The sequence below is a fragment of the Streptomyces luteosporeus genome (genome assembly GCF_039532865.1).
GTDB classification, from domain to species: Bacteria; Actinomycetota; Actinomycetes; order Streptomycetales; family Streptomycetaceae; genus Streptomyces; species Streptomyces luteosporeus.
The window spans coordinates 1-57,274 of sequence record NZ_BAAASL010000013.1 but is presented as its reverse complement, the minus strand read 5'-3'; the positions used below and the strand labels follow the sequence as shown (position 1 = coordinate 57,274).

Here is a 57,274-nt window from a genome sequence, read left to right as displayed (position 1 = left end):
ACGAGGTGGGCCGGGCGCTGCGCACGCAGGCGGGCGTCAAGCCCGTCTTCGTCTCCGTGGGCCACCGGGTGACGCTGGACCGCGCGTGCGAGCACACACTGCTGCTGGCGCCCCGTTACCGGCTGCCGGAGACCACGCGCGCGGCGGACGGCCTGTGCCGCGCGGCGCTGCGCCGCGCGGCCGGCTGAGACCGACGCCCCGTCGAGGCCCTCGGTGCGTCCGTGGCGCGCTCAGGGCAGGTGCGGCGGGACCACCGGGCGCAGACCGGGCAGCAGATCCCGCGTGCCCGCCGGCGGCCCGCCGGGGCCGCGGGTGGCGCGGACGAAGGCCGCGTAGCCGCCGACGAACGGCAGCGTGGCCGAGGAGCGGGCCAGGTCGACGGTGACGTGCGGGGTGGTGGAGGCGGGCTCGACCAGGCCGGCGTCGGTGCCGGCGACGATCAGGGCGAGCCGGTGGCCCGCGGGCACGACGTGGTCGGTGGCGGCAAGGTTCAGGGTGATGTCGTAGGGACGGCCGGGGGTCACGGGCCGGCCGTGGCGCCTGCTCGCCCAGTGGTCGAGGTCGGCCCAGCCGCGGCTGAGGACGGTGTGGCCCACCTGGGCGGTGCGTGCCGCGGTCTTCCGGAAGCAGCCGGTGTCGCCGGTGGTGCCGCTGCCCCAGCAGGTGCGCTCGGGCAGGGTGGTGATGCCTTCGGCGGCGTCGGCGTAGTCGCGGATGGTGGCGGGGCCCATGTCGACGAGGACGGCCGACAGATGGGCCGAGGACGTGGACGGGGTGACCGTCAGCCGGACCGTCGAGGAGCCCGACAGCCGCAGGTCGCGGGCGAGCGGTCCGGTGACGAAGCCCGTCTTCGCCGGGGTGGTCTCGTCGAGGTGCGCGGCCCAGTCGCTCTCGCTCAGGGCGGGGTCGTCGGTGAAGGCCTCGGTGGCGCCGGCCGGGGCGGGCGCGAGGCCGAGGGTGCCGACGCCCGGGCGGGGGCCGGCTGCGGGGCGCAGGGTGGTGCCGGCGGTGCCGGCGGGCGGCCAGGCGGTGTCGGTCGTCCACTGGTCGGGGGCGCGCTCGACGTCGGCGGCCGGTTCGCGTTCGATGCCGTTGTCGTAGCCGAGGAGGTAGTGGTCGAACCAGCGGTGCAGGGTGCTCACCCAGGCCTCGCGGCGGAAGTCGAACGGGTCCACGTGCCCGGTCTGCGACAGCCACAGCTTGCGTTCGACGCCGTGGGCGGCCAGCGCGTCCCACCACTGGCCGAGGTGTTTGGTGCGCACGTTGAGGTCCTGCATGCCGTGGACGGCGAAGACGCTGGCCTGCACGTTGCCGGCGTCCTTGACGTAGTCGCGTTCGGTCCACAGCGCGGTCCAGTCGCCGTTGCGCGGGGCTCCGCGGACGAGTTCGTTCTGCACGGCCTGGCAGCGGGAGCGTGCCTGCGGGCTCTCGACGAGGGCGGCGAGGCCGTCGGGGCCGCTGCCGAAGAGGGCGGCGCCCTTGGCGAAGTAGTAGTCGTACCAGGAGCTGATGCCGCCGATGGGCACGATGGTGCGCAGGCCCTCGACGCCGGTGGCGGCGACGCCGTTGGCGATCGTGCCGTCGTAGCTCTTGCCGATCATTCCCACGTCGCCGGTGGCCCAGCCGGCCGTCACCGCGGTGGCCGAGGTGCGGGAGGCGTAGCCGCGGGCGCGGCCGTTCAGCCAGTCGACCACGGATTTCGCGGACTGCACGTCGAGGCGGCCGCCGACGTCCGTGCAGCCGTCGGAGCGGTTGGTCCCGGCGAGGTCGACCAGGACGACGGCGTAGCCGCGCGGTACGAAGTAGTTGTCGTAGTACAGCGGGAACTGCACGGGCCGGCCCTGGGCGTCGTAGGTCTTCTTCTGGCTCTCGTTGCCGCGCCCGCAGCAGGCGTAGTAGGGGCTGGCGTCCATGATGACGGGCACCTTGTCGCCGGCTTCGGCGGGTTCGCGGGGCCGGATGATGTCGGCGGCGACCCGGTCGGTGCGGCCGTCGCCGTCGCCGTCGAGCCCGGTGTCCACCCATATGGTCTCGCGCACGGCGTGGTCGTACGCGTAGACGGGTCTGCTCTCGTCCGGTGGTCCGGCGGTGGGCGCCGCCTGGGCCGCGGCGGCGGGCAGCAGGACGGCCAGCACGGTGAGCAGGACCGTGGTCAGCGATGTCCGCGCGGAGGAACGCGACCGCGGGGCGCGGGAGTTGTTCGCACGTATCAGCACGGGCGGAAGGTAGCGCGGTCAACTGCGGTGCAGAAGAGGCGCTGCAGGCATCGCGAGGTGTCCGGTACCGCTCGCGTGTCCGCCGCGTGTCGATCAGATGTCGGTACGCGGCATGGACATACCCATGCCGGTGATGAGTACATAGGCTGCGAGTGATCTTTCGCCCCCTACGAGTTGGAGTGACTCGTGCGTCACAGACTCATCGTTCCCAGTGCGGCCGCGGCCCTGATGCTGCTGGCGGTCCCGGCCTCGGCGGCCGACGCCACGCCGGGTGCTCCGGGTGCCGGGGACTCCTACTACCCGACCTCCGGGAACGGCGGTTACGACGTCTCCCACTACGACCTGCGCCTGAAGTACCAGCCGGCGACGGACCGGCTGGACGGTACCGCCACCCTGACGGCCACCACGACGCAGGCGCTGTCCCGCTTCAACCTGGACTTCACGCTGAAGGTCAGCGAGGTCCTCGTCAACGGCCGCCCGAGCGCGTTCACCAAGACGGGCGATCACGAGCTGGAGATCACCCCGCCCGCGCCGCTGCCGGAAGGCAAGCAGATCACCGTGGTGGTCCGCTACAGCGACATCCCCTCGCAGGTGAAGGTCGGCGGCTACTCGGCCTGGCAGCGCACGCCGGACGGGGCCGTGGTGGCCAACGAGCCGGAGTCGGCGGCCTGGTGGTTCCCCAGCAACGACCACCCGCGGGACAAGGCCACCTACGACATCTCCGTCGCGGTGCCCGACGGCCTGCAGACCGTCAGCAACGGCGAGCTGAAGTCGCAGTCCTCCAAGCTCGGCTGGACGCGCTACAACTGGCGCGCCACCAAGCCGCAGGCGACCTACCTGACCACGCTCGCCATCGGCAAGTTCGACATCGTCACCGACAAGACGGCCGGCGGCCTGCCGGTCCTCAACGCCTACAGCAAGGACTTGGGCGACAACTACGATTCGGCCAAGGCGAGCATCGAGCGCACCTCCGAGGTCATCGACTGGGAGTCCACGGTCTTCGGGCCGTACCCCTTCAACGCCATCGGCGGTTACGTCCCCAACGTCAAGACCGGCTACGCGCTGGAGACCCAGACCCGGCCGTACTACAGCCCGTCCAGCTTCTCGGGCGGCGCCAACGTCTCGGTGGTCGTCCACGAGCTGGCCCACCAGTGGTTCGGCGACAACGTCTCGGTGAAGAACTGGCGCGACATCTGGGTGAACGAGGGCTTCGCCACCTACGCCCAGTGGCTGTGGTCGGCCAAGGAGGGCGAGGGCACGACCCAGGAGCTCGCCGACTACGCCTACTCCAGCGTCCCCGCGGACAACCCGTTCTGGAAGGTCAAGCCGGGCGACCCGGGTCCGGACAACCAGTTCCACGGCGCGGTCTACCAGCGCGGCGCGATCGCGCTGCAGGCCCTGCGGAACAAGGTCGGCGACGCGGCCTTCTTCAAGATCCTCAAGGGCTGGCAGGCGGACCGCAAGTTCGGCAACGGCTCCGTGCAGGACTTCGTGCAGCACGCCGAGAAGGTCTCCGGCAAGCCGCTGCAGAAGCTGTTCGACGTCTGGCTGTTCACCGACTCCAAGCCGAGCGCGGCCGTCGCGGCCGAGTACGGCATCGGCAAGCCGGCCGCCAGCGGCCGGTCCCTGGCGGCCGGCAAGGCCGCGAAGCCGGCGGAGCCGAAGTCCTGGAAGAAGATCCAGCAGGCGCTCGACAGCCACCGTCACTGATACACCGCACCACTGCGGGCCCGTCGCCGTCAGGCGGCGGGCCCGCTCCCGTGCCGGCGGGCGGGCTTTCACAGTGCTGGTGGCACAGCAATACTGTGGGACCGAACGGCACGACGAGGAAGCGAGGCACCGCCGATGGCCGTGGACACCGAAGGCACCGCCGCGCCGCAGGATGCCGCGGAATCGCACCTGACCGTCGACGAGTTGGCGGCCCGTGCCGGGGTGACCGTGCGCACGGTGCGCTTCTACAGTGCGCGGGGGCTGCTGCCGCCACCCGAGATCGGGCCGCGTCGCGTCGGGCGGTACGGTTTCGCGCACCTGTCCCGGCTGGCGCTGATCGAGGAGCTGCAGCACCAGGGGCTGACCCTGGCCGCCATCGAGCGCTACCTGAGCCGGCTGCCCGACGATCTCAGCGCCCACGACCTGGCCATCCACCGTGCGCTGGTGGCCTCCTGGACGCCCGACGAGGCGGCGGAGACCACGCGCGAGAAGCTGGAGCGGCGGGCCGGACGGTCCCTCACCGACGCCGACCTCGACCGGCTCGCGGCCATGAACGTGCTGGAGCGCGTCCCCGGCCAGGACGCCTTCCGCGTCGATCCGGCGCTGCTGGGGCTGGGCGTCCAGTTGCTGGACGTGCCGGTGGGGCTGGAGACCATACGTGCGGCCCGGGCGGTGCTGCTCGAACACGCCGGGGCCACGGCCCGTGAGCTGACGCGGCTGTTCCACGACGAGGTGTGGGAGCCCTACGAGCGCGGCGAGTTGGACCCCGAGCGGGTGGAGACGATGCGCTCGCTGTCGGCGCACCTGCAGCCGCTGGTGGTCCAGGCCCTGGTCACCGCCTTCCAGCGGGCGCTGAAGGACGAGCTGCGGGCCACGTACGGGGGCTGAGCGCCCGCCCCCGTACGCGGGTTGCGTCGCGGTCCTCAGTCCGTGAAGACCTCGCCCTTCTCCGCCTTGGTCACCAGCAGCTCGGGGGGCGCGAACCGCTCGCCGTACGTCTCCTGCAGCTGCTGCGCGCGGGCCAGGAAGCCGGGCAGCCCGCCCTCGTAGCCGTTGATGTACTGCAGGGCGCCGCCGGTCCAGCCGGGGAAGCCGATGCCGAGGATCGAGCCGATGTTGGCGTCCGCCACCGAGGTGAGCACGCCCTCCTCCAGGCAGCGCACGGTGTCCAGGGCCTCGGCGAAGAGCATGCGCTCCTGCAGGTCGGCGAAGGGCAGCCGGCGGCCCTCCGCCGTCTCGAAGTGCTCGGACAGCCCGGGCCACAGGCCCGTGCGCCGGCCGTCGGCGTACTCGTAGAAGCCCGCGCCCCCGCTGCGGCCCGTGCGCCCGAACTCCTCCACCATGCGGTCGACGACGGCATCGGCCGGGTGCGGGGTCCACGTGCCGCCGGCCTCCTCGGTCGCCCGCCGGGCCTCGTCGCGGATCCGGCGGGGCAGGGTGAGCGTGAGCTCGTCCATCAGCGAGAGCACCTTGGCCGGGTAGCCGGCCTGGGCGGCCGCCTGCTCGACGGAGGCGGCGGGCACGCCCTCGCCGATCATCGCCACGCCCTCGTTGAGGAAACGGCCGATGACGCGGGAGGTGAAGAAGCCGCGCGCGTCGCCCACGACGATCGGGGTCTTGCGCAGCTGCCGGACCAGGTCGAAGGCGCGCGCCACCGCCTCCTCGCCCGTCCGCTCCCCCTTGATGATCTCCACCAGCGGCATCTTGTCGACGGGCGAGAAGAAGTGCAGGCCGATGAAGTCCTCCTGCCGCTCCACGCCGCGGGCCAGGCCGGTGATGGGCAGGGTGGAGGTGTTGGAGCACAGCAGGGCATCGGGCGCGACGACGTGCTGGACCTCCTGGAAGACCGCGTGCTTGAGCTGCTGGTCCTCGAAGACGGCCTCGATGACCGCGTCGCAGCCCGCGAGGTCGGCGACGTCGGCGGTCGGGGTGATGCGCGCGAGCAGCGCGTCGCGCTCGGCCTCGGTCGTGCGCCCCTTGGCCAGCGCCTTGCCGAGCAGGCCCGCCGAGTACGCCTTGCCCTTGGCGGCGTTCTCGGGCGAGACGTCCTTGAGCACGACCTCCATGCCGGCGCGGGCGCAGGCGTAGGCGATGCCCGCGCCCATCATGCCGGCGCCGAGGACGGCGACCTTGCGTACCGTGCGCGCCGGGACGCCCGCGGGGCGGCTGCGGCCGGAGTTGACGGCCTGGAGGTCGAAGAAGAACGCCTGGATCATGTTCTTCGAGGTCTGGCCGATCACCAGCTCCGTGAAGTAACGGGCCTCGACGACCTGCGCCGTCGCGAAGTCGACCTGGGCGCCCTCGACGGCGGCCGCCAGGATGCTGCGGGGTGCGGGATAGGGGGCGCCGGCGGTCTGCTTGCGCAAGGTGGCCGGGAAGGCCGGCAGGGCGGCGGCGAAGCGGGGGCTCGCCGGGGTGCCGCCGGGGATGCGGTAGCCGTCCTCGTCCCAGGGCTGCCGCGCGGTGGGGTGCTCCGCGATGTAGGCCCGGGCGCGGGCGAGCATGTCCTCGGCGTCGGTGGCCACCTCGTGCACCAGCCCGGCCTCCAGGGCCCGGCGCGGTGCGTACTGCGTGCCCTGCAGGAGCACCTTCAGCAGCGCGTCGGCGACGCCCAGCAGCCGGACGGTGCGGGTCACCCCGCCGCCGCCCGGGAGCAGCCCGAGGGTGACCTCCGGCAGCCCGATCCGCGATCCGGGGGCGTCGAGGGCGATGCGGTGGTGGCAGGCGAGGGCGATCTCGTAACCGCCGCCGAGGGCCGCGCCGTTGATCGCGGCGACGACGGGCACGCCGAGGGTCTCGATACGGCGCAGGTCCCGCTTGATGCCCATGCCGGCGTCGAAGACGCGCCGGGCGTCGGCGGGGGTCGCGGCGATGAGGTCGCGCAGGTCGCCGCCGGCGAAGAAGGTCTTCTTGGCGGAGGTGACGACGACGCCGCGCAGGGTCTCCTTCTCCGCCTCCAGCCGGTCGGCGACGGCGGTCAGCGACGCCCTGAAGGCGTCGTTCATGGTGTTGGCGGACTGGGCGGGGTCGTCCAGGACCAGGGTGACGACGCCGTCGTCGCCGCGCTCGTAGCGGATGGCGGTGGGGGTGGTCATGTCGGGTGCTCTCCTCAAGGGACGTGTCGGGGGCGGGCGGAAACCGGTGGCGGCGGACGTGCCGCCCTACACCCGCTCCACCACCGTCGCGACGCCCATGCCGCCGCCCACGCACAGGGTGATCAGCCCGTACCGCCCGCCGCGCCGCTCCAGTTCGTCCACGACGGTGCCCAGCAGCATGGCGCCGGTCGCGCCCAGCGGGTGGCCCATGGCGATCGCGCCACCGTTGACGTTGACCTTCTCCAGCCCGATGCCCATCTCGTCGGCGAACCGCAGCACGACGGCCGCGAACGCCTCGTTGACCTCGACCAGGTCCATGTCGTCGATGGTCAGCCCGGCCTTGGCCAGCGCCTTGCGGGAGGCCGGGGCGGGCCCGGTGAGCATGATCGTGGGCTCGGATCCGGAGACGGCGGCCGAGACGATGCGGGCCCTGGGCCGCAGGCCGTGGCGCTCCCCCACCGCGCGGTTGCCGATGGCCACCAGCGACGCGCCGTCGACGATGCCCGAGGAGTTGCCGGCGTGGTGGACGTGGTCGATCTTCTCGACCCAGTGGTACTGCTGCAGCGCCACGGCGTCGAAGCCGCCCTGGTCGCCGATGGCGGCGAAGGAGGGCTTGAGGCCGGCGAGGGTCTCGACCGTCGTGCCCGGCCGCATGTGCTCGTCGTGGTCGAGGACGACCAGGCCGCTGCGGTCGCGCACCGGCACCACGGACCCGGCGAACCGGCCCTCCTTCCAGGCCGCGGCCGCCAGCTCCTGGGAACGGGCGGCGAAGGCGTCCACGTCGCGGCGCGTGTAGCCGCCCAGCGTGGCGATGAGGTCGGCGCCGATGCCCTGGGGGACGAAGTTGACCTCCAGGTTGGTCATCGGGTCGTTGAACCAGGCCCCGCCGTCGGAGGCGATCGGCACCCGCGACATGGACTCCACCCCGCCGGCCAGGACGAGGTCCTCCCAGCCCGAGCGCACCTTGGCGGCCGCCAGGTTGACGGCTTCCAGCCCGGAGGCACAGAAGCGGTTCTCCTGGACGCCGGCGACGGTCTCGGGCAGCCCCGCGGCGAGGGCGGCGATGCGGGCGATGTCGGAGCCCTGGTCGCCGACGGGGCTCACGACGCCGAGCACGATGTCGTCGACGGCCGCCGGGTCCAGACCGGGCAGGCGCCGCAGCAGCTCCCGGATCAGGCCGGTGACCAGGTCGATGGGTTTGGTGCCGTGCAGCGCGCCGTTGGCCTTGCCGCGCCCGCGCGGGGTGCGGATGGCGTCGTACACGTACGCTTCGGTGCTCAAGGTCGTTATCCCTTTCGGGGCGGGGGGAGGTGCGGGCGGTCGGGAGAGCTCAGGAGAGCAGGGAGCGGCCGATGATCTCCTTCATGATCTCGGTGGTGCCGCCGTAGATGGTCTGGATGCGGCCGTCGGTGAACGCCTTGGCCACCGGGTACTCGCTCATGTAGCCGTACCCCCCGTGCAGTTGCAGGCAGCGGTCGGCGACGCGCTTTTGCAGCTCGGTCGCCCACCACTTGGCCATCGCCGCGTGGACGGCGTCGAGCCCGCCGCCGATGTGCTCGGCGACGCAGCGGTCGACGAAGGTGCGGGTGACCGCGCACTCGGTGGCCATCTCGGCGATCTCGAAGCGGACGTGCTGCAGACGGGCCAGCGGCCGCCCGAACGCCTCGCGCTCCTTGACGTAGCGGGTGGTGACCTCCAGCAGGTGCTCGGCCGCGGCGACCGCGGCGACCGCGATGCTCAGCCGCTCCTGCGGGAGATGGGCCATCAGGTGGCCGAAGCCGCCGTGGAGCTCGCCCAGCAGGTTCTCCTTGGGGACACGGACGCCGTCGAAGAACAGCTCGGCCGTGTCCTGCGCCTTCTGCCCGATCTTGTCGAGGTTGCGGCCCCGTTCGAAACCGGGCGTGCCGCGCTCCACCACCAGCAGGCTCAGCCCCTTGGCGCCGCCCTCCGGGGTCGTGCGGGCCACCACGACCACGAGGTCGGCGAGGATGCCGTTGGAGATGAAGGTCTTGGAGCCGCTGAGCACCCAGTGGTCGCCGCGGTCCTCGGCGGTGGTGCGCAGCCCCTGCAGGTCGGAGCCGGCGCCCGGCTCGGTCATGGCGATCGCGGTGATCGTCTCCCCCGTGCAGAAGCCCGGCAGCCAGCGCCGCTTCTGCTCCGCCGTGGCGAGCGAGGTCAGGTACGGGCCGACGATGTCGTTGTGCAGCCCGATGGCCAGGCCCGAGGCCCCGGCGCGGGCGAACTCCTCGGCGATCACGGCACCGTAGCGGAAGTCGGCGACGCCCCCGCCGCCGTACTCCTCGGGCACGGCCGGGCCGAGCAGGCCCTGGCGGCCGGCGGCCCGCCAGACCTCCCGGGGGACGATGCCGTCCTTCTCCCACCGCTCGTGGTGGGGCAGGACCTCCTTGGCGAGGAAGGTGCGGACGGTCTCCCGGAAGGCTTCGTGGTCGGCGGTGTACAGGTCACGCTTCATGGGTGGTCTCCCCCTCATCGGGCGGTGCGAGGCCGGGCACGTTCCAGTCGCGGGCGACGTCGGCGGTGTCCGCGCCGGGGCGGGCCGGTGGGCGGCGCACGGCGGCGGGGGTGGCCGAGAAGCGGGGCGCGGGGGCGGGCTGGGTGATGCCGCCCTCCTCGGTGAAGGTGCCGCGCGCGGCCAGGTGCGGGTGGTGGGGGGCCTCGCCCAGGGACAGCACGGGCGCCACGCACGCGTCCGTGCCCTCGAAGACGGCCGTCCACTCGGCGCGGGTGCGCTGCCGGAAGCGGTCGGCGACGGCGGCGCGCACCTCCTCCCAGCGACCGGGGTCCCCCCGGTCGGCCGCGGCCTGCGGCAGGCCCAGCAGCCGTACGAACGTGCCGTAGAAGCGCGGCTCCAGGGCCCCCACCGCCATGTATCCGCCGTCGGCCGTCTCGTACGTGCCGTAGAACGGGGCACCGCCGTCGAGGAGGTTGGCCGCGCGCCGGTCCTGCCAGCCGCCGGCGGCGAGCATGCCGTGGAGCATGGCGGTCAGGTGGGCGGTGCCGTCGACGATGGCGGCGTCCACGACCTGGCCGCGGCCGGTGGCGCGGGCGTGGTGCAGGGCGGCGAGCAGGCCGACGACGAGGTAGAGGGAGCCGCCGGCGTAGTCGCCCAGCAGGTTGGCCGGGGCGTACGGCGGGCCCTCGGCGGGGCCGGTGAGGGCGAGGGCGCCGGTGACGGCGATGTAGCCGATGTCGTGGCCGGCCGCGTGGGCCAGGGGGCCGTCCTGGCCCCAGCCGGTCATCCGCCCGTAGACCAGGGCGGGGTTGCGGGCCAGGGCGGCCTCGGGGCCCACGCCCAGGCGTTCGGCGACGCCGGGGCGGAAGCCCTCGACGAGGATGTCGGCGCGGGCAGCGAGGGCGAGGACGGCCCGCGGGCCCCCGGGCGCCTTCAGGTCGACCAGGACCGAGCGCTTGTTGCGGTTGGTGACGTCGTACGCCGGATCGACGCCGAGCCCCTGGCCGCCGGGGCGGTCGACGCGCACGACGTCGGCCCCGAGGTCGCCGAGCAGCATCGTGGCGAACGGGCCGGGGCCGATGCCGGCGAGCTCGAGCACGCGCATCCCGGTCAGCGGGCCGCCGGTGGGGTCCGGATCCGTCTGCACCATGCGGCCCCCCGCGTCCGACGTCCTGTGACACAACCGCTGTGACACCCGTGATGTTAGGAACCGGTCGCACCGACCACAAGGGGCCGGACGACGGTCATCCCGCGTCGAGTTGGGCGACGAGCCGCTTGGGCGCGATGGTGCGGTAGCTCTCCTCGACCCAGTCGCAGCACACCTCCACGTCCACCTCCCCGGTGTCCAGCGGCACCGACACCCAACCGGAACGCCCCAGTCCGTAGGCCGTGGGTGCCGCGCCCGGCACAGTCAGGGCGTGGGCGTGGGCCGCCTCGTCCTTGAGCTTGACCGAGATCCCGGGACTGAGCGCATTGTCCGGGGAGCCGAGGAAGGCGAAGATCTTCTTGTTGACCTTGACCACCGCGCTGTCGCCCCAGGGGAACTCCTCCACGGCGCCCGGCAGGGACAGGGCGAACGAGCGGATGCGCTCGCGCGCGGCGAGGGGTGCGGGTTTCGCGGCCATGGTGCCTCCGGCGGTCCTGGTCGTGCGGGCGGTACGCACGCATGTGCCCGTGCGTGTGCGTCCACGCTAGCCGGGGGCACCGACAACGCGGCCGAAGGCGGCCGCCGGTCAGGTCAGCCCGGCCTCCGCCAGGAGCTTGCGCACGCGGGCCACCGCCGCCTCGGACAGGGGCTGCAGCGGGGCCGACGTCGCCGGGCAGGCGATCACGCCGAGCGCGTGCAGGGCCGCCTTGTAGCCGCCGAGCGCCGCCGACGTCCAGCTCGCCCCGTCCGTGCCGGCGGCCTCGACGAGCGCGAACAGCCCCGCCAGCCGGTCCTGTTCGGCCGCCGCCTGCGCCCAGCGCCCGGCGCGGGCGTGCGCGTACAGCCGTACGTAGCCGGCCGGGTCGACGTTGCCCAGGCCCGGCACGACACCGTGGGCGCCGGCCAGCAGGGCCGCGTCCACGGTGAGCTCGGAGCCGGTCAGCACGGTGAAGGCGTCCTGCAGCCCGCGGGCCCGCAGGCCGAGCAGCAGGCGGCGCAGCCCGCCGAGGTCGCCGGTGGTGTCCTTGAGGCCGGCCAGGGTGCCCTCGGCCGCGAGGTCGAGCAGGGTCCCGGCCGCCAGGCGGGTGTGCACGGTGCCGGGGTTGTCGTAGGCGAACAGCGGCAGGTCGACCGCGTGCCGGATGCGCCGGAAGTGCCCGGCGTCCTCCGCCGGGTGCGTGCCGGTGAAGAACGGGGCGGTGGCCACGAGCGCGTCGGCGCCCGCCGCCGCGGCGGCCCGGGCCTGGTCGAGGACCCGCTCCGTGGTCATGTCGATCACTCCGGCGAGCACCGGCACCCGGCCGGCGACGGCCTCGACGACCGTGCGCAGCGCCGCCGTGCGCCAGCGGTCGGTCAGCTGGGCCGCCTCGCCGCTGGTGCCCAGGGCGAAGACGGCGTGGACCCCCGCGCCCAGCAGGTGCTCGACGAGCGCGGCCAGCGAGCGCGCGTCGACCTCCCCGGTGCCGGTCAGCGGGGTGCACAGCGGGGGGACGACGCCCCGCAGGGGCACGGGCAGGTGCATCACGGTCCGCCTTCCAGGGGCCGGGAACGGACGGGACGGTACGGTCCCGCCGGGCCGCCGGCGCTGTCAAGGCCGCACCGGAGCCACCCCCTCCACCAGGTCCGCGGCCTCGTGGGCGCACCCCCACGCGACGGTGATCCCCGCGCCGCCGTGCCCGTAGTTGTGCACCACCACCCCGCCGTCCGGCAGCCGTTCGGCTTCCAGCCGTACGGCCGGGCGGGCGGGGCGCAACCCGACCCGGTGGGCGAGCACCCGGGCGCGCCCCACGGCGGGGAAGAGCCGTGCGCAGCGGGCGATGATGGCGTGGGCGGTGCAGGGCGAGGGGGTGCGGTCCCAGACGTGCTCCTGGGCGGTGCCGCCGAGGACGAGCCCGTAGGGCTGCGGGAAGAGGTAGGCCATGTCGGCCCTGCCGGCGTCGTCGGCGGTGAACCATTCGTCGATGCCGGGGTTCTCGACGACGACCAGTTGTCCGCGCACCGGGTGCACCGAGGGGTCGGGGACCAGCCGCCGGGCGCCCAGGCCGGTGCAGTTGACGACGGCGGCGGCCTCGGCGGCCGCCCGGGCGAGCGAGAGGACGGGGCGCAGGACGACCCGGCCGCCCGCGGCGGCCAGCCGGCGGTGCAGGTGGTGCAGGTGGGCGGGCATGTCCAGCAGGGGCAGGTGGGCGCGCACGCCCCGGCCGTGCCCGGGCGGCAGCTCGCCGGCGGTGGCGGCGCGCAGGCCGGGGACGCGGCGGGCCCACGGCCCGAGCTCGTGCGGGGCCGGCCCGGCGTGGGTGCCGGGGACGCGGCGCACGCCGGTCTCCTGCGGGTGCTGCGCCAGCTCGGTCATGACCGCGAGGGAGTGCAGGGCCCAGGCGCCGGCCCGCTCCTCGGGGGCTATGCGGTAGGGCCACCACAGGCCGCCGGCGACGGCGGAGGTGCTCTCGGCCGTGGGCGAGCGCGTCCACACCCGCACCCGGTGGCCGCGCTCGGCCAGGACGACGGCGGTGGTCAGCCCGGCGACCCCGGCGCCGGCCACGATCACATCGCTTGCCATGCGCCGACGGTACCGGCCAACTCCCGTGCACCGGGCGGGTTGTGGCAATACCCCGCACAAGCTCCCGTGCACCGCGGCGCGCCGCGGGATGTTTCCGCCGTCAATGCGGTGCCCCGCACGGGACGCGGGGCGCCGTGCGCGAGCGGTTAGAGTCGGTGGCCTCATGAGTGCCACTCTCGTTGCCAAGGATCTCGCCGCCGGCCACGGCGACCGTACGCTCTTCTCCGGCCTCGACCTCGTGGTCGCGCCCGGGGAGGTCATCGGCCTCGTCGGGGCGAACGGCGCCGGCAAGTCCACCCTTCTGCGCCTGCTCGCGGGCCTGGCCGCGCCGGAGGAGGGCACGCTGCGGCTGAGCCCGCCCACGGCGACCGTGGGCCACCTGCCGCAGGAGCCCGAGCGGCGCGAGGGCGAGACGGTGCACGCCTTCCTCGCCCGCCGCACCGGTGTCGCCGCGGCGCAGTCCGCGCTGGACGCCGCCACCGAGGCCCTGGTCGCCGGCGCGCCGGGCGCCGACGACGCGTACGCCACGGCCCTGGAGCGCTGGCTCGGGCTCGGCGGCGCCGACCTCGACGAGCGGGCCGAGGAGGTCGTCGCCTCGCTCGGGCTGGCGGTCGGCCTGGACCGGCCCATGACCGCCCTGTCGGGCGGCCAGGCGGCCCGGGCCGGTCTGGCCTCGCTGCTCCTGAGCCGCTACGACGTCTTCCTGCTGGACGAGCCCACCAACGACCTCGACCTCCAGGGCCTGGACCTGCTGGAGAAGTTCGTCACCGGGCTGCGCGCGGGCACCGTGCTGGTCAGTCACGACCGCGAGTTCCTGGCGCGCACGGTCGACAAGGTGCTGGAGCTGGATCTGGCCCAGCAGCAGGTGAACCTCTACGGCGGCGGCTACGCGGCCTATCTGGAGGAGCGCGAGACCGCCCGCCGGCACGCCCGCGAGGCGTACGAGGAGTACGCCGACACGCGCGCGACGCTGGAGGCGCGGGCCCGTACGCAGCGCAACTGGATGGACAAGGGCGTGCGCAACGCCCGCCGCAAGGCGACGGACAACGACAAGATCGGCCGCAAGTTCCGGTCGGAGGCGACCGAGAAGCAGGCCGCCAAGGCCCGCCAGACCGAGCGTCTGATCGAGCGGCTGGACGTGGTCGAGGAGCCGCGCAAGGAGTGGGAGCTGCGCATGGAGATCGCCGCGGCGCCCCGCTCGGGTGCGGTGGTGGCGACCCTGCGCGGTGCGACGGCCCGCCGGGGGGCCTTCTCCTTCGGCCCCGTCGACCTGCAGATCGACTGGGCGGACCGCATCGCCGTCGCCGGGGCGAACGGCTCGGGCAAGTCCACGCTGCTCGCGGCCCTGCTGGGCCGGCTGCCGCTGGAGGCGGGCAGCGCGGCGCTGGGGCCGGGGGTGGTCGTGGGCGAGGTGGACCAGGCCCGTGGCCTGTTCTTCGGGCCCGAGACGCTGCTGGACGCCTTCGGCGCGGCGGCGGCGGAGCTGGAGCCGGCGGACGTGCGCACGCTGCTGGCCAAGTTCGGGCTGAAGGCCGCGCACGTGCTGCGGCCGGCCGCCACGCTCTCGCCCGGCGAGCGCACGCGTGCCGCGCTGGCGCTGCTGCAGGCCCGCGGCGTGAACCTGCTGGTGCTGGACGAGCCGACGAACCACCTCGACCTGCCGGCGATCGAGCAGCTGGAGTCGGCGCTGGCGTCGTACCAGGGCACCTTGCTGCTGGTCACCCACGACCGCCGGATGCTGCAGGCGGTGCACACCACCCGCCGTCTGGAGGTCGTGGACGGGCGGGTCCACGAGCGGTAGCCGGCGGCCGGGCGGCGGATGCTGTGGGCCGCCTGTGTGATCCCTGTCCGAAAAGACCCCCAGCCGATGACCAATAGTTGCCCAAGGAAAGGTCATGCCGGCAGGGGCGATCGGCCATGGAATCGGTGGTGGTGAGCCCGTAGCGGCAGCATTTTTGAAGAGCTGATGGGGTTACCAGCGGTCTGTTCGATTTACGGAACGTTGAATACCGGTCCCCGAACCGGGCCGGGGTGAGCACCGTCTGTGGGTGCGGACGTCGCCGGGGCGTCCGTGACGAGAAGCCGAATAGAGGCGCACCGATGCCACCCACCCTTCCGGGCTCCCCGCCCGCAGCGCCCGCCCCCTCCGGGGCGCGGGCGCTGTACCGCGGTGCCCCGCCGCCGGCGGAGCGCACCCTCCTCGACGTGTTCGACGCCACCGCCGCCGCGCACCCGCAGGCGCTGGCCCTGGACACCGGCGCCCAGCGGTTCACCTACCGCGAGCTCGCCGCCCTGGTCACGGTCCGGGCCGAGCGCCTGCGCGCGGCCGGCGCCGGGCCCGGGGACCGGATCGGCGTCCGCATCCCGTCGGGCACCGCGGAGCTGTACGTGGCGGTGCTCGCCGTCCTGCGCTGCGGCGCCGCCTACGTGCCCGTCGACGCGGACGACCCCGACGAGCGGGCCGCGACCGTCTTCCGCGAGGCCGGCGTCTGCGCCGTCCTCGGGGCCGACGGCGCGATGGCCCCCGGTGTCGTGGCGCCGTCCGGCGCACCGCGCCCGCCGGGGACCGGGGACGACGCGTGGATCATCTTCACCTCCGGTTCCACCGGCGCCCCCAAGGGCGTCGCCGTCAGCCACCGCAGCGCGGCCGCGTTCGCCGACGCCGAGGCGGCCCTCTTCCTCAAGGACTGCCCGCTCGGCCCCGGCGACCGCGTCCTGGCCGGGCTGTCCGTCGCCTTCGACGCCTCCTGCGAGGAGATGTGGCTGGCCTGGCGGCACGGCGCCTGCCTGGTGCCCGCCCCGCGCTCCCTGGTGCGCGCCGGCCACGAACTGGGGCCCTGGCTCGTCGAGCACGACATCACCGTCGTCTCCACCGTCCCCACCCTCGCCGCCCTGTGGCCGGTGGAGTGCCTGGACCGCGTGCGACTGCTGATCGTCGGCGGCGAGGCCTGCCCGGCCTCGCTCGTCGAGCGCTTCGCCGTGCCCGGCCGGGAGATGTGGAACACCTACGGGCCCACCGAGACCACCGTCGTCGCCTGCGCCGCCCGGCTGCACCCCGGCGAGCCGGTGCGCATCGGACTGCCCCTGGACGGCTGGCAGCTGGCCGTCGTGGACGAGGCCGGCGAGCCCGTCGCGCTCGGCGAGCAGGGCGAGCTCGTCATCGCCGGCGCCGGCGTGGCCCGCTACCTCGACCCGGTCAAGGACGCCGACCGCTTCCGGCCCAGCGCCGCCCTCGGCAGCCCCCGTGCCTACCGCACCGGCGACCTGGTGCGGGCCGACGCCGAGGGCCTGGTCTTCGCCGGGCGCGCCGACGACCAGATCAAGATCGGCGGCCGGCGCGTCGAGCTCGGCGAGATCGACGCCGCGCTGGGCGCCCTGCCCGGCGTGCAGGGCGCCGCCGCCGCGGTCCGCACGACCCCGGCCGGCAGCCGGCTGCTGGCCGGCTACGTGGTGGCCGGCCCCGGCTGGGACCGGGACCGCGCCAGAGCCCTGCTGGCCGAGCGCCTGCCCGCCGCCCTCGTGCCGGTGCTGGCCGAGGTGCCCGAGCTGCCCACCCGTACCTCCGGCAAGGTCGACCGCGACGCCCTGCCGTGGCCGCTGCCCGACGCCGCCGGCAACGACGCGGGCGAAACGTTGCACGGCACCGCCGCCCGGCTCGCGGACCTGTGGGAGGAACTCCTCGGCATCCGGCCCGGCGCCGGCTCCGACTTCGTCTCCCTCGGCGGCACCAGCCTGGCCGCCGCCCGGCTGGCCTCCGCCCTGCGCGAGCACCACCCCGGCGTCTCCGTCGCCGACCTCTACCGCCACCCCGTCCTGCGGGACATGGCCGCCCACCTCGACACCCTCGCCCCGCGCGAGGCCGTCCGGCGCCCGGTGCGCCCGGTGCGCCGGCGCGCGGGCGCGGCCCAGATCCTCGTCCAGTGCGCGCTGTTCGGCGTCGCCGGCCTGCGCGGGCTGGTGGGCCTGGCAGCCGCCGACAACGTGCTCGGGCTGCTGGCCCCCGAGGCGTGGGCCCCGCACACGTCCTGGTGGCTGGTGCTCGCCGGGTGGCTGGTGCTCTTCAGCGCGCCCTCACGCTTCCTCCTCGGCGCGGGCGCCGCCCGCCTGCTCACCCGGGGCATCGCGCCGGGCACGTACCCGCGCGGCGGCCGCACGCACCTGCGGCTGTGGACCGCCGAACGGGCCGTGGCCTCCTTCGGCGTGCCCGCCCTGCTCGGCACGCCCTGGGCGGCCTGGTACGCCCGGGCCCTGGGGTGTGCGACGGGCCGCGACGTCGCGCTGCACGCCATGCCGCCGGTCACCGGCCTGGCCGCGTTCGGCGACGGCTGCGCCGTCGAGCCGGAGGCCGACCTGGCGGGCTGGTGGCTCGACGGCGACACCCTGCACATCGGTGCCGTGCGCGTCGGCGCGGGCGCCCGGGTGGGCCACCGCAGCATGCTGATGCCGGGCGCCGAGCTCGGTGACGGCGCCGAACTCGCCGCGGGCGGCTGCCTGGACGGCGCCGTTCCGCCCGGCCACCGCTACGCCGGCTCCCCCGCCCGCCCCGACGGCTTCGCGGAGGCGACCGCTCACCACGCGGGCGCCGGGCGCCCGGGAGCAGTGCCCGCGCCCCGCGGGGCCACCGCAGGGGTGGCCGGCGCAGGCGAGGGCACGACGACTGCACACGGGCAGGGCACCGTCGCCGGCACCGGCACGGTGTACGCACCGAGCGGTACCCGCCCCCTCGCGGCGGAGTGGTACCCCGCCGAGCCGCCGGCGGCGTACGCCGCGGCGCAGGCGCACGCGCGCGGCGCCGAGGCGCCGGTGGGGAGCGCAACGCAGGGCGACCGCCCGCAGGCACCCGCCACGCCGCCCCCCGGGCAGGACGCCGCTTGCGTCTCCCACCCGGCCGCGCGCCGGCGCGGCGCAACGGCCGCCGGCCCGGCCGGCAACGCGCCGCGGCCGCGGCGCTCGCGCCGGTGGGACGTGGCCTACGCGCTCGCCCTCGGCGGCGTGCCGCTGCTGCCGCTGCTCGCCTCGCTGCCGGCGCTGGTGGGCGCGTACTACCTCGTCAAGGGCTGCGCCACGCTGACCGAGGCCGCGCTGTGGCTGCTGGCCGCCGTGCCGCCGTTCACGTTCGTCACCACCGTCTGCTGGATCCTGCTGCTGGCCCTGGTGGTACGGGTGCTGGGCCGGGGCATCACCGCCGGCGACCACCCCGCCGACGGCGGGGTCGCCTGGCGGGTGTGGCTGGTGACGCGCCTGCTCGACGGCAGCCGTTCCGGTCTCTTCCCGCTGTACGCGTCCCTGGCCACGCCCGTGTGGCTGCGTCTGCTCGGGGCGCGGATCGGGCGGCGCGCGGAGATCTCCACCGTGCTGCCGCTGCCGTCGCTGCTGACCGTCGAGGACGGGGCGTTCCTCGCCGACGACACCCTCGTCGCGCCGTTCGAACTGCGGGGCGGCCGGATGCGGCTGGGCGCGGTGCGCATCGGCCGCCGGGCCTTCGTCGGCAACTCCGGCATCGTCGGTCCCGGCCGGGAGGTTCCCGACCACGCGCTGGTCGGTGTGCTCTCCGACGCCCCCGAGCGCAGTGAGCCGGGCAGCTCCTGGCTGGGCCGGCCCGCCATGCCGCTGCCGCGGGTGGCCGCGACGCCCGACGCGCAGCGCACCTTCGAGCCGCCCCGGCGGCTGGTCCTGGCGCGTGCCGCGGTCGAACTGTGCCGCGTGCTGCCGCTGATGTGCGGCCTGGCGCTCGCCGAGGCGGTGCTGGTGGCCGAGCAGGACGCCCTGGACGCCGGCGGCCTGCAACTGGCCGCGCTGGTGGCGGTGCCGCTGCTGCTGGCCGCGGGCGTGGCCGCCGCGCTGACGGCGACGGCCGCCAAGTGGCTGCTGGTGGGCCGGTTCAGGGCCGGGAAGCACCCGCTGTGGAGCTCGTTCGTCTGGCGCAACGAGCTGTACGACACGTTCGTGGAGTCCCTGGCGGTGCCGTGGCTCGCGGGGCCGTTCCTGGGCACGCCCGTTCTCAACTGGTGGCTGCGCACCCTGGGCGCGCGCATCGGCCGCGGGGTGTGGTGCGAGACGTACTGGCTGCCGGAGACGGACCTGGTGCACCTCGGCGACGGGGCCACCGTCAACCGCGGGTGCGTGCTGCAGACCCACCTCTTCCACGACCGGATCATGCAGCTGGACGGCGTGCACCTGGCCGAGGGCGCCTCCCTCGGGCCGCACGGCATCGTCCTGCCCGGCGCCACGGTCGGCGCGCACGTCTCCGTCGGCGCCTCCTCCCTGGTGATGCGCGGCGAGAGCGTGCCGGCCGGCACCCGGTGGGCGGGCAACCCCATCGCGGGAGCGGCGGCGTGAACTCTGCGGAGCGCCCCCGGTGCAGCCGCCGCGGCCTGCTGGCGGCCGCGGCGGCACTGCCGGTGAGTGCCGTAGCGGCGCTGTGCGCCGGTGACAGCCGGGGCACGCCGGACGGCGCACGCTACTTCCCGCGCCACGGTTCGTACGGGCACCGCACCCTCGCCTACGACCTGTCGCTCGCCTACGACCCGGGGCGGGCGTGGCTGGAGGGACGGGCCCGCATCCAAGCGGTCGCCCGCGAGCGCACCCGGCGCATCGAACTGGACCTGTCACGCCTGGCGGTGCACGGCGCGCGGCTGGACGGGCAGCCGGTGGCGGTCCGGCGCGAGGGCGGCAAGGTGGTGCTCACGGCGCCGCGCCCGCTGGCGCCGGGCCGGCAGCTGGAGGTCGAGGTGCGCTACGGCGGCCGGCCGGCGCCGCTGGCCAGCCCGTTCGGCTCCATCGGCTGGGACCGCACCGGCGACGAGCACGGGGGCACGCTCGTCGCCTCCCAGCCGCTGGGTGCACCCACCTGGTTCCCGTGCAACGACCGCCCGGACGACAAGGCCGCCTACACCGTCTCCGTGACCGTGCCCCGTGGCCACCACGCGCTGGCCAACGGCACGCTGCGCGAGTGCCGCGAGGACGGCGGTTCGGTGCGCTGGACGTACCACCACCCGGGCCCCATGTCGACGTACCTGGCCGCCGTCTACACCGGCCGGTTCACGCACGACACGCAGCAGCACGAGGTGGCGGGGACGCTGCGCAACGCCTATCCCCCGCACCTGGCGGAGCACGCCCGGCACGACCTGGCGCGCCAGCCGCGGATGCTGGAGCACTTCGCCCGCCTCTTCGGCCCGTACCCCTTCGAGTCGTACGGGGCCGTGGTGGTCGACGCCGAGCTGGGCGCCCCGGTGGAGAACCAGACGCTGTCCGTCTTCGGCCGCAACCACGTCGACGGGCGGCGGGGCTGGGAGACGCTCGTCGCGCACGAGATCGCCCACCAGTGGTTCGGCAACAGCGTGGGGCTGGCCGACTGGCGGCACATCTGGCTCAACGAGGGCTTCGCCACGTACGCCGAGTGGCTGTGGTCGGAGCACCTGGGCGAGGACGACGCGGACACGCTGGCGCGGCAGGCGTGGCAGGAGCTGGCCGGGCGCCGGCAGAACCTGCGCATCGCCGACCCGGGCAGCCGCCGCCTCTTCGACGACCGCGTGTACGTGCGCGGGGCGTGCGCCCTGCACGCACTGCGGCTGGAACTGGGCGACGAGGCCTTCTTCGCGGTGCTGCGCGGCTGGCACGCGGCCCACCGCGGCGGCAGCGCGGACACCGACGCGTTCCTGGCCCACGCCGGGCGCACCGCCGGCCGCGGCGTGGAGCCCATCCTGCTTCCCTGGTTGTACGACAAACGGCTCCCGGCGCTGCCGGACGCCGACGACGCCGGGGCCTGACCGGCGTTCGTAGGGTTCGTGTTCAGGGGTGTAAGGCCCGCGTTCAATGGAGCGTGGGCCTTACCGGCTCACCATTCGGTCTCCTTGCCCGCCGCACGGGCGCGGGCACGGGAGGCGGCGATCTCCGCCTCCGCGGCGTCGCGGCCGGCCCAGCAGGCGGTCTCACTGGCCTTGCCGGGTTCGAGCTCCTTGTACACCTCGAAGAAGTGCTGGATCTCCAGCCGGTCGAACTCCGGCAGGTGCCGCAGGTCGCGCACGTGCTCGTGGCGCGGGTCGGCCGCGGGCACGCACAAGACCTTGTCGTCCTCGCCCTGTTCGTCGCGCATCCGGAACATGCCGACGGCGCGGCAGCGGATGACGATGCCGGGGAAGGTGGGGTCGCCGGCCAGGACGAGCGCGTCCAGGGGCTCCCCGTCGGCGCCGAGGGTGCCGTCGATGTAGCCGTAGTCGGCCGGGTAGCGGGTCGAGGTGAACAGCATCCGGTCGAGCCGGATGCGTCCGGAGTCGTGATCCATCTCGTACTTGTTGCGGCTGCCTTGCGGGATTTCCACGACGACGTCGAAGTCCACGGGCTCCTCCGGGGGTTCGGCCGGAGGACCATGGTGACGCGCGGTGCGTGCCGGGCGCCACGGTGCGTACGGGCCCGCGGCTCAGAGCCCGGGGCGCCCGGGGCGGGTGGAGACCAGGAGGCGCTCGTGGCGCCGTGCGCCCGGCACCGCGGGCGCGGGCGGTGGGGCCGCCGCGGGCACGGGCCCGGGCTGCGGAGCCCGGCGGTCGGCGTCGTGCAGCGTCAGCAGGACCACGCCCGCCGCGGCGGCGGCGCCGGCCAGCGCGGCGAGGACGGCGCCGGGCACCCCCAGGCGGAACTCCTCGCCGCAGGCGGCGAGTCCGACGACCGCGGCGACCACGGGGTTGACGACGGTCACGGTGGCCAGCGGGGCGGCCAGCCCGGCGCCCCGGTACGAGGCCTGGGACAGCAGCATGCCGGTGCAGGCCAGCAGCGCGGTGACGGCCAGGCCCGGGGCGAGGACGGCCGGGTCCGCACCGCGGGCGGCGAAGTCCTCGGCGACGGCCTTGGTGAAGACCGAGGCCATGCCGAACGCGGCGCCCGCCGCGCCGGCCAGCGCGACGGCGCGCACCACCGGCCGGCGGACCCAGCGCCCGGCGAGGGCGAGGACGGCCGTGGCCGCCAGGGCCGCGCCGGCGAGCACGGGCCGCTGGGCGGCCGGCAGGGAGTCGGTGTGCGGCGGGCCGGTCAGGCTCAGCAGGCCCGCGAGCCCGGCCGTGGCCAGCAGGGCGCCGCGCCAGCCGGCGGCGCCGACGGGGCGGTGCACCAGCAGGGCGGCCATGGGCAGCGCGAAGACGATCGTCAGCGCGCCCAGCGGCTGCACCAGGCTCAGCGGCCCGCAGGCGAGCGCGACGACGTGCAGGGCGGCGCCCAGGCCGGTGAGGGCGGCCGCGCCCCACCACCCCGCCCGGCGCAGCGCCGCCCAGGTCCCGCCGGAGGGCGCGCGGGCGGCCACGCGCTCCTGGAGGATGGCCGCCCCGGCGTAGCAGACGGCGGAGACCAGGCTGAGCAGCACGGCGACCAGGAGGGCGCTCACGACCGCCCTCCGCGGCCGGTCGCGGCCGCGCGGTCCGTCCCGCCGGCGTCGTCCTCGCGGCCCGCCCGCCGGGGGCGGACCGTCTCCTGGTGTTCCATGCGTTCCACCTTGCCTTCATCGGCCGCTTTCGTCGTCGTACTTGAGTACGGGCTTTTCGGTACTCCCATCGGAGTACGGGCGGAGTGCGCGAGGGATCACCGGGTGCCGTGTGACGGCGGTGCGGCTCCGCGGACGACGGCGGCGCACGGTCCGTGGGCCGCCCGCACATACCGGGGCCTTATTTTCTGCGTACTTCGTCTAGACATTCGTCGACGCGCCCGGAAAAACCCCGGTCTGATGGCGTGCGACCTGAAATACCATTGCTGCGAGCCCGCTGTTGTGAAATCTCTATGAGGGCTCAAACGGGGGAACGGTAACATTCACGGGGGGACCGCAATGCCCGGCGACGTCTCGATGCACGCTGCCCACCCATTCGAAAAATTCGAACACCAGGGCCGTCGCGTCACCGTCATAGGGGCCGGTATATCCGGCCTCGTCACTGCCTACGAGCTCGAACGACTCGGCTACACCGTCGAGGTCCTGGAGTGCGGCGCACGTATCGGCGGCCGCATCCGCACTCACCGGTTCGGTCCCGGCCCGGACACACCGTCCGTCGAACTGGGCGCCATGCGCATTCCCGCCCACCACCACCGCACACTGGAATACGTCCAGCGGATGCAGCTGGGCGGCGAACTGCGCGCGTTCAGCACTCTGATGTCGGAGGAGAACGCCTATCTCCGCACTCCCGGCGGTTTCCTGCGCATCCGCAACGCCTCCGCGCCACTGCTGGAGAACTTCCGCCGGGAACTCGCCCGGCACTGCCCGGGAAGCAATTCCGAACCCCTTTTCGGCGAACGACGGTACGACGATTCCGTGCTCGTCGTCGGGGCCTGGCTCACGGCCATCGTGGATGCGACCGCGCCCCCGGACCTGCGCACCGACCTGCGCGAGGACCTGCGCCGGCAGCTGCTGGACCTGCTGGCCGGCGTGGACCTCGCCCGGTACCTGCGCGGCCCGGCCGGCGAACGCGTCGACCTGCAGGGGCTCTTCGCCGCCCACCCGGGCCTGCGCGCCGGCTGCAGCCTGCGGCTGAACAGCTTCCTCGACGACATCCTCGCCGAGACCGCCCCCGGCCTGCTGCGGCTGCGCGGCGGCATGGACCGGCTGCCGGCCCGGCTCGCCCGGCAGCTGCGCGGCCCGGTCCTGCGCGAGCACCGGGTCACCGGCCTGGAGGTGCACGAGGACCACGTGGCCGTCCGCGTCCGGGCGGCCGGCCGCACCGGCGTCCGGCGCTCCGACTTCGCCGTGTGCACCGTGCCCTTCCCCGTCCTGCGCCGCATGCGGCTGCGCGGCCTGGACGCGGACAAACTGGCCGTCCTGCGCGAGGTGCAGTACTGCCCGGCCACCAAGGTGGCCTTCCTGTGCCGCACGCCCTTCTGGCGGGAGTCCGGCATCCAGGGCGGGGCCTCCTTCGCGGGCGGCCGCATCCGCCAGACCTACTACCCGCCCGTCGAGGGCATGCCCGGCCGCGGCGCGGCCCTGCTGGCCAGCTACACGATCGGCGAGGAGGCCCGGCGCCTGGGCCGGATGCCGGCGCGCCGGCGCCACCGGCTGGTGCTCGACGAGCTCGGCGCCATGCACCCGGAGCTGACCTCCCCCGGCATGGTGCTGGACGCCGTCAGCATGGCCTGGGGCAGCGACCGCGGCAGCGTGGGCTGCACCACGCGCTGGGGCAGGAACGCCGCCGAGAGCGAGAGCGAACGCCTGCGCGCCGCACGGCCGGTGGGCCGGCTGTTCTTCGCGGGCGAGCACTGCTCGACGGCACCCGCCTGGATCGAGGGCGGGATCGAGTCGGCGCTGCGGGCCGTCGAGGAGCTCGTCCGCTTCGAGCCCGTCCGCCGCCGCCCGGCCGTGCCCGCCCCCGGCCGGCCCCGACCCGCGGGAGCGCTGTGATGAGCGTCTTCGACCTGCCCCGGCTGCACTTCGCCGGCACCGCCACCGCCAAGCTGCCCACCGGTCCGCGCTGCGGACTGTTCGACCTGGCCTCCGGCCGGGCGCTGACCGACGAGGGCCCCTTCCCGGCGGAGCGGCCCGCCCGCGAGTACCACGCCTACCTGCAGCAGCGCGGCCCGCGTTTCGACAGCGCGGGCCGGCTGCGCCCCGACGGGGAGTTCAGCGCCGCCAAGGGCTGGAACTTCGACGGCAACGGGCACTTCCTGATGGACGCCCGCGTCGTCGCGGCCGAGGGCCCGCACGCCGGGCCCGGCGACCCCCCGGACACCACCGACCCGGTCGTCGGCCGCTGCGTCGACGTCTGGGGCCACTACAACCCCTACCTGCACACCACCGTCAACCGCGCCCGCGTCTTCGACCTCGATCCCGCCTCGCACTGGACGACGGCCCTCATGGTCGGCCGGTTCGGCTTCGGCCGCCTGGGCCGCTCGCACGACGAGGGGTACATGCTCTCCGGGCCCGTCGAGGGCCACCAGCCGCCGCGCTGGGTCGGCTTCCGCCGCATCCTCGACGTCGGCGAGCACGCCCTGGCCCGTCAGCTGCGCTACAGCGCGGTGCACCAGTTCGTGGTCGCCTGCGAGAGCGCCGCGGACGGCAGCGGCTGGCTGCCGGCCGCGGACCTCTCCCCCACCGTGCGCGCGCTGCGGGAAGCGGTGCACGGCGGCGCCGACGGCCTGGTGGTGCAGTTCGCCCTGGACGCCATGGCCTCGCCGCCCGCTCCCGACACCCCCTGCGTCTTCCGCGTGCGCGGCACGATCGCCCCCTGGTACGCCGGTGAGCTGCGCAGCTACCCCGCCGGCCGGCTGCTGGCGCCGGCCGGCGGGGGGCACGGCGCGCTGCACCACATGACCGTGCAGCTGGCCGCCGACCGCGCCGTGCTCAACATGGTCACCGCCGTGCCGCACACCTCCCGCGCCCCGCAGCCCGGCCCCGGCCCTCTGCACCGGCTCGGGCCCCCGCTCGACGCGGGCGACCTGGAGCTGCGCACCGCCCGCTCCGGCCGGCTCGTCGCCCGCCTGCCGGCCGGCTCGTACGGCGGGGAGGCGACGTCCGGCATCGTCACCGTGCCGGCCTCGGCCTGCCCGGAGGCGGACGACGAGCCGCTGCTCCTGCTCGGCTGCCCGCCCGGCTGCGAGCAGCGGGTGCTGCTGGCCGAGCGGGAGGTGAACGTCCAGAGCGACGAGGCGGTGGTGGTCCTCCACCACCGCGACGCGGCGCGCGAGCAGGACCACGCCGTGGAGGTGCCGGTGCGCGCGTTCGTGCGCGGCCGCCCGGCCGGTGCCACGGACGTGCACGTGCGGCAGTACTACAACCCGCGGGCACTGCCGGCCGATCGCCTTGCGGGGGCCCCGCGGGCGCGGTGCGACGACGCTGTCCTGCTGGGGGTGGGCACGGGCAAGGACGCCTACGCGCCCGCGTGCACGCTGCGCACGGACGAGGCCGGGTACGGGCTGCTCGTCCTGCGCGGCGAGCGGGCGGGCGCCTGCCGCGTGCTGCTGGGCACCGCTCCCGGCGACGGCCCGCCCGTCGATGCGGAGGCACCCGGCTCGGCCTGGGCGGCGTACGACGACGAGGACGCGCTCGGGTACTGGGCGGGTGCCGGCTGGCTGGCCGTGCGCGTCCTGCCCGACGACTGGTACCTGGACGACGTGCCGCGCGAGCAGGTCGACTTCGAGCTGCTGCACCGGGAGGTGTTCGCGCCCTACGAGCAGCTGTCGACGTTCATGCGCTCGGAGGTCTTCAGCCTCGCCGACCGCTGCAAGGTGGAGACGTACGCCGAGCTGGCCTGGCAGATGTGCGATCCGCGCAACAAGCCCCGCACGTACTACATGCCGCCCACGCGCGACCTGTCCGACCCCAAGGCCCGGCTGCTGCTGGCCTACCTGCGCAACCTGCAGACCCGCCAGCGCCCGCCCCTGACCGTCCCGGCCGTGGCGGGCACCAAACCGGCGATCAGCACCCGCGGGGAGCTGTGCCGGACGCTGCGGCAGGCCGCCACCTTGGAACTCGCCGTCACCCTCCAGTACTTGTACGCCGCTTTCTCCGTGCCCACCCACGGGGCGGGCCTGGAGTACGTACGCCGAGGTGAGTGGACGCCACGGCAGCTGGAGCTCGCCTGCGGACAGGGAGGAGCGCATCTGGACGACGGGATGCGGGGCACGCTGCTGGAGGTGGCCCGCGAGGAGATGATCCACTTCTTGCTGGTCACCAACATCCTGGCGGCCACAGGGGAGCCCTTCCACGTCCCGCTGGTCGACTTCGGCACGCTGAACGACGAACTGCCGGTACCGCTGGACTTCGCGCTGGAAGGGCTCGGTGCCGCCAGTGTGCAGCGCTACATCGCCATCGAGCAGCCCGCCGCTCTGGTGCCCGAGGTGCGGCAGGCACAGGGCTCCCGGCCGGCCCCGCCGCCGATCGGCTTCACCTGGAGCTCCATCAGCGAGCTGTACGCGGGCATCAGGGAGGGCCTGCAGCGCGTCCCGGACCTGTTCCTGGTGGACAAGGGCCGCGGCGGCGGCGAACACCACCTGTTCCTGCGCGAGTCGGTCAACAGCGTCCACCCGGACTACCAGCTGGAGGTCGACGACCTGGCCAGCGCCCTGTTCGCGGTCGACCTGATCACCGAGCAGGGCGAGGGCGGCGTCCTGGGGACCACCGCCGACTCGGACACCTCGCACTTCCGCAGCTTCCTGCGGATGGGCGAGGCGCTCACCGCCGAGCGCGTCCCCGGCCCGCACGGCCACCTGCTGCCCTGGAGCCCCGCCTATCCGGTGCTGCGCAACCCCACCCTCGGCCCCGGCGGCGGCGCCAAGGAGGCGATCACCGCACCCCAGGCGCGGGCGGTGGCCCGGCTGTTCAACCGCTCGTACCACCTGATGCTGCTCTTGATGGTGCAGCACTTCGGTCAGAGCCCGGACGGCAGCCTGCGCCGCTCGAAGCTGATGAACGCCTCCATCGACGTGATGACCGGCATGATGCGGCCGCTCGCCGAACTGCTGGTCACCCTGGAGTCCGGGCGCCGCGGCCGCACCGCCGGCCCCACCTTCGAGCTGGACGCGGCGCCCGCCCCCGTGCCCCGCCCCGACGTCGCCCGCCGCGCGCTCGCCCTGCGCTTCGGGCACCTCGCCGCGGCGGCCCGCGCCTGCGAGCCGGTACCGCGGCAGGTCGCCGACATGGCTGCCTTCTACGCCGACTTCTTCGGGGGGAACGGACCGTGAGCGCCGACGGCGGGCTGCCCGCCTTCCGCACGCAGGACGTGGACCTGCGCGACCCGTACGCCCGCTACCGCCCCTACCGGGAGCAGGATCCGGTGCACCGGGCCGGGGACACCTGGTACCTCTTCCGCCACGACGACGTGGCGCGGGTGCTCACCAGCCGCTCCTACGGGCGCGGCGCGCTGCCGGCCCGGCTGCCGGCGCAGTACGCGCACCTGCGGCGCGTGGTCGGCAACTGGATGGTCTTCATGGACCCGCCGCAGCACACACGGGTGCGCGCGCTGGTGGCCAGGAGCTTCACCCCGCGCATCGTCGAGTCCCTGCGCCCCCGGATCCGCCGGCTCGCCGCCGACCTCGCCGCCGAGCTGTCCCGGCAGATCGCCGCGGACGGACAGGCCGACCTGGTGGAGACCTTCGCCGCTCCCCTGCCCATCCTCGTCATCAGCGAGCTCCTCGGCGTCCGGCCGCAGGACCGCCCCTGGTTCCGGGCGCAGGCGGTGGACCTGCAGCAGGCCACCAGCTCCCGGGTGGCCCGCCGGGCGGACGGGTACGCGGTGGCGGACGCGGCCGCGCGCGAGCTCGCGGCCTACTTCCGCGCCGAACTCGCCGGGCGCCGCGCCGGGGCCCGCCCCCACGCGGACGACCTCATCGCCGCGATGCTGCGCTCGGAGGAACACCTGCCGCTGGGCGACGACGCCCTGGTGGGCACCTGCATCCACCTGCTGACCGCAGGTCACGAGACCACCACCAACCTGCTGGCCAAGGGGCTGACGGCCCTGCTCGCCCACCCCGGCCAGCTCGCCGCGCTGCGGGCGGACCCGCGGCTGCTGCCGCAGGCCGTGGAGGAGCTGGTGCGCTACGACTCGCCCGTGCAGATCGTCAACCGGTGGGCGGTGGCGGACGACGAGATCGGCGGGCGGCGGATCGGTGAAGGCGAGAAGGTGGCCCTGGTCGTCGGTTCGGCCAACCGGGACGCCGCCCGCTTCGCCGATCCCGACCGGCTCGACATCCACCGCGACGCACGCCGGCACTGCGGTTTCGGCATGGGCCTGCACTACTGCGTGGGCGCGCCCCTGGCCCGGGCCGAGGCGGAGATCGGCCTGGAAGAGCTGCTGCGGACCGGCCCCGGCCTCACCGTCGCCCCCGGCCCCGAGGCCGTGGTCTACGCCCACGACCTCGTCTTCCACGGCCCGGAGCGGCTCCTGGTGCGCCGGGCCTGAAGCCCTACTGCCCGGCACCGGCCTTCGGCACGAACCACCGCTGCAGGTAGGCCTCCAGGGCCGCCCGGTCGGCGGCCGCGGCCCGCAGCCCGATGTGCCCGTCGGGCCGCACCAGCAGCATCGTGCCGGGCGCGAGCACGCTGCCGTGACCGCGGCCGGCCCGGATCGCGGTCACGTCCACCGGCAGCGCGTACCGGCCGGCCGAGCGGCGCAGCGCCGCGGCGTCGGCCGTGCCCTCGGCGGCACCGTCGACCAGCAGCGTCCACCGGTCGTACGAGAGCATGTCGTGCAACCGGCGCTGCCGGCCGCCGGCGCTGACCGGTACGTCCGGCACGCGGTCGCCGGCGCGCAGCCCGCGGCGTCCGGCGTACCCGGCGGCGTCCGTGGACAGCGCGCTGCGGCGGTGGGTGCGGGGCAGCTCGCTGAGCAGGGCCTGACCGCGCCGGTTGAAGCCCTCGCTGGCCAGCAGGGCGGGCCCGAGCAGCCGCATGCCGGCCAGGGTGAGGCGGGAGGGCGGCAGCTCCAGCAGGTTCCGCCGCATCTGGCGCATCACATCGCGGGCGATGGCGCGCTGTTCGGCGGAGTAGGTGTCCAGCAGGGCGTCGAGGGCCCAGCCGTGGTGCACGGCGGCCAGCTTCCACACCAGGTTGTGCGCGCCCCGGAGCCCGGTGTTGAGCCCGCGCCCGCCCACCGGGGCCCACAGGTGTGCGCTGTCCCCCACGAGCAGGGCCGGCCCCTGCCGCAGCGAGGTGGCGAGACGGTCGTGGAACCGCGCCCGGTTGAACCACGGCGGCACCGTGGGCACCAGGCGCAGGTCCGGATCGTGCGTGGCCCGGGCGATCAGCGCGCGCATCTCCTCCAGCCCGGGCGGGCCCTCCTGCTGCGGCTCGGGGTCGTCGCGGAAGCAGAAGAAGCGGTACCCGCCGCCCGGCCGCGGCGAGGCGATCAGACAGGTGCGGTGCTCCAGGAAGAAATAGGTGGTGTCCGGCGCGCAGACGTACTTCCACTCCGCCTTCGCATTGATCTGCACGGCCTGCAGGTCGGTGCGCCGCTCCCCCTCGAAGCCGATGCCCAGCGTCTTGCGGACCAGACTGTGCGCCCCCTCGCAGCCGATCACCCAGCGGCAGGCGATCGTCTCCTTCTGCCCACCGGGCCCGCGCACGTCCACCTCGGCCCCCTCGCCGCGCACCCGCACGCCCAGCGCCTCGGTCGACCACCGCACCCCGGTGCCCAGCTCCGCCAGCCGCTCGGCGAGCAGCGACTCCATGGCGATCTGCTCGATGCTCAGCGGCTGCGGGAAGGCCGTCCCGGCCGCCGTCGTCGGATGCCGCCCCACGCAGCGCCCGCGCACGTACATCTCGGCCTGCCGCAACTGCAGCCCCCGGTCCAGGAACCGCTCGGCACACCCGAAGTCGCGCAGCACCTCCAGCGCCCGCTGCCACACCACACTGGCCCGCACCTCCCGCTTGGTGCCGGGCTCCTTCTCGACGACCACCACCCCGAGCCCGTACTGCCGCAACCCCACGGCGACCGCCAGCCCGGCCGGCCCGGCCCCGATCACCACGACATCCCTGCAGAAGTCGCCCATAGGCCGCTCTCCCCCTCTGTCAGCCCTTATCGTCCGGGATGGGAGGGCGAGGGATCAATGGGGCGCATTCGGAGGGCCTTGCGCCGGGGAGCAGACTGGGCAACCGGACACCACAGAAGGACCCCAGCGTTGCTGGGGTCCTTCTGTGGTGTCCGAGGGGGGACTTGAACTCTCCTCTCGGGCACCAGCCCGTCAGGTATCTGACCTGCGGAAACGCCAGTTTGATGGGGCCTAGCTGCCCCTCAAGAGTACATGCCCGTTCCTGGAGGTTTCCGGGCGTTCCCGGGTGCTACTGGTCACGCACTGGTCATGTGGCGAGAGTCCGTCGTCCTCTCTGAGGAGGAGTTCAGGCCGCTGTATGGGCTAGCCGGCCCAGCCGGTGCCTAACCACATGCCGACGGCTGACAAGGTAGCGACATGCGGTCCTTCCGGAAGGTAGTCAGCAAGGTCGGCAACGGGAGGAAGGGAGCCCCGGCGAACGGCCCTGGCTTCTTGGAGATTAGCCATAGGCCGTTTCTGTGGACCATGCTGGTGTGCCTCCTCGCGGGAGTCGCCGGGCATGCGTTCCTGCTGGCCAGCCCTGACAGCGGGGGCCTAGGCAAGCCCGTGATCGGCATCACACTTGTCGTCGTCGCGTTCACGGCCTTCGGGGGCTGCTACGTGGCTTCACAGCGTGCCCGCGTGGCCATCGCCGCTAGTTTCCTACTGACGTTTTTGCTGTCGCTCAGCTACGCGGTGACAGTGGTCGGGTTCGGCCAGAGCATCAGCGGCGATGCGAAGGACATCTTCAGCGACTTTCGATCAGCAGTGACGCTGATCATCGGGTTCTACTTCGGAAGCGAAGCTCTCGTAGGCGCCGGAAGAGCCATCGGCGTAGGTCTCACAGACGGGAGTCGCGCGCAAGACGTCTGGAGGTCCGACCGTGACCTAGTCGTGTCGCCGACGGCTGAGCCACCCCCGTCGGCAGAGGAACCACCAGGCACCTAGTGCCAGCCAGCCTTACCTTGGAAACGTGGACTTCAACATCACCAGTGAGGAGCAGAACCTTCTCTTCGTGATCGTCGACCACCTGGACGCCGGCAATGCACCAGGGATCGGTGAGCTGTCCACCGACATGGGGCACGACGCCTACTCCGCTGCTCAGTCGCTACGGAAGAAGGGATGGGTCGCGATACGCAACGTCGACGGCCGAGACACCATCGTGGCACTGGCGACGCCAGCGCCACCGCGCCGGTCGGCGCCATCGCCGCACGGCCGAGGGCGTCGGCGCCCACGCGGACATGGCTGCGGTCGAAGCGGTGCGGCCGCCGGTGATGCTGTGCGGTGAGATACCCGGCTACTCCTGGGACGACGCGCGGGACGCGGTGCGCAACGCCGGATACCGGGTGGCCGGGCGAGCCGACGAGACCACCGTCCTGATCATCTGCGGATAGAACGCGGAGAAAAACACCACCAAGCTTCACGACGCCCGCGAACGCGGGATCCCCTGCATGGACGCCACCCAGCCCGCCCGGCTCAAGGACGCCGTACTCTCCGGCGAGTTCACCGGTGGTGACCCGCTGCCGCAGCCGGTAAGGGTCGCGGGCTCCGGCATGAGCGACGAGGAACGCAACCAGGCGATCCGGAAATGGGCGAAGGCGCAGGGCTACCGAGTCGCGGCCCGGGGCCGCCTCTCCGCCGGGATCAAAGAGGCCTACGGTCGCGCCCACGAGAACGAGCCAGAACTTCACTCGCTAGCGGCCTGACGGCGGGGGGGGACGGGCGCGAGGCAAGCGCGCCCGTCCCGGCCCCAACCCTACCCAGGCATTTGAGAGATTGAGAAAAGCAATGCGCATCACCCAGAACACGGACCGGATGTTTTACGGCCCCATCGGGGCGGCCGTGGCACGCATCGCCCCGTTCGCGGAAACCGATCCCCTCGGAATCTACGTCGCTGCCCTGACCCTGTGGTCGGCCGCAATCAGCGGTTCGGTCCGTGTGGCCTCCCGGGGCAGCACCCGCCCCGTGCTCGTCTGGTCAGCCCTCGTGGCGCGGTCAGGCCGAGGGAAAGGCGAAGCCCTCCGGGGCGCTCAGCACGCCGTATACGAGGCCCTGGCCCGCTTCCTGCACACCCACACTCCGGAATCACCTCCGGGGCAAGCCTGGTCAACCACCTGTGGGAGCAGCAGGAAGCCACCGCCGAGACCGAACAGGGCCGCGACGTACGCGCGCTGGTCCTGGAAGAGGAATGGTCGGAGATGCTTAAGCGCACCAAGCGTGACGATTCTTTCACCACCAAGCTGCGGACCGCGTGGGACGGGGCAACACTGCGGAACACCACCAAGGAAGGACCGCAGGAAGTCAAGGCACCAGCCATGGTGCTGCACGCCCACATCACTCCCTCCGACTGGGCAACGTACGTGGCACAGTCGGACGCGGCAGGCGGCTCCTACAACCGCATCCTGCCCTTCCTCCTCGCCTCCGTACCGATGCTGGACGAGGAGGTCGAGTTCCCGGCCGTGGACGGCGAAGCACTGGCCGAGGGCTACAAGTGGGCCACTGCAAAGCCCCGCGTGATCACCATCCTTCCGGAGGCCAAGCCGATGTGGCGGCTCATCCGCCGCTACGCCCGGATCCTGAGCGAAACGCTTGCCGAGGATCAGGCCGTCTTCATTGAGCGCACTGCGGAGCAAACCCTGCGCGTCGCGGCCTGCCTTGCCGCCTCCGAGTGCTCCGAACTCATCACCGCCGGACGGCTGGAGGCCGCGTTCACCCTGGTGCGTCGCTCTGTCCAGGATGCCGTACAGATCGTGGCGCGGGCCGCGAAGCAGAAGGCGAAGAAGCAGCCGCTCAGCCGCGCCGACAAGGTCCGCGCCCGGGTCCTGATACACGGTGGCCGGTCCACCTCCACTCAGGTGCTGCCGTTCGTCGGAGCATCCGCAGCAGAGGTCAAGGCACTGCCCGGCATCGTCGTCGAATCCGAGACGGGCACGGGAGGCCGACCGGCCGTAGTCTTCTCCCTCGCTGACACCGCCGACGACCGCGCACCGGCCGCCAAGCCGGAGCCGGACATGGGACCGGAACCGGTGACGGTCCCCAAGCCCCGGAAGTCCACGCCTCCGGCACGTTTCCGCTCCGCCCCGGCCCCCGAGAAAATCCCGGCACCGGTCCAGCCGGCGAGGCCCCAGCCCACCCGGGCGGAAAATCCTTTCCTGGCCGTGCTGTAAGAACGTCGGAAACCGAAGAAAAGCCCCGCTCATCCTATTTGGACAGGCGGGGCTTTTCGCTTTGGGGAGGGATTTTAGATTTGCCGAGCTTTGTTAGTCTGGCAGATCAAATCCAGTAAATGTAGTCATTGTGCGTGTTGCAGTCGCCGGTCATTACGAATCCTGGATTAGGCGCACTTTGCAGGCACATTCCCGTGGCCATGTTCGTAAGTGTCCAGCCGAGGCCAGGCATTTTGACCTGGAACCACATTTGATTCTTGTTTCCTGACTCGCAGGGCCCAACGTAAACGCTGCCCCTCTTGTTGCTGTCAAGGCACCGTGCCCCGGACCCGGCGGAGTTCCTCTCCTGGTAGACGTTGCTGCCGACCTTGTAGTCGTACCATGATTGGCTGCCGCAATTCACCATAGCGGCATAGTAGGTTTGCTGGTTATATCCCAGACATTTACCTGTCTGGGTGTTCGTCCAGGTCACCCAACTATTAGCCGAGGCGGCGGTTGCGGTGGCGAGGCATATCGTTGCTGCGGCAGAGGCTCCGACGATACCCCGCAGCAGGTTCTTTCTTTTCACGAACTCTCACATACCTTTCGGGAGGCGCGAAAGAGGTTTGTTCGTACAGTTGTCGCATCACATCATTGGGTTTAGTGATGCGTCAACGTTGCCGCGGTTGCCTCTTTTTAGGGCAGAAGGGAAACCGAGCCTGAGCTGCGGTTATGCCTGCTGCCGTAGGGCCTCCGCAGTCTTGGAGTTCTCCACCCGCTGAGTCACCTCACCCGCGCCCAGAAGCGCAGCCGCTAGGGCCAAGATGGCCTCGTGGGGGACGGTGACGTACTGCGCAAGCAGGGCGACGGCTGCCGCGGCGACGCTGTAGACCCGGGCTGGGTGCTCACGCAGCATTTCCCAGAGGGGGTAGGCCGCGGCCGGCCCCCGGTGCCGACCGCGTTTCGCTGTTGACGTCATTACGCCGCCCACCCGAAGTCACGCTTCAGACGGGCCAGCTGGAGCTTGCCCGGGATACCGTTTGCGTCCGAGCCGCGGTCGCCAATCATGATCTGGTACTTCCGCATGGACTCGGTGTCCGCAGAGGTCCACTCCGGGCCGGGGCCTTCCTTGTATGCGGAGCAGCCTGCGGCGACGAGCATTCGGCCGAGGCGGGTGATGTGGTCGCCACGGGCGCCAGGCCCGTATGCGAGACCGTCAATTAGCACCTGGCGGTTGGAGCCGGTCGGAGTGCTCGGGCTGGAGGCATCGGCCGGCAGGTCGTCCTCCGATGCCTCGTGGCCGAAGTAGACGACGCCGTAACGCCCCTTCCAATCCGGATCGGCAACGACGATGCCCTCGGGGTAAGCCGGGTACCCGTATCCGTATCCGTAGATGTAACTCGACTTACGGGCACGGGCCTTGCGGTAAACGCCATTACCCTCGGGCGAGCCGGAATCGTTCGTGTTGCCCTCAACCGTGTAAATTGTGTCGTCCGTGCAGGAGGTGACGATGCCGACATGGGTGCCGCCACCGGATCCGAAGTACACAACGGCGCCGACACCCGGGTACTCCGAGAATCGGCCCTGGTCCTCGAACCAGGAAACGCCCTCGTAGCAAGAAGCGGTGAGCGGCGCGAGGTCACTCGCTCCGGCCTCCTGGAAGACCCAGGAGACAAACGTCGAGCACCACGGCTGTTCGTCGGACCAGGCGAGTCCGGGAACCTCACCGCTGAGAATCCCTCCTGATAGCCCACCTCGCCGCGGGCAGTGTCGAGCACCTTCTGCGCAACGGGCATAGTAACTCCTGTAAGTGGGAATAAAACGCCCGCCGAGGCGGATCAAGGAATGGATTAGTCAACTAGAGTTGTGTGATCACCGAGGTAGGTAAGCGGCATGGAGTAACCCAAGTGGCTGCCTTCTTGGAAGCACTCTAGGGTCGAGACATAGGACTTCCCGAGGAGTCGGAGATGGTAGACCCGGACTGGTAGCAGGTCCCGCTGCCAAGTTTGCCCCCTGCCCCTGAGCCTCCAGCTGGTCATATGCCGACCACGTGGAGCCGCACAGCCCCGGATGGAGAAGAGCTTATTGACCTAGCCTACGAGGCGGCTAAAGCCAAGCTGGAAAGCCAGACGAGCGCGTTTGAAAGTCTGAGAACACGCGCGTCTGGCGTGATTGCTGTTGCCGCGCTTGTGACTTCCTTTTCCGCAGGACTGGGATCATTGGTAAATCTACTGCGCAAGGAAGAGTTCTTCCTGCATGGGCCCCATGGGCTCTAGTGGGGATCCTCTTGAGTATTGGGCTTTGCGCCTTTGTCATCCTGCTCCCAAAGAAAGATTGGCTGCATGGGCCGTCAGCTCGGGTAATTATGGACAAGTGGCAGGGCGGTGCGCACGCAATGGATGTTAAGGTGGATGTGATCGGCGCAATGGTGGATGCTCAACGCCGGAATAGTAGAGCGCTGGGTAGACGGTCCCGGGTTTACCGGGTTGCTGTCCTGCTGCTATTGGTCCAGATCCTGACCCTTGTCGCAGCTGTTGCCGAGTCCTCGGCCGCCTAGGTCCCCTTGTCTAGACGATGGAGACTGGTCGGATCCAGGGCAGTGAGGAGGGCGATGAGCCTCGCGTTCTCCTGCTCGATCCGCGTCAGGCGCTCCTTGATCTCAGCCAAGTCCTTTTGGAGACGGTCGGCTCTGGCCTTCTGTGCTTCCGCCTCGCTCCGCCACACTTCGGCGGTCGTCGTCTCCTTAGAAGCCCGGACAACAACAAAGCCACCGATAACGGTGGCCAGGATTCCAACGATGCCGAAGAGATCGAGTACCAGATTACTTATGGTCATGGGCTCCTATCTGTTCCGCGCGTCCACGAGGACGGCAGAGAACCGGTTCAGCTGGGCACTGCTGCGTGAGCCTGCGGAGACCTCCCATTCGCCTGTGGTCGGCACTGCGCCCACGCGAAGGGAAAGGCGACTGCCCTTCTCGACGTAGGCAAGTCCGCGCAGGGAACAGGTCACGTACGTGGTGGGCACGATCAGCGAGTTGTACGACCGCAGCAACTCCTCTCTCCGCGGTCGCTTTGGCTCATGGCGATCAGCCGTATCGCTGGGCGCTTGCTGGTGTCCGCCGGCGACAGGGCGGTGAAGTCGGCGCCGAGGAAGTAACTGCCGGTAACAGGCACGGTGTACGCCTCCCCACCGACGGGAGGACCAGGCGCCCACCCAGTCCGCGACGTCCCACTTGAGGGTCTTGAAGGTGCCGTTGTCAGGGACGCTGGTGACCGAGCTGACTCCCTGCACGGCAAGACGTACCGGATTCGCGAGCAGCTGCTGCACGTCCCGAACACGGGTGTTCATCGTCGCGGCATCGACCAGGTCGCGGGGATTCCAGGAAGGAAAGTCCACGCTCACCCCCTCATGCTCGAGGCGCCCGGTGCGAGCAGCACAGCGCCGAAGCAGTTCCAGCGCTCCTCGCGGATGTCGCTGCCGAAGCCCTGCCACGTCAGTCCCGTCCCGGTGCCCAGGACGTCGATGGAGAGGGTGTCGCCCTTGGCGAGAAAAACAAGATCGATGCCGCTGATGCCGGCCGGGTAGGTGGAGCGGGTGTTCTGCCGCTGGCGCAGGGAGAGCAGAGCGCCATTGCGGACGACGTTCACCTGATAGGAGCCGAAAGCGCCGGGCGGGCCGTCGCGCTGGAGGGCCAGGCAGACCGCCACGAGGTACACACCGGATGCGGGCGCGGTGAGGACCTTGCCATCCCGGCTGAGGGTCCATCCGCCGGACTCTTCGAAGCCTGCCGCGGACCAGCCGACGCGTACGGTCTGATTCGAGGCCGCGCTGAACGGCAGTGTCGCCCTCACGGTAAACCGCGGCGGGTTGTACAAGGCCTTGACCGGGTCGCTGATGCGCGCCTGCATGATGGCTGGGGTGACCGTTTCCCCATCGTGCCAGTCACCGGCTGGAGTAAAGGGGGTGGGTGCTGCGGAGAACGACAACGCCGGGGCGGCCATCCACGCTCCGAAAACGCCTTCCCACTCGCCGGCTGCACCGCGTACGTAGGGCTCGGTACGCCTGCCTCGAGGTAGACGGCCACCGCGATGCTGTCCTCGGCAGCCAAGTGGGTGATGGTGGCGGCCGAGACGATCTGGACGGCAGCGGACTGCTGGACGATCTCCCGCACTGTTGCCACGCTGACGGTGCCGCTCGAGGTGCGGCGGTACAGGTAGATGATCACGCCGTCCCCGGAGGACTGGGGGAGCCAGACTTCACGCTCACGCTGCCCGTCAGGACGTAGACCCCGGTGTCGGGGACGGTGAACCACCGGCGGTCGGCATCGGCAGTGAAGGTGTTGGTTTCGGCGGTGGCCCACTTGATGAAGGTGGAGGAGCCGCGGCTGATCGTTTGGCCGGCTGCCGCTCCGCGGCACGAGAGCCGGGGCTTGTCGGCCAGGTACTGCTGGGGATCGCGAATCTGGGCGTTGAGCTTGCGGGCGGTGACGACCTCGCGCTGGGCCCAGGGTTCGATGCGGGGTGCTGCCATATCACTCCAAGTAGGTCGTCGTGCCAAGTACAGAGGCGCGGTCGTCACCAAGAATCCAGGTCGGCCGGCCGTCGCTGCGGCCGGGGACCGTGATGACCGCGACTGCGGCGGTCTCGACGGTCGTATCCAGGCGTACCGCCCCAGGGAAGGCGCCTGCTCCGGGGGTGTCGGCGGTCAGAAGACTGATCTGCTGCGTTCCGAAGGCGCCCAGCCGCTGCGCCCGCGGGATCACCCCGTCGGGCCAGGCCGCACCGGTCAGCGCGTCGGAGACGGCCAGCACCGTGTACAGCGTCGTGTAATCCTGCGCCGCGCCCAGAGGGACAGCGTTCACCTGGTGGTACTCGGTGATGCCGACAACCGGCGTCAACGACGTGGTGGACGGGTCTCCGCCGCGGTAGACGAGGTTCATCACGGCGGTCGCGGAGCTCCCCGTGATGTCCCACACGGTCGACCGTCCGCGCGAGGGCTCCCACGGCCACACGGCGACGTGAAACGGATGCCGGATCGCAGGGTGTATACGGTGGGCACCACACCGGCCGGCGACAGCAGCCGCGGGTACCGGGCCTCGCCTCCCATGTGGGCGCAGATTGACACCAGGATGTCGTTGGTGCGCACGTCCGGCGGGATCGACAGCTCCGCCAAGTCGCCGCCGGTGATCGCTGAAATGCTCGTGGAGTGGGACGGGAACTCGCGCGGCGGCCGCGCCTCGCTGCGCCACTCGGCACCATCCCAGTACAGGGGCGGCACCGGGCGCCACGAGGTTCCGTCGAAGGCTTGGGGGGTCCGGTCAAGCCAGGTCTTGCCGTCGAAGATGAGCAGCTGATTAGCCATATTTTTCACCCACACGTCCCCCGCGCGCGGGGCAGCCGGCGGCAGGGGTCCAGCGAAGAGCCGGGCTGTGCCGACATTCGCCGCGGTGATGGTGCCGCTGCTGATGAACTGAGCCGTCGCCCTTGACCTGGAAGACCGCACCGTCGCCGGCGGGGCTGGCAGGTCCGGAGCTGACGTTGATCACGGTCTGCGTCCCGAATCCGGGTGCGCCGATACACAGTGGCGGCGTCTTGCCGGCAACGTCGAGGTAGAGGGCACCGGAGTTCCGCAGGCGGGTGCGTTCGGATCCGTCAGCGCCCCGGAGCCGGAGCATGTTGCCCGTGGGGTCGTCCGGTACGACGGCGGAGAGCCAGCTGTCCCCGGCCGGGCTTTGCACCTCGCCGCCTCGAGCGGGCAGGTAGGCGGCTAGGCGTTCGTCGGTGTACGCACGGGACTGGTGGGGATCCGCGGCGGTGACGTGCTTGCGCAGGCGGTCCCCCACGGTCACGGAGACCAGGGCCACCCTGCCCACCCCGAAATCGACCCATAGGCGCTCGCTGTCGTCGGGCGGGCCGTAGAAGGGCGGGATGAAGCCGCGGACGTCGGCTGAATGATCGGTGCGCCGTCTGCATCGGTGAGGTCGGTGATCTGCCGTGCGCCGTAGGAAGGGCCGTCCCAGACGGTGCCGACCGCGCCCGGCACGCGCCGGCCGTCGATGTCTTCTGCAACGTCGGAGGTGGTGCCGCCGAAAAGGTTTCGCGTCAAACTGGTCCCCCTTACTCGCTGAAGACGTTGGTCTCGTAGGTGCCGGAGAAGAAGATCGTGGTGCGCCCGGGGAACGTGCGGAGCACGTCCATGCCTTCGGAAACCGTCTGGTTGTTGTGGTAGTAGATGCTGGCGTGTGTAGAACCGCTGCCCGGCCAACACATGGCCTGAAGCTGCACGAGGTTTGCCATGGCGCCCCGGTACTCCATGGCAGGCGACGATGGCCCGGGTGACGCGTGGGGCCGTCAGCGTCCAGGTGTACTCGCGCAGGTTTCCCAGCTCGGGGGCGAAGCGCACGGTCTTGCTCCTGTCCCTCGGTGTGAAGAGTCCAGGACGATGCGCTTGCGGTCCGGGTCGTGGACGAAGCGGTAGCCCACGTTCTTGGCCTTGCACCACTCTTCGAGCTTGGTGCCGAGCACATCGAAGCGGAGGCTGTCAGCGACCGCGTCACCGACCAGAGGGTTGGCGCCGACGTCGACGCCAGTAACCTGCCGGTCCGCCAGGGCCTTCGAGCCGATGGCATGGTCGAGCTCCCACCACAGGGCCTGGCCAGCCGGGCCGCTCGCCCCACGGCTGTCCTTCGCCTGGTATTGCTGCCCGACCGGCTTGGACGGATCGGGGAAAGCGAGCCGGCCGTAGGCAAGTTTGTTGTCGCACTTACCGCTGGCGAAAACACTGCCCGCACCGGTATGCTGCTCAACCGTCCAGTACCGCTGGAAGAACTCGATCTGACCTGTGAAGATCGGGAAGTCGACTCCGTCTTGCCAGACGATGATTCCACCACCGCGCTGCAAGAGCTGCGCTTGGGGAGTGCGGTCCCTCACGAGAATCCGCCAAGTACCCTGCTGACAGTACCGGATGACGAGATCCATTTTGATCCACGTGCCAATTTCCCCTATTCGGTTCAGGTCCTTGTCCCGGGCCTCCACGCGATATCCCAAATGCATCTCATGTCAGTAGCTTTCGAATCGTGGGCGGAGAGTAAGCCGGAGTGATGCGGGCCCATTTCCTGCCGTAAGCCGTACACCGATGGAGCTCTTCCCGGGCTCGACCGGCCAGAGAGCAGGATTCGAGTCGAGAAGCGGCCAGTAGTTCTTTCCCTGATCGTCGGCCAGGGTCTTGCGGCCGGGCCGGGTGTCCACCGTCAGCACGCGGCCGGTACGGCGTCGGCTTCCCCGGCCGGCACGTTGATCCCGAAGGACGCCCCTTCGGGGCTGGTGAAGGTGAAGCCACGTACCGGACCCTGGATTTCCCACACCGGCCAGGCTTCGACCTCGCCTGGGTTGACGACCGGTATCGCCTGATCCGCCAGGACTCCGCGGCTCAGGCGGATGGGGAAGAGGCCTGCGTCCTTGCGCAGGAGTCCTTGGCTCCGGTTGAACTGCCACTCGGCAACGAGGAGGTCGTCGGCATAGAAGTAGGGGTCGAAAGCCGTCAGCTGGATGCCGTACTTGATCCACCGGAATCCCGCGGTGTCTGCGGCCTCGTTTCCCTCCATTCCGGCCTTGTAGTAGCAGTAGAGCTTACGGACCTGCGAGTCCGCTTCGATGAACTTCAGCACGCAGTACCCACGTGCGGGGTTTAGTGCAGAAATCAGCTTGCGTTTGAGTTCTTTGAGAGAGCGCCGGTCCACGCTGTATAGGTAGACCGGCAGCATCACTTCACGAGCTGCCACGCGGGCAGACCGGAACATAGAACCATCGAGGTTCGGGCTGCTATCGGCGTGCAGCTCGAAAGGTGGCGTGTCCAGGCCGGTGGCACCGGCCTGGAGCAGGATTCCAGGCCATCGCCGGTCGGTGAAGGAGGTGAGGGGGATTTCCTCCCCCTCACCGTCGCTTCCCGTGATCGACACGTAGGTGTGCCCCCACGCCATCGGGTGAGGCGGGATCGGCATCGGGTGAGGACGGTCCTCAACCACCTGATCGCGTGTTGCCGGAATGGGCAAGAGATGCCTCCTTGTCGATCAATCGCAACGACAACAACCCATCGGCGTAAAGGAGTTGTGGCGAGCGCCCTCATAAATGTCCACGCTCCCCCGTAGGGGTGGTGCGTGCATGCCTGCCCCGGCAGGCCGGGAAGCTTCCTTGCTGACCTGTGCGGTAACGGCCGCCGAGACCTACCCGGGAGGTCCGCCATGAGCAAGATCCGTCGCGTCAGCACCACTGCTGCAACAATCGCCGTCCTCGCCTTGGCAGGCATCACACTGGCCACACCAGCCCAAGCCATCCCCGTCGTCGATGTAGCCGACCAGGGCCTCAGCCAGGTCGCCAACGCTGCCTCGCAGGGCGTCCAGGCCGTCGCCGCGGGCGTCCAGGCCGTCGCCGGCGTCACGCAACTGGGCGCTAGCGCGCTGGGTTAGGGCCCGTTTTCGATTGTGATCAGAGCCGGGTTGAGGGCTCCGACGCCGATAGCCGCCTCGCGAGCGCCCGCCTCCTCGATCATCATCGTTGTCGATTACATGCCGTACATCACCTCCGCGTACTGCATGGCCCGCAGCACTGCCTGAGTTGTCGACTCGCTCTTGGCCTCGTGAATGTGGATCTCGTAGGTCCGGCCTTGGATAGGCCGTGACTACCTGACCAAGACCGCAGCCGCCAAGGCTCTGCGGGACTGGCTGACCAAGCACGAAGAAGAGATCGAGCGGCATGAAGAGGAGAAGAAGGAGGAGGCCAAGGCTGCGGCCGAAGCAGAGGCCAAACACGAGGATGCCGACCTGACACTGGGCGCACTTCTCGACCGCTGGCTTAAGAACCACCGAGGCGAGGGCACCACGACCTCAGGCTACGAACCCAAGGTGCACCTGCACATCAAGCCGCACATCGGGGATGTGTTGGTCGTGGAGGTGACAGACAAGCTGCTGGACGCCTTGTACCGGCAGCTTGAAACCAACCCGTGCCGCACGAACCACGGCAAGCCGCTCGGGCCGAAGACGGTCCTGCATGTCCATAACATCATCTCCGCGGCGTTGGACACGGTGACCGGCCCTACGAGGCTGCTTACCTTCAACCCTGCTCACTATGCGCAGCCGCCGACCGAACGGCAGATCAGGGCTGTTGAGCCCGATCGTCCGACCCTGACCGACGCGGAGACGAAGCGGATTCTCAGCGACATCTGGACGCCGTGCGGCAACCGGAGGTGTGACGGTGGGCTGACGCACCACTGCCTCAGAGACGCTCCTCTGTGGACGTCGTACGCGGCCACCGGGTGCCGCCGCAGCGAGGTGCTGGGGTGGATGTGGGACCTGATCAACTGGGACGAATGTTCCATCACGCTCGGGTGGGTCGTCATCGAGGAGGGCAACGCCTTCCTGCTCAGAAAGCTGACGAAGGACGGAGAAGACGACGCGGTCATCTACGTGGACCGGGCCCTGATGGACGTCCTGTGGTGGCAGTGGGAGCGTCAGCAGTACGAGAAGGAGGTGTTGGCGGACCTGTGGGTTGATCACGACCTCGTCTTCGCACGTGACAGCTACAAGCTGTTCAAGCAGAGCAACGCTGGAGGCCCCCAAGACCCCGAAAAGGTCTCGGCCCGCTGGCGCACCGTGCGGAGCCGCCAGGCCTTGCATGAAGCCTTCAGCCTGCAAGGCTGGCGCCGAACCAAGATCACGAACGACCTGGAGAACAAGGAGAACCCCGTCGAGGTCTCCGCGAACGCCCGTCACCGTTCGGGGCCTGGGTTCACGATGAAGTACTACGGCCAGAGGCGTGCCGACAACACCAAGAAGCTGGCGGCCTCCACCGCCAACAGGATCGGCCTTGCCGGAGCCGTTCCGGCCTGTCGTCGGACCGGGCTCGCGGGGCGGGCTCCGGGCGACCCGAGCAGCCTGCCGGTGCTGGCGCCCTGAGCAAGAGTGCGTCCGGTCTGGTCACGTGGTTGGTCACGCCGCCGGTCGCAGAAAGTTTAAAAACGTACTGGTTACGCTACTGGTCACGCTGACCGCTGAGCCAGTCACGGACAAACAGCAAAACCCCCGCTGAGCAGGGGTTTCGTCTGATCTTGCTGGTGTCCGAGGGGGGACTTGAACCCCCACGCCCGATAAAGGGCACTAGCACCTCAAGCTAGCGCGTCTGCCATTCCGCCACCCGGACAAGGTGTCTGTCCTCCGCGGTGTTCCCCGCGGCGACATGGATAACTCTATCAAGGTTTCGGAGTGCCTTTGACCAGGGCTTTCGCCGCCCCATACGGGGCAATGGCGGACAAGTGGGGGCGGGCGGGCCACGGGGGCGTCCTCGGTGGGGCGAAAGGCATGAGAGCGTGCGGGCGGGCACTGTCACGTGAGGGGTTGGTTCTGGATGGGTCGGGTCACCGCACGCCGCCGCGTCGTCCGCGTGCGCGAGGGGGTCGCCGGAACGCGGGCGGACACGCTCGTGGCCGAGGAGCCGCTGGAGATCCGCGTGGGCGGCAGGCCGCTGGCCATCACCATGCGCACGCCCGGCGACGACTTCGACCTGGCCGCGGGCTTCCTGGTGAGCGAGGGCGTCCTCGGCAGTGCCGAGGAGCTGGCGAACATCGTCTACTGCGCGGGGGCCACGGCCGACGGCGGCAACACCTACAACGTGGTGGACGTCCGGCTCGCGCCCGGCGTGCCCGTGCCGGACGTCACGCTGGAGCGCAACGTCTACACGACGTCCTCCTGCGGCCTGTGCGGGAAGGCGAGCCTGGAGGCGGTGCGCACCACCGCCCGCTGGCCGGTCGGGGACGGACCCGGCGGGCCGCTGCGGCTGGAACCCGCGCTGCTGGCCGAGCTGCCGGACCGGCTGCGCGCGGCGCAGCGCGTCTTCGACCGCACCGGCGGTCTGCACGCGGCGGCCCTGTTCACCGCGGCCGGGGAGCTGCTGGACGTGCGCGAGGACGTGGGCCGGCACAACGCCGTCGACAAGCTCGTGGGGCACGCCCTGCGCGAGGGGCTGTTGCCGCTGGCGGGCAGCGTGCTGCTGGTCTCCGGGCGCGCCTCCTTCGAGCTGGTGCAAAAGGCCGTGATGGCCGGCATCCCGGTGCTGGCGGCGGTCTCGGCGCCGTCCTCGCTGGCCGTCGACCTGGCCGTGGAGAGCGGGATGACGCTGATCGGCTTCCTGCGCGGCGCGTCGATGAACGTCTACGCCGGCGCGGAGCGCGTGGTGCTGGACTAGGACAGCGCCCCGCAAGGGGCGCGGGGCAGTGTCGATCTGCGGCTGCCGCCGCGTGGGCGCGACCGGCCACCGACGGCCCGCAGCCGACGCGCCACCCCGGGGGCCCGGGCGCAGCACGGCACTCCGTCTGCGGGCGCGTCGCGGCTTGTCGCGCAGTTCCCCGCGCCCCTGATGGGGCGCCGTGGTGAACCTAGGGGCGCGGGCCGCGCGTCGTGCGCCAGCGGCCGCCGAGGCGGCCGAGCACGCCGAAGCGGTCCCACTCGTGGAAGATCTCGGCCCATTGGCCGCCGACCTGCCGCAAACAGCGGCGGATCTCCTCGATCTCCTCGGTCGTCATCCGGCGCACCTCGGGCCGCAGCACGCCCGACAGCAGGTCGGTGCGGATCTCGTCCCAGACCGGGCTGAGGTCGGGCGCGGTGTGCCAGGCGACGAAGCACACGGCGGCGTAGGTGGGGGTGCGGTGCAGCAGTTCGCGTACCCGTTCGCCGCGGGCTTCGTCGGCGTACGCGGCGAGGAGGTGCTCGTCCTCGGAGTGGACGAGGTCGGGCAGTTCGGTGGGGGCCGGGGGCGGGTCCATGGACAGCAGGTGCCGGGCGAGGGCGTCGCACAGCCGCTCGTCGATGCCGGCCTCCAGCGGCCGGGCCTGGCGGCGCAGGGCGACCACGCGGGCGGTGCAGCCGGGCACGGCCTCGCCGCGGGCGAGGGCGCCGGCCTGTTCGAGCAGGAGCAGGGCGGCGCGGCGGCGGGGGTCGAGTTCGGCGCCGCCGGCGAGGGCGCCGCGCAGCAGCTTCCCGGCGAGGGCGGGGGCGACCGGGTCGTGGGGGCCGCTGGTGAGGGCGGCCCGCATGAAGGGCTCCTCCAGGCCGGCCGCGTGGTGGGCGCCGGGCGGGATGCCGTCGAGGAGGGCGTCGGCTTCCGTGGTGGTCAGGGGCGCGTCGCCCCACACCAGGCGGAAGGCCGTGCGCAGGACGGAGGGGGCGTCCTGGTGGTCGGGGCCGGCGGTCTTCATCAGGACGTGCAGGAGGGCGGGGCGGTCCTCCTCCGGATCGTCGGCGCCGCCGGGTCCCGCGTACGGCGGGAGGGCCGCGGCCATGGCGGCGGCCATGCTCAGGTGGGGCCGGCCGGCGAGGTCGGCGCCGGGCAGCTCCGCGGCGAGCAGGCGGGCGATGGGGCGCGGGTCGTCGGTGGCGGCGGTGTGGTCGAGGGAGTCGAGGACGGCGGTGCGCAGCCGCGGGTGGGCGTCGATGGCCGCGCGGACGACCTTGTGGTCGGGGGACGCCTCGTTGAGCAGGGCGGTGGTCAGGCGGGCGGTGAGCACGGGCATGACCGGGCTGTGGTCGACGCGCAGGGCCTCGGCCAGGCGCAGCAGGGTCAGGAAGCGGACGAGGGGCGTGTCGGAGGTTTCGGCGGCGCGCTGGAGCTCGGTGCGCAGGTCGCGCTTGAGGGGGGCGACGGCCGTGCGGGTGCCGGGTGCGCACAGTTCGTCGGCGAGCGAGGCCAGGACGGTCCATTCCTCGGGGGTGCGCTCGGTGCCGCCGGCGGCGACGGTGGCCAGCAGCCGTGTCCGCACGGTGGTGTCGAGGCTGTCGCCGGGCTTGTGGGTGCGGGCCCACCGCGCGGCGGCCGTACGGCCGTTCGAGTCGAGGGGGATGCCCTCGCGGGCGGCGAGGGCGGCGAGCCGGTCGGCCTCTTCGGCGGCGCCGCGGCCGGCGCCGAAGGCGGGGGCGGCGGTGCGGCGGGTGGCCTCGGCGAACAGGGCGGGGCGGCCGGCGAGCCAGATGCGTGCGGCGACGGCGGCCCACAGGTCGCGTTCGGCGCGGGCGGGGCTGGAGGGGCCGCCGGTGCAGTCGTGGACGCGGTAGCGGTGCTGGGCGGCGGCGGAGACGAACTCGAAGCGGGCGTCGGGGAAGATGCCGACGATCTGCTGCCGGGCCAGCATGGGGTGGCGGGTGTAGGTGGTGAAGGTGAGCCGGTCGGCGAGGTCGCGTGGCAGCACGGCGCTGGCGACGGCGATCCAGTGGGCGATGGCAGTGCTGTCCCGCTCGACGACGAGGATCTGCTGGGCGTCGGGGGTGCGGAAGAGGGTGCGTACGTCCGTCAGGAAGGGTTCGAGGCGCTCGGCTCGGGCCCGGACGAAGTCCAGCAGGCCCTTCTTGTCGATGAGCCGGGCCGGGACGACGGCGGTGAGCGGTTCGGGCACCCCGCCGTCGGGCGTCCGGTCCGACCAGGAGGGCGACTCCCACGCCTCGATGGGCAGCAGCCCGCCGGGCAGTCCGCCGCCCTCGGGCAACCGTACGGCGTGGGCGTGGAAGTTGCCGTGGCGGCCGACGCGCCCGGGCCCGGTGCGCACGGTGCGGCACAGCAGCCGGCTGCCGTCGGAGAGGCGGTTGTGGCTGAACGCCACGGGAAACGCGGCCAGTTCCTCGGAGGAGGGGCACTCGGGGGCATCGGCCGGGGGCTCGTAGCCGATGAGGTGCTCCGCCTCGCCGAGCAGGGTGATGGGCAGTTCGGGGCTGGCGGCGGTGAAGCGGAACCCGGATCCGTCGGCGCTCGTGGTGGCGGTCGAGGTGTAGTGCAGTTGCTGCAGGTTCACGCGACACCCCGTTCCGCCCTGGTCCACTGGTGGCTTGTCCGCCTCGTCCTCGTCTGCCTGCCCCGCCGGTGCCGTGCCGTACCGCACCGGGCGTCCACGCCGCCGGTTTGCGCCGCTTGAGCCCTGTGTAAGGGCAGCGGGCGCCGTCGGGTCGCCGCCACGCCGCCGCGTCCGCGGCTCCCCTCCGCCGCCCCACTTGCGGGTGACATCCCACCAGATCCGGCGGACCGCCGTCCGGGCTTTCGGGGGACTGCCGGCTGCGGCTCCCCCGCCTTCAGCTCCCCTCCTGGTCGGCCACGCGGGCGAGGAGCGCGAGGAAGAGCTCGCGCTCGGCGGGGGTGAGGCCGGCGAGGAGGGCCTCGTTGGCCTGCTCGCCGAGCTCGGCGAGGCGGGCGAGGCGGTCCCGGCCGGCGGGGGTGAGGGCGATGGCGTTCTTGCGCCGGTCGGTGGGGTCGGGGCTGCGGGTGATCAGCTCCTGCGCCTGGAGGTCGTTGAGGATGCCGACCATGTCCTTGGGGTCGAAGCCGGTGGTGCGGCCGAGCTCGGCCTGGGCGACGGGGCCGAGGTCGGCGACGGCGCAGAGCACGGCGTGGTGCTGCATGCGCATCCCGTCCTCGGCGAGCGCGTCGGTGACGAGCCGGCGGCCGCGGGCGGAGGCGCGGTTGAGCAGCCAGCTGGGGAGGGTGCGCAGCCGCGCGAGGGCGGCCGGCCCGGCCGCGGGCCGCGCGGCCGTCACTCCTGCGGGGGAAGCCTTGTCTGCCATGGCACGAGCCTAACGGAAACCATTGGACTTCCCAATGAAGGCGAGTATCGTGGGGGTTACCAACGTTGGGGCCCCCAACGAATGGCTATCGGTCTGGTGTGCCTGTTCATGGGAGGGGTGCGTCGCTCATGCGTCGTGTGCGGTATTACGAGAACGGTGGGCCCGAGGTGCTGCGAGTGGAGGAGACCGAGGTGCCCGTGCCCGGCACCGGCGAGCTGCTGGTGCGCACCGAGGCGATCGGCGTCACGCTGCCGATGGTCCGCAAGGTGCGCGCGGGCGGGCTGCCGCTGCCCGGCGGCCTGGGCGGCGAAGTGGCGGGGGAGGTCGTGGCCGTGGGGCCGGACGTCACGGGCTTCACGGTGGGCGAGCGGGTCACGGGGCTGTGCTTCGGGGACGCGTACGCCGACTACTCCCTCCTGCACACCGCCATGGCCTCGCCGGTGCCGGCGGGCGCGAGCGCGGTGGACGCGATCGGGCTGGTGCGGGGCGGGCTGGTCGCGCGGGGCGCCCTGGAGGCGGCCAGGCCGCAGCCCGGCGAGTCGGTGCTGGTGACGGCGGCGGCGAGCGGGGCCGGGCACCTGGCCATGCAGCTCGCCCGGGCCCACGGTGCCGGGCGGGTGGTGGCCGCGGTGGGCAGCGCCGCCAAGGCGGACTTCGTCCGCTCGCTCGGTGCCGACGAGGTCGTCACCTACCAGCAGGAGTCATGGGGCGAGCCCGTCGACATCGTGCTCGACGCCGTGGGCGGCGAGCTCCTCGGACCGGCGGTCGCCGCCCTGGCCCCGGGCGGGCGGCTGGTGGCCTACAGCTCGGGCGGCGGCACGGTCGAGGCGTACGACCTGCTGGTGGGAGCCAAGTCGGTGATCGGCTTCCAGATGGCCCTGATCGCCCGGAACCGGCCGCAGCTGATGGAGCGATGGCGGCAGGAGTTGTGGGAGCTGTTCGCCACCGGCCGTATACGTCCCCGAGTCCACGCGGAGCTGCCGCTGGAGGACGCGGCGAAGGCCCACGAGATCATCGAGGGCCGCGCCAACCGGGGCAAGGTGGTCCTGCGGCCGGTGTGAGCACCGCGAGTTGTGCTTGAGGGGAGGAGATCCGCCGCATACGGTGGCCCACCGGACACGTGGGGCCCACGAGGGCCCTGACGCGAAGGGACGGGCCGTGACGGCGCACTCTCCCACCGGCGGCCCGCTCCCCGGCACGGGGCCGTACCGCTTCCGTCTCCCCCACCGTCCCCTCCCTCCGTACTGCGCCGACCGGCTCGCCTCCGGTACCCGGGCTCTGGCGCTGTGCACCGCCCTGCTGCTCCTCCTGCTCCGGCCGGCGCCGACCGGAGCCCTCGTCCCCTCGCGCGCCACGCCGTCCGGACGGTCCGGGCCGTCCGGACCGTCCGCGCCCGAGGAGGCCGGCTTTACGGAGCGCGTGCTCTTCCGCGCCGACCAGGACCCGGGCTACGCCTGCTATCGCATCCCCGCCCTGGTGACCACCAACCGGGGGACCCTGCTCGCCTTCGCCGAAGGCAGGAAGGACAACTGCGGTGACGCCACCGGCATCGACATCGTGCTCAAGCGCTCCACCGACGGGGGGCGCACCTGGGGTCCGCTGCAGATCGTGGACCCCGGCGAGGAGGACACCCACGGCAACCCCGCCCCCGTCGTCGACCGGACCACCGGCCGGATCGTGCTCACCAGCACCTACAACGAGGGCCGGGACGACGCGGGCAACTGCGAGGTGCCCTGCGACCGGACGCCCCATGTGCAGTACAGCGACGACGACGGGCTCGGCTGGTCGCGACCGCGGGACCTGACGGCGCGGATCCGGCCCCCGCAGTGGAACTCCTGGTACGCCACCGGCCCCGGGCACGGCATCCAGCTCGCGCACGGGCCGCACCGCGGCCGCCTGCTGATCGGCCTCAACGCCGAGAGCCACGACGGGGAACGCGTCAGCGCCAATCACGCGGCCCTCGCCCTGAGCGACGACGGCGGGCGGCATTGGCGGCTCGGCGCCGTGGACACCCACCCGGTCGGCGCCGACGGGACGTACCGCCAAAAGCCCTCCGAGCTCACGTTGGCCGAGCGCGGCGACGGCACCGTCTACGTCCAGGGGCGCGAGCAGGACGGTACGGAGCTGGGCAACCGCGACGAGGCCGTCAGCCGTGACGGCGGGGAGAGCTTCGCCGCGCCGTTCCGGCCGCTGCCCGAGCTCTACTCCCCCATGGTGCAGGGGGCGGTGCTGCCGCTGCGGCCCGGCCGGTGGCTGCTGTCGCTGCCCGCCGACCCCGACCGGCGCCGGAGCATGACCCTGCGCTCCTCCTACGACGAGGGCCGCACCTGGGAGGGCGTGGAGCGCGGCCGGCGCGTCACCGCGGACTGGTCGGGCTACTCGGACATGACCGTCACGACCGACGGCAGCGCCGGGCTGCTGTACGAGGCGGGGAAGGCGGACGCCCGCCAGGAGATCCGCTTCGCCCTGGTCGGCGAGCGGTGGCTGGGCCCTCGGCGCGGGCCCGGTCCCACGACCCCGGACCGGGGTGCGGGTGCCGCGGGGGCGGAGGTGTTCGGCGGGGCACGGGCGGTGCGGGGGCGTTTCGGCGGCGGCCTGGAGTTCGACGGGCAGGACGACGCCGTGCGGGTGCCGTACCGGCCGTCGCTGCCGCTGGACGAGCGGGACTTCACCGCGGCGCTGTGGTTCCGCTACCGGGCGGGGGAGGTGCACGACGAGCAGCCGCTGCTGTGGATGGGTGGGGTGGGCGGAGCGCCCCAGGTGGTGCTGTCCGCGGAGCCGGGAACAGGGCGCGTCACCGGCCGGACGACGGTGAAGGGGCCGGGGCCGGGGCCGTCGCGCACGGCGACGGTGCGCTCGGCCGGCGGGTACGGCGACGGGCGCTGGCACCACGCCGTCCTGCGCCGCACCGGGAGGCTGCTGGTGCTCACCGTCGACGGGAGCCGGGAGTCGGTGCCGGGCGTGCCGGGTTCGGTGAGCCGGACCTCCCCGTTCGGGGTGCACCTGGGCCAGCGGCCGGATGCCCGGGGGTTCCTGACGGGCGCTCTGGACGAGGTCCGGGTGTACTCGCGGGCCCTGACGGATGCCGAAGTGACGGCACTGGGGGCGCGGAACGCGGCCGCGGACCGCCGGGAGGCGGTGCTATGGCTGCCGCTGGACCAGGTCGGCCGCGGCTGACCGGTCCTGCCCCTGCTCCGGCTCCGACTCGCGCTCCGGCCGCTCCGGCCGGTCCGGGCGCTCCAGCCGCTCCTGCTGGCGGGCGAAGTGCTTGGCGAGCACGGCGCCGACCATCAGCTGCATCTGGTGGAAGAGCATCAGGGGCAGCACCGCCAGGCTCGCCTGCGCCCCGAACAGCACGGTGGCCATCGGCAGCCCGCCGGCGAGGCTCTTCTTGGAGCCGGCGAAGGTCAGGGCGATGCGGTCGCCCCGTGGGAAGCCGAGCCGGCGTGCGCCGTGGGTGGTGAGGGTGAGCATGAGCGCCAGCAGGGCACCCTCGACGACCACCAGGGCGCACAGCTGCCACGGCGTCACCTGGTGCCAGACGCCACGCGTCATGCCGGCGCTGAACGCGGCGTACACCACGAGCAGGATCGAGCCACGGTCCACCAGTCCCAGCGCGGACCGGTGCCGGCCGAGCGGTCCGGCGAGCCAGCGGCGGGTGAGCTGGCCGGCCACGAAGGGCACGAGCAGCCGCAGCACCACGGACACCAGCGAGTCCGCCGAGACGCCACCCCCGCTGCGGCCCAGCAGCAGGGCCGCCAGCAGCGGGGTGAGCACGACGCCCACCAGGGTGGAGTACGTACCGGCGCAGATCGCGGCGGGCACGTTGCCGCGGGCCACGGAGGTGAAGGCGATGGAGGACTGCACGGTGGACGGCACCAGGCACAGGAAGAGCAGCCCGGTGTACAGCCCGGGGGTCAGCACATGGGGCACCAGAGCGCGGGCGGCGAGCCCGAGGAGGGGGAAGACGGCGAAGGTGCAGGCGAGGACCGTCAGGTGCAGACGCCAGTGGCGCAGCCCCGCCACGGCCTCGCGGGTGGACAGCCGTGCGCCGTAGAGGAAGAACAGCAGGGCCACGGCCCCGGTCGAGATCCCGTCGACGGCACTCGCGGCCGCCCCGCGGGCGGGCAGGAGCGCCGCGAGCAGCACGGTGCCGAGCAGGGCGGCTATGTAAGGGTCCAGCGGCACACGGCGCAGCAAGGGGGGCAAGGACGGGAGAGGGGGCATGGCCTCAGCCTTCCTGCCCGCCGGCCCATCGGGAACCCTGTTCACCCCACTCACTGTTATCACCAATCCCGATAACCAAGGCCCGGGCGGCTACGCTCACGGAGCATGTTCGATCCCGTACAGCTGCGGGCCTTCCTGGCGGTGGCCCGGACCCTCAGCTTCACGCAGGCCGCCCGCCGCCTGGGGGTACGTCAGTCGACGGTCAGCCAGCAGATCCGCCGGCTGGAGGAGGCCGCCGGGCGGCAGCTGTTCTCCCGCGACACCCACGGCGTGGCCCTCACCGAGGACGGCGAGGCGATGCTGGGCTTCGCCCGGACGATCCTGGAGGCCCACGAGAAGGCCGCGCAGTGGTTCTCCGGTACGCGGCTGCACGGCCGGCTGAGGTTCGGCGCCTCGGAGGACTTCGTGCTCACCCGCCTGCCGGAGGTGCTGGAGGCGTTCCGCCGCGAGCACCCCGACGTCGACCTGGAGCTGACGGTCGGGCTCTCCGGCGTGCTGCTCAAGCAGCTCGCGGCCGGCCGGCTGGACCTGGTGCTGGCCAAGCGCGACCCGGGCGAGCCGCACGGCCGCCTGGTCTGGCGGGACCGGCTGGTGTGGATCGGCGCGCAGGGGCTGCGCCCCGACCCCCGCCGCCCCCTGCCGCTGGTCGTCTTCCCGCCGCCGGCGATCACCCGCGCCCGGGCCCTGGAGGTGCTCGGGCGGCACGGCCGGGCCTGGCGGGTGTCCTGCACCAGCGGCAGCCTCAACGGGCTGGTGGCCGCCGCCCGCGCCGGGCTGGGCGTGATGGCCCACGCGCAGGGCATGATCCCGCCCGGTCTGGCCCCGGTGCCCTCCCGCGCGGGCCTGCCGGACCTCGGCCCCGTCGACGTCGTCCTGCTGCACGGGGCCGGCACGGGGCGCGACGCCGCGGTGCGCGGCAGCGCGGAGGCGCTCGCCGACGCGATCCTGGCGGCCGGCGACCGTCTGCACTCCCCATGAGCACCACCTCATGAACACCACCGCGCACAGTGAACACGTGCGACGGATTCCGGAGAGATTTCGTGCAGATCCGCTCACGGCGGGCCCCGCGCCGAGACGGTCCGCCGGAAAGGGTTCCGGCCGCGACGGGAACGGGTACGGTCACGGCGCTGTGCGAGCGTCCCGAGGAGCGAGAGGTTGCGCGAGTTCACCGTCCCTTCCCTGGTGACGGCGCCCCACGTCGGAGGGCTGGCGGACGTCGTCTTCGAGCATGCCGCGGCGGACCCGGACCGGGTGGCCCTCGGCCGCAGCACGGACGGCGTCTGGCACGACGTGACCGCGGGCGCCTTCCGGGACGAGGTGCTGGCGCTGGCCAAGGGCCTGCTCGCCCAGGGCGTCCGGTTCGGCGACCGGGTGGCCATCATGTCCCGTACCCGCTACGAGTGGACGCTGTTCGACTTCGCGCTGTGGACGATCGGCGCCCAGCCCGTGCCGATGTACCCCACGTCCTCGGCGGAGCAGGTCCACCGGATGCTGCACGACGCCCGGGTCACCGCGTGCGTCGTGGAGCACGAGGACCACGCGATGACCATCGGTTCGGTCGTCGACCGGCTGCCCTGCCTGGCGCGGCTGTGGCAGCTGGACGCGGGCGCGCTCGGCGAGCTGACCGCCGCGGGGGCGGGCATCGCCGACGAGGTCGTGCACCGGCACCGCATGGCGGTCACGCCCGGCTCGCCGGCGACGGTCATCTACACCTCCGGCACGACCGGCCGCCCGCGCGGCTGCGTGCTCACCCACGCCAACCTCATGGCCGAGACCGACACCATCGTCCGCCGCTACGAGCAGGTCTTCCGGGGCCGGCCGGGCGAGGAGCCGGCCACCTTGCTGTTCCTGCCGCTGGCGCACGTCTTCGGCCGCATGGTGCAGGTGGCGGCCGTCCGGGGGCGGATCCGGCTCGGCCACCAGCCACAGTTGTCGGCGGCCGCGCTGCTGCCGGACCTCAGGGCGTTCCGCCCGACGTTCCTGGCGGCGGTGCCCTACGTCTTCGAGGGGTTGTACGCCGCGGCGCGGCGGGAGGCCGAGCGGGAGGGCCGCGGCCGGCCGTTCGAGAAGGCCGCCGATGTCGCCGTGCGCTACGCCGAGGCGATGGAGGGGAAGTCCTTCGGCACCGGCCCCGGGCCCGGCACCGCCCTGCGGGTGCAGCACCAGGTCTTCGACCGGCTGGTCTACGCCCGGATCCGGGAGGCGCTCGGCGGGCGGGTGCGCTACGCGATGTCGGGGGGCTCGGCGATGGAGCGGCGGCTGGGGCTGTTCTTCGCGGGCGCGGGCGTCACCGTGCTGGAGGGGTACGGCCTGACGGAGACCAGTGGGGCGGCGGTGGCCAATCCTCCCGAGCGTCCCCGGTTCGGCACGGTGGGTCTGCCGGTGCCCGGTACGAGCGTGCACATCGCGGACGACGGGGAGGTGTGGCTGCGCGGCGGGCAGGTGTTCGCGGGCTATCTGGGCGACCGGCGCGAGACCGCCGCCGTGCTGCGCGACGGCTGGCTGGCCACCGGCGACGTCGGCCGCCTCGACGCGCACGGCTATCTGACGATCACCGGGCGGAAGAAGGAGATCCTGGTGACCTCGGGCGGCAAGAGCGTCTCGCCCCTGCTCCTGGAGGAGCGGGTGCGCGCCCACCCGCTGGTGGGCCAGTGCCTGGTGGTGGGCAACGACCGGCCGTTCGTGGCGGCGCTGGTCACGCTGGACGCGGAGGGGGTCGCGCACTGGCTGGCGATGCTCCACCGGACGGCTCCCGCACCGGCCGAACTGGTGAACGATCCGGAGCTGGAGGCCGAGATCCGGCGCGCCGTGGTGGCGGCCAACACCGCGGTCTCCCAGGCCGAGTCCATCCGCGCCTTCCGCATCCTGGCCACCCCGTTCGGCGAGGAGCAGGGGCTGCTCACCCCCACGCGCAAGCTTAGACGCAGGGCGATAGAGCGGGCCTATGCGGCCGACATAGATGCTCTGTACACAAAGTGACGCATGCGACAGCTGCGCCCCGGGAATGCATCCACCGGACCACAGGTTGACCCGTGGAGTAAGTGCTTCCATCCGTACGTAAGGACGACTGCTCGTGAGCAAGGTCCCCAGCATCACCCTCAACAACGGCGTCGAGATGCCTCAGCTCGGCTTCGGCGTGTGGCAGGTCTCCGACGAGGAGGCCACCACCGCGGTGACCACCGCCCTCGAAGCCGGCTACCGCAGCATCGACACGGCCGCCGTGTACGAGAACGAGGAGGGTACGGGCAAGGCCCTCGCCGCCTCGGGCATCGCCCGGGACGAGCTCTTCGTCACCACCAAGCTGTGGAACAGCGCGAAGGAGACCTGGACGCGCGAGAGCGTCCTGCGCGAGTTCGACGCCTCCCTCGCCCGCCTCGGCCTGGACTACGTGGACCTCTACCTCATCCACTGGCCCCGCGCCATGCGCGACGACTACCTGACGATCTGGCGTACCTTCGCGGAGATCGCCGCCAGCGGCCGTGCCCGCGCCGTGGGCGTGTCCAACTTCCAGCCCGCCAACATCGAGCGGGTGCTGGGCGAGAGCGACCTGGTCCCGGCGGTCAACCAGATCGAGCTGCACCCGAACTTCCCGCAGGCCGAGCTGCGCGCCCTGCACGCGCGGCACGGCATCGCCACCGAGGCGTGGTCGCCGCTGGGCCAGGGCCGCGGCCTGCTGGAGGAGCCCGTCCTCGCCCGCATCGGCGCCAAGCACGGCAAGTCCGCGGCCCAGGTCGTCCTGCGCTGGCACCTGCAGCTGGGCAACGTCGTCATCCCCAAGTCGGTGACGCCCTCGCGCATCCGCGAGAACTTCGACGTCTTCGGCTTCGTGCTGGACGACGAGGACATGGCGGCGATCGCCGGCCTCGACAACGGCACCCGTCTGGGCCCGAACCCGGACGAGTTCGACTGGAGCTGACCTCCTGGCCCGATGACCGGGCGGACCCAATGACCCGATGACCCGATGACCCGGCGGCTCCCGGGCCGGCACCGTGCCGGCCCGGGAGCCGGCTTCAGCGTGCCCCGTGCCCGTCGGCGACCGCCTCGATGCGGCGGGCGAGCTCCACGTCCAGGCCGGTGACCTTGCCGCCGACGCTGTGCGTGTTCACCGTCAGGGCGACGGTGTTGTAGCCGAGGGTCAGGTCGGAGTGGTGGTTCAGCTCCTCCTGGATCTGGGCGATGTGCACCACCATGGCCGCGGCCTGGAAGTGCCCGTCGAAGGAGTAGCGGCGCGCGATCCGGTCGCCCTCCAGCGACCAGCCCGGCAGCTCCTGGAGCCGTTCCTCCACGTCCTTCTTCGAGAGCGGTTCGACTGCCATCGCGCACTCCTTGGCGTCTCGTGGGTGTGGGACCGGTGAGGCAAGCGTCCCACGGGACGGCAGCGGTTTCCCGCCAATGTGCGCCGGAGGACACGCATGGGCCGCGACCGCTCTTCCGGGGTGCGTGGGGCGCCCCTATGCTCCGCGCCGGACATGACGGGTTACCGGCGGTAGGGGGCTGGGGCATGGCGGCAGGCACGCGCAGAGGGTTCATCGGCGGGGCGACGGCGCTCGCCGCGACCGCCGCGCTCGCCGGCACGGCCCAGGCCGCGCCCCGCCCGGCGGCCGCCGGGCGGCGGCGGGCCGG

At 72.5% G+C, this 57,274-nt stretch carries 48 protein-coding genes and 1 tRNA gene (1 of these 49 cut by a window edge); 22 read left to right on the top strand and 27 right to left on the bottom strand.

What is annotated here, in order from left to right:
* Positions 1 to 188 carry the end of an endonuclease V gene (locus tag ABD361_RS18500; protein ID WP_344436504.1) on the top strand. It extends 523 nt beyond the left edge of the window, so only the last 188 of its 711 coding nucleotides appear in the window; its start codon lies off the left edge, out of view; its stop codon occupies positions 186 to 188.
* A gap of 42 nt (positions 189 to 230) precedes the next feature.
* Here the strand turns inward: ABD361_RS18500 and ABD361_RS18495 are convergent, their stop codons facing one another.
* Positions 231 to 2,144 carry a Xaa-Pro dipeptidyl-peptidase gene (locus ABD361_RS18495; RefSeq protein WP_425583252.1) on the bottom strand — a complete coding sequence of 638 codons (1,914 nt, stop codon included), beginning with the start codon at positions 2,142 to 2,144 and terminating at the stop codon, positions 231 to 233.
* 258 nt (positions 2,145 to 2,402) lie between these two features.
* On the opposite strand from ABD361_RS18495, the gene ABD361_RS18490 reads away from it, so the two are divergent.
* On the top strand, positions 2,403 to 3,926 hold the full coding sequence (locus ABD361_RS18490; RefSeq protein WP_344436503.1) for a M1 family metallopeptidase: 1,524 nt from the start codon (positions 2,403 to 2,405) through the stop codon (positions 3,924 to 3,926).
* A gap of 135 nt (positions 3,927 to 4,061) precedes the next feature.
* On the top strand, positions 4,062 to 4,814 hold the full coding sequence (locus ABD361_RS18485) for a MerR family transcriptional regulator (protein WP_344436502.1): 753 nt from the start codon (positions 4,062 to 4,064) through the stop codon (positions 4,812 to 4,814).
* A 35-nt stretch (positions 4,815 to 4,849) separates the two neighbouring features.
* On the opposite strand, the gene ABD361_RS18480 is transcribed toward ABD361_RS18485, so the two are convergent.
* The 7 genes from ABD361_RS18480 to ABD361_RS18450 form a co-directional block, all read right to left on the bottom strand.
* Positions 4,850 to 7,021 carry a 3-hydroxyacyl-CoA dehydrogenase NAD-binding domain-containing protein gene (locus ABD361_RS18480; RefSeq protein ID WP_344436501.1) on the bottom strand — a complete coding sequence of 724 codons (2,172 nt, stop codon included), beginning with the start codon at positions 7,019 to 7,021 and terminating at the stop codon, positions 4,850 to 4,852.
* A gap of 66 nt (positions 7,022 to 7,087) precedes the next feature.
* Positions 7,088 to 8,302 carry an acetyl-CoA C-acetyltransferase gene (locus tag ABD361_RS18475; RefSeq protein ID WP_344436500.1) on the bottom strand — a complete coding sequence of 405 codons (1,215 nt, stop codon included), beginning with the start codon at positions 8,300 to 8,302 and terminating at the stop codon, positions 7,088 to 7,090.
* A 49-nt stretch (positions 8,303 to 8,351) separates the two neighbouring features.
* Entirely contained in the window at positions 8,352 to 9,494 is a 1,143-nt protein-coding gene (locus ABD361_RS18470; protein WP_344436499.1) for an acyl-CoA dehydrogenase family protein, read from the bottom strand.
* Complete coding sequence (locus tag ABD361_RS18465; protein WP_344436498.1) at positions 9,484 to 10,644, bottom strand: CaiB/BaiF CoA transferase family protein; 1,161 nt, start codon at positions 10,642 to 10,644, stop codon at positions 9,484 to 9,486. Before ABD361_RS18465 ends, ABD361_RS18470 begins: the two co-directional genes overlap by 11 nt.
* A 94-nt stretch (positions 10,645 to 10,738) precedes the next feature.
* Positions 10,739 to 11,119, bottom strand: coding sequence for an MmcQ/YjbR family DNA-binding protein (locus ABD361_RS18460; protein WP_344436497.1), 381 nt, complete (start codon positions 11,117 to 11,119; stop codon positions 10,739 to 10,741).
* A 108-nt stretch (positions 11,120 to 11,227) separates the two neighbouring features.
* On the bottom strand, positions 11,228 to 12,163 hold the full coding sequence (locus tag ABD361_RS18455) for a dihydrodipicolinate synthase family protein (RefSeq protein WP_344436495.1): 936 nt from the start codon (positions 12,161 to 12,163) through the stop codon (positions 11,228 to 11,230).
* Positions 12,164 to 12,229: 66 nt separating this feature from the next.
* Complete coding sequence (locus ABD361_RS18450) at positions 12,230 to 13,201, bottom strand: FAD-dependent oxidoreductase (RefSeq protein WP_344436494.1); 972 nt, start codon at positions 13,199 to 13,201, stop codon at positions 12,230 to 12,232.
* Between the two features lie 163 nt (positions 13,202 to 13,364).
* On the opposite strand from ABD361_RS18450, the gene ABD361_RS18445 reads away from it, so the two are divergent.
* From ABD361_RS18445 to ABD361_RS18435, 3 genes are all read left to right on the top strand, one after another.
* Positions 13,365 to 15,002: an ABC-F family ATP-binding cassette domain-containing protein gene (locus tag ABD361_RS18445; protein ID WP_344436493.1), complete on the top strand. Its 1,638-nt coding sequence runs from the start codon at positions 13,365 to 13,367 to the stop codon at positions 15,000 to 15,002.
* 299 nt (positions 15,003 to 15,301) lie between these two features.
* A complete protein-coding gene (locus ABD361_RS18440) occupies positions 15,302 to 19,540 on the top strand; it encodes a Pls/PosA family non-ribosomal peptide synthetase (protein WP_344436492.1) in 4,239 nt (1,412 codons plus the stop codon).
* Positions 19,537 to 20,970 (top strand): M1 family metallopeptidase, encoded by a 1,434-nt coding sequence (locus ABD361_RS18435; protein WP_344436491.1) that lies wholly within the window; start codon positions 19,537 to 19,539, stop codon positions 20,968 to 20,970. The genes ABD361_RS18440 and ABD361_RS18435 overlap by 4 nt, the downstream gene beginning before the upstream one ends.
* A 68-nt stretch (positions 20,971 to 21,038) precedes the next feature.
* Here the strand turns inward: ABD361_RS18435 and ABD361_RS18430 are convergent, their stop codons facing one another.
* The gene (locus tag ABD361_RS18430) at positions 21,039 to 21,539 is read right to left on the bottom strand and encodes an inorganic diphosphatase (RefSeq protein WP_344436489.1); all 501 of its coding nucleotides are present in this window, start codon (positions 21,537 to 21,539) and stop codon (positions 21,039 to 21,041) included.
* A gap of 81 nt (positions 21,540 to 21,620) precedes the next feature.
* Positions 21,621 to 22,574: a DMT family transporter gene (locus ABD361_RS18425; protein WP_344436488.1), complete on the bottom strand. Its 954-nt coding sequence runs from the start codon at positions 22,572 to 22,574 to the stop codon at positions 21,621 to 21,623.
* Between the two features lie 435 nt (positions 22,575 to 23,009).
* On the opposite strand from ABD361_RS18425, the gene ABD361_RS18420 reads away from it, so the two are divergent.
* The 3 genes from ABD361_RS18420 to ABD361_RS18410 are packed head-to-tail and all read left to right on the top strand — an operon-like array spanning position 23,010 to position 29,061.
* Entirely contained in the window at positions 23,010 to 24,566 is a 1,557-nt protein-coding gene (locus ABD361_RS18420) for a flavin monoamine oxidase family protein (RefSeq protein WP_344436487.1), read from the top strand.
* Positions 24,566 to 27,844: a ferritin-like domain-containing protein gene (locus ABD361_RS18415; RefSeq protein ID WP_344436486.1), complete on the top strand. Its 3,279-nt coding sequence runs from the start codon at positions 24,566 to 24,568 to the stop codon at positions 27,842 to 27,844. Before ABD361_RS18420 ends, ABD361_RS18415 begins: the two co-directional genes overlap by 1 nt.
* Positions 27,841 to 29,061 carry a cytochrome P450 gene (locus ABD361_RS18410; protein WP_344436485.1) on the top strand — a complete coding sequence of 407 codons (1,221 nt, stop codon included), beginning with the start codon at positions 27,841 to 27,843 and terminating at the stop codon, positions 29,059 to 29,061. Before ABD361_RS18415 ends, ABD361_RS18410 begins: the two co-directional genes overlap by 4 nt.
* 4 nt (positions 29,062 to 29,065) lie before the next feature.
* Here the strand turns inward: ABD361_RS18410 and ABD361_RS18405 are convergent, their stop codons facing one another.
* Complete coding sequence (locus ABD361_RS18405) at positions 29,066 to 30,649, bottom strand: FAD-dependent monooxygenase (RefSeq protein WP_344436484.1); 1,584 nt, start codon at positions 30,647 to 30,649, stop codon at positions 29,066 to 29,068.
* Positions 30,650 to 31,066: 417 nt separating this feature from the next.
* Here ABD361_RS18405 and ABD361_RS18400 point away from each other — a divergent pair, with 417 nt between their 5' ends.
* The 4 genes from ABD361_RS18400 (at position 31,067) to ABD361_RS18385 (ending at position 33,855) form a co-directional block, all read left to right on the top strand.
* The gene (locus ABD361_RS18400) at positions 31,067 to 31,636 is read left to right on the top strand and encodes a hypothetical protein (RefSeq protein WP_344436483.1); all 570 of its coding nucleotides are present in this window, start codon (positions 31,067 to 31,069) and stop codon (positions 31,634 to 31,636) included.
* A 293-nt stretch (positions 31,637 to 31,929) separates the two neighbouring features.
* The gene (locus tag ABD361_RS18395) at positions 31,930 to 32,082 is read left to right on the top strand and encodes a hypothetical protein (RefSeq protein WP_344436482.1); all 153 of its coding nucleotides are present in this window, start codon (positions 31,930 to 31,932) and stop codon (positions 32,080 to 32,082) included.
* Positions 32,083 to 32,139: 57 nt separating this feature from the next.
* Positions 32,140 to 32,394, top strand: a complete 255-nt coding sequence (locus ABD361_RS18390) for an Lsr2 family DNA-binding protein (protein WP_344436481.1) — start codon at positions 32,140 to 32,142, stop codon at positions 32,392 to 32,394.
* 201 nt (positions 32,395 to 32,595) lie between these two features.
* Positions 32,596 to 33,855, top strand: coding sequence for a DUF3987 domain-containing protein (locus ABD361_RS18385; protein WP_344436480.1), 1,260 nt, complete (start codon positions 32,596 to 32,598; stop codon positions 33,853 to 33,855).
* Between the two features lie 106 nt (positions 33,856 to 33,961).
* Here ABD361_RS18385 and ABD361_RS18380 read toward each other — a convergent pair whose 3' ends face one another.
* The 5 genes from ABD361_RS18380 to ABD361_RS18360 form a co-directional block, all read right to left on the bottom strand.
* A complete protein-coding gene (locus ABD361_RS18380) occupies positions 33,962 to 34,423 on the bottom strand; it encodes an RICIN domain-containing protein (protein ID WP_344436479.1) in 462 nt (153 codons plus the stop codon).
* 389 nt (positions 34,424 to 34,812) lie between these two features.
* The gene (locus tag ABD361_RS18375; RefSeq protein WP_344436478.1) at positions 34,813 to 35,676 is read right to left on the bottom strand and encodes a peptidoglycan-binding protein; all 864 of its coding nucleotides are present in this window, start codon (positions 35,674 to 35,676) and stop codon (positions 34,813 to 34,815) included.
* Between the two features lie 711 nt (positions 35,677 to 36,387).
* Positions 36,388 to 36,669, bottom strand: a complete 282-nt coding sequence (locus ABD361_RS18370) for a hypothetical protein (protein ID WP_344436477.1) — start codon at positions 36,667 to 36,669, stop codon at positions 36,388 to 36,390.
* A gap of 6 nt (positions 36,670 to 36,675) precedes the next feature.
* Entirely contained in the window at positions 36,676 to 37,236 is a 561-nt protein-coding gene (locus ABD361_RS18365) for a hypothetical protein (protein ID WP_344436476.1), read from the bottom strand.
* Positions 37,233 to 37,835, bottom strand: a complete 603-nt coding sequence (locus ABD361_RS18360) for a hypothetical protein (protein ID WP_344436475.1) — start codon at positions 37,833 to 37,835, stop codon at positions 37,233 to 37,235. Before ABD361_RS18360 ends, ABD361_RS18365 begins: the two co-directional genes overlap by 4 nt.
* A gap of 87 nt (positions 37,836 to 37,922) precedes the next feature.
* Here ABD361_RS18360 and ABD361_RS18355 point away from each other — a divergent pair, with 87 nt between their 5' ends.
* On the top strand, positions 37,923 to 38,051 hold the full coding sequence (locus ABD361_RS18355; protein ID WP_344436474.1) for a hypothetical protein: 129 nt from the start codon (positions 37,923 to 37,925) through the stop codon (positions 38,049 to 38,051).
* Positions 38,052 to 38,055: 4 nt separating this feature from the next.
* Here ABD361_RS18355 and ABD361_RS18350 read toward each other — a convergent pair whose 3' ends face one another.
* The 6 genes from ABD361_RS18350 to ABD361_RS18325 form a co-directional block, all read right to left on the bottom strand.
* Positions 38,056 to 38,364, bottom strand: a complete 309-nt coding sequence (locus ABD361_RS18350) for a hypothetical protein (RefSeq protein ID WP_344436473.1) — start codon at positions 38,362 to 38,364, stop codon at positions 38,056 to 38,058.
* Between the two features lies 1 nt (position 38,365).
* A complete protein-coding gene (locus ABD361_RS18345) occupies positions 38,366 to 38,776 on the bottom strand; it encodes a hypothetical protein (protein ID WP_344436472.1) in 411 nt (136 codons plus the stop codon).
* Between the two features lie 411 nt (positions 38,777 to 39,187).
* On the bottom strand, positions 39,188 to 39,697 hold the full coding sequence (locus tag ABD361_RS18340; protein ID WP_344436471.1) for a hypothetical protein: 510 nt from the start codon (positions 39,695 to 39,697) through the stop codon (positions 39,188 to 39,190).
* Between the two features lie 253 nt (positions 39,698 to 39,950).
* Positions 39,951 to 40,103: a hypothetical protein gene (locus tag ABD361_RS18335; RefSeq protein ID WP_344436470.1), complete on the bottom strand. Its 153-nt coding sequence runs from the start codon at positions 40,101 to 40,103 to the stop codon at positions 39,951 to 39,953.
* 81 nt (positions 40,104 to 40,184) lie between these two features.
* Complete coding sequence (locus ABD361_RS18330; RefSeq protein ID WP_344436469.1) at positions 40,185 to 40,868, bottom strand: Gp37-like protein; 684 nt, start codon at positions 40,866 to 40,868, stop codon at positions 40,185 to 40,187.
* A gap of 215 nt (positions 40,869 to 41,083) precedes the next feature.
* Positions 41,084 to 41,884, bottom strand: coding sequence for a phage tail family protein (locus ABD361_RS18325; protein WP_344436468.1), 801 nt, complete (start codon positions 41,882 to 41,884; stop codon positions 41,084 to 41,086).
* A gap of 189 nt (positions 41,885 to 42,073) precedes the next feature.
* Between ABD361_RS18325 and ABD361_RS18320 the strand changes: the two genes are divergently transcribed.
* Complete coding sequence (locus ABD361_RS18320; protein ID WP_344436467.1) at positions 42,074 to 42,298, top strand: hypothetical protein; 225 nt, start codon at positions 42,074 to 42,076, stop codon at positions 42,296 to 42,298.
* Between the two features lie 435 nt (positions 42,299 to 42,733).
* Positions 42,734 to 43,783, top strand: a complete 1,050-nt coding sequence (locus ABD361_RS18315) for a hypothetical protein (protein ID WP_344436466.1) — start codon at positions 42,734 to 42,736, stop codon at positions 43,781 to 43,783.
* 156 nt (positions 43,784 to 43,939) lie between these two features.
* On the opposite strand, the gene ABD361_RS18310 is transcribed toward ABD361_RS18315, so the two are convergent.
* A tRNA-Leu gene (locus ABD361_RS18310) sits at positions 43,940 to 44,027 on the bottom strand.
* Positions 44,028 to 44,231: 204 nt separating this feature from the next.
* Between ABD361_RS18310 and fdhD the strand changes: the two genes are divergently transcribed.
* Complete coding sequence (fdhD, locus tag ABD361_RS18305) at positions 44,232 to 45,068, top strand: formate dehydrogenase accessory sulfurtransferase FdhD (RefSeq protein ID WP_344436465.1); 837 nt, start codon at positions 44,232 to 44,234, stop codon at positions 45,066 to 45,068.
* A gap of 190 nt (positions 45,069 to 45,258) precedes the next feature.
* Here fdhD and ABD361_RS18300 read toward each other — a convergent pair whose 3' ends face one another.
* Both ABD361_RS18300 and ABD361_RS18295 read right to left on the bottom strand, forming a co-directional pair.
* Positions 45,259 to 47,661: a GTPase-associated protein 1-related protein gene (locus ABD361_RS18300; RefSeq protein ID WP_344436464.1), complete on the bottom strand. Its 2,403-nt coding sequence runs from the start codon at positions 47,659 to 47,661 to the stop codon at positions 45,259 to 45,261.
* Between the two features lie 274 nt (positions 47,662 to 47,935).
* The gene (locus ABD361_RS18295; RefSeq protein WP_344436463.1) at positions 47,936 to 48,424 is read right to left on the bottom strand and encodes a MarR family winged helix-turn-helix transcriptional regulator; all 489 of its coding nucleotides are present in this window, start codon (positions 48,422 to 48,424) and stop codon (positions 47,936 to 47,938) included.
* A gap of 128 nt (positions 48,425 to 48,552) precedes the next feature.
* Here ABD361_RS18295 and ABD361_RS18290 point away from each other — a divergent pair, with 128 nt between their 5' ends.
* Both ABD361_RS18290 and ABD361_RS18285 read left to right on the top strand, forming a co-directional pair.
* A complete protein-coding gene (locus ABD361_RS18290; RefSeq protein WP_344436461.1) occupies positions 48,553 to 49,485 on the top strand; it encodes a quinone oxidoreductase family protein in 933 nt (310 codons plus the stop codon).
* 223 nt (positions 49,486 to 49,708) lie between these two features.
* Positions 49,709 to 51,601: an exo-alpha-sialidase gene (locus ABD361_RS18285; protein ID WP_425583251.1), complete on the top strand. Its 1,893-nt coding sequence runs from the start codon at positions 49,709 to 49,711 to the stop codon at positions 51,599 to 51,601.
* On the opposite strand, the gene ABD361_RS18280 is transcribed toward ABD361_RS18285, so the two are convergent.
* Positions 51,566 to 52,651 (bottom strand): bile acid:sodium symporter family protein, encoded by a 1,086-nt coding sequence (locus ABD361_RS18280; RefSeq protein ID WP_344436460.1) that lies wholly within the window; start codon positions 52,649 to 52,651, stop codon positions 51,566 to 51,568. The genes ABD361_RS18285 and ABD361_RS18280 overlap by 36 nt on opposite strands.
* 105 nt (positions 52,652 to 52,756) lie before the next feature.
* Here ABD361_RS18280 and ABD361_RS18275 point away from each other — a divergent pair, with 105 nt between their 5' ends.
* The 3 genes from ABD361_RS18275 to ABD361_RS18265 all read left to right on the top strand — a co-directional run bounded on the left by ABD361_RS18275 (position 52,757) and on the right by ABD361_RS18265 (position 56,567).
* The gene (locus ABD361_RS18275; RefSeq protein ID WP_344436459.1) at positions 52,757 to 53,629 is read left to right on the top strand and encodes a LysR family transcriptional regulator; all 873 of its coding nucleotides are present in this window, start codon (positions 52,757 to 52,759) and stop codon (positions 53,627 to 53,629) included.
* Between the two features lie 177 nt (positions 53,630 to 53,806).
* Positions 53,807 to 55,630, top strand: coding sequence for an AMP-dependent synthetase/ligase (locus ABD361_RS18270; protein ID WP_344436458.1), 1,824 nt, complete (start codon positions 53,807 to 53,809; stop codon positions 55,628 to 55,630).
* A gap of 94 nt (positions 55,631 to 55,724) precedes the next feature.
* Positions 55,725 to 56,567, top strand: a complete 843-nt coding sequence (locus tag ABD361_RS18265; protein ID WP_344436456.1) for an aldo/keto reductase — start codon at positions 55,725 to 55,727, stop codon at positions 56,565 to 56,567.
* Between the two features lie 94 nt (positions 56,568 to 56,661).
* Here the strand turns inward: ABD361_RS18265 and ABD361_RS18260 are convergent, their stop codons facing one another.
* On the bottom strand, positions 56,662 to 56,967 hold the full coding sequence (locus ABD361_RS18260) for a 4a-hydroxytetrahydrobiopterin dehydratase (RefSeq protein WP_344436455.1): 306 nt from the start codon (positions 56,965 to 56,967) through the stop codon (positions 56,662 to 56,664).
* Positions 56,968 to 57,274 lie beyond the last annotated feature (307 nt).

Excerpts from the sequence above, each read along its gene's own strand:
- ABD361_RS18485 (WP_344436502.1), top strand. The coding sequence starts at position 4,062 with ATGGCCGTGGACACCGAAGGCACCGCCGCGCCGCAGGATGCCGCGGAA.
- ABD361_RS18480 (WP_344436501.1), bottom strand. The coding sequence starts at position 7,021 with ATGACCACCCCCACCGCCATCCGCTACGAGCGCGGCGACGACGGCGTC.
- ABD361_RS18470 (WP_344436499.1), bottom strand. The coding sequence starts at position 9,494 with ATGAAGCGTGACCTGTACACCGCCGACCACGAAGCCTTCCGGGAGACC.
- ABD361_RS18465 (WP_344436498.1), bottom strand. The coding sequence starts at position 10,644 with ATGGTGCAGACGGATCCGGACCCCACCGGCGGCCCGCTGACCGGGATG.
- ABD361_RS18460 (WP_344436497.1), bottom strand. The coding sequence starts at position 11,119 with ATGGCCGCGAAACCCGCACCCCTCGCCGCGCGCGAGCGCATCCGCTCG.
- ABD361_RS18455 (WP_344436495.1), bottom strand. The coding sequence starts at position 12,163 with ATGCACCTGCCCGTGCCCCTGCGGGGCGTCGTCCCCCCGCTGTGCACC.
- ABD361_RS18450 (WP_344436494.1), bottom strand. The coding sequence starts at position 13,201 with ATGGCAAGCGATGTGATCGTGGCCGGCGCCGGGGTCGCCGGGCTGACC.
- ABD361_RS18445 (WP_344436493.1), top strand. The coding sequence starts at position 13,365 with ATGAGTGCCACTCTCGTTGCCAAGGATCTCGCCGCCGGCCACGGCGAC.
- ABD361_RS18440 (WP_344436492.1), top strand. The coding sequence starts at position 15,302 with ATGCCACCCACCCTTCCGGGCTCCCCGCCCGCAGCGCCCGCCCCCTCC.
- ABD361_RS18420 (WP_344436487.1), top strand. The coding sequence starts at position 23,010 with ATGCCCGGCGACGTCTCGATGCACGCTGCCCACCCATTCGAAAAATTC.
- ABD361_RS18415 (WP_344436486.1), top strand. The coding sequence starts at position 24,566 with ATGAGCGTCTTCGACCTGCCCCGGCTGCACTTCGCCGGCACCGCCACC.
- ABD361_RS18405 (WP_344436484.1), bottom strand. The coding sequence starts at position 30,649 with ATGGGCGACTTCTGCAGGGATGTCGTGGTGATCGGGGCCGGGCCGGCC.
- ABD361_RS18400 (WP_344436483.1), top strand. The coding sequence starts at position 31,067 with ATGCGGTCCTTCCGGAAGGTAGTCAGCAAGGTCGGCAACGGGAGGAAG.
- ABD361_RS18395 (WP_344436482.1), top strand. The coding sequence starts at position 31,930 with ATGGCTGCGGTCGAAGCGGTGCGGCCGCCGGTGATGCTGTGCGGTGAG.
- ABD361_RS18390 (WP_344436481.1), top strand. The coding sequence starts at position 32,140 with ATGGACGCCACCCAGCCCGCCCGGCTCAAGGACGCCGTACTCTCCGGC.
- ABD361_RS18370 (WP_344436477.1), bottom strand. The coding sequence starts at position 36,669 with ATGACCATAAGTAATCTGGTACTCGATCTCTTCGGCATCGTTGGAATC.
- ABD361_RS18360 (WP_344436475.1), bottom strand. The coding sequence starts at position 37,835 with ATGGCCGCCCCGGCGTTGTCGTTCTCCGCAGCACCCACCCCCTTTACT.
- ABD361_RS18355 (WP_344436474.1), top strand. The coding sequence starts at position 37,923 with ATGCTGTCCTCGGCAGCCAAGTGGGTGATGGTGGCGGCCGAGACGATC.
- ABD361_RS18350 (WP_344436473.1), bottom strand. The coding sequence starts at position 38,364 with ATGGCAGCACCCCGCATCGAACCCTGGGCCCAGCGCGAGGTCGTCACC.
- ABD361_RS18335 (WP_344436470.1), bottom strand. The coding sequence starts at position 40,103 with ATGTGTTGGCCGGGCAGCGGTTCTACACACGCCAGCATCTACTACCAC.
- ABD361_RS18320 (WP_344436467.1), top strand. The coding sequence starts at position 42,074 with ATGAGCAAGATCCGTCGCGTCAGCACCACTGCTGCAACAATCGCCGTC.
- fdhD (WP_344436465.1), top strand. The coding sequence starts at position 44,232 with ATGGGTCGGGTCACCGCACGCCGCCGCGTCGTCCGCGTGCGCGAGGGG.
- ABD361_RS18295 (WP_344436463.1), bottom strand. The coding sequence starts at position 48,424 with ATGGCAGACAAGGCTTCCCCCGCAGGAGTGACGGCCGCGCGGCCCGCG.
- ABD361_RS18290 (WP_344436461.1), top strand. The coding sequence starts at position 48,553 with ATGCGTCGTGTGCGGTATTACGAGAACGGTGGGCCCGAGGTGCTGCGA.
- ABD361_RS18280 (WP_344436460.1), bottom strand. The coding sequence starts at position 52,651 with ATGCCCCCTCTCCCGTCCTTGCCCCCCTTGCTGCGCCGTGTGCCGCTG.
- ABD361_RS18275 (WP_344436459.1), top strand. The coding sequence starts at position 52,757 with ATGTTCGATCCCGTACAGCTGCGGGCCTTCCTGGCGGTGGCCCGGACC.
- ABD361_RS18260 (WP_344436455.1), bottom strand. The coding sequence starts at position 56,967 with ATGGCAGTCGAACCGCTCTCGAAGAAGGACGTGGAGGAACGGCTCCAG.